This is a genomic window from Vibrio cyclitrophicus (genome assembly GCA_023206055.1).
Classification (GTDB): domain Bacteria; phylum Pseudomonadota; class Gammaproteobacteria; order Enterobacterales; family Vibrionaceae; genus Vibrio; species Vibrio cyclitrophicus_A.
The window spans coordinates 807,398-865,068 of the sequence record CP065367.1 but is presented as its reverse complement, the minus strand read 5'-3'; the positions used below and the strand labels follow the sequence as shown (position 1 = coordinate 865,068).

Genomic DNA, 57,671 nt, shown 5'->3' with positions numbered 1-57,671 from the left:
AGAGTAAGGTTTGGTTCACGGTTTTTTAATCTTGGAGGCTTACATTGGTGAGCAAATCTGATGTGAACACTTAACGACACAGGATCTTTCCATGAAAAAGAACATTATTGCCCTCGCTCTTGGTGGCATGCTCGCTTTTGGCGCGACACCTTACTCTTTTGCTGCTAACGATGGCGCTGTGCAGGCTTCTGCTGACTACGCGCAGTTGGTAACTAAGCGACAAGTTGTCGACCAACTACTTCTTGATGCGTTGCAGGCGTTTAAGTCTCCGGCAAGAATTTCCCACGCGGGCTTCACGGCTAAAATGCCAAGTAACATGGAAATTGTGACTAACCGATTGTTAGAGGCATACCAACTAGAACCTTACCGTACTGATTTGTTGATCTCGGCAGCGAACGCTCAGATCTACAACAAGAATGCTGAGCGTGCGATTGAGTTGTTTGAACAAGCATTGACGGTTGCGCCAGACGATGTCGACTTGCACGCGTATCTTGCGGTTTGGCAGAGATTCGAAGGCAATGACAGTGAATCGAATAAGCACATGGAGAAACTGGAAAGCCTGAACAAGGGCAAAGCAGAGGACATCAAGCGTATTTTTGCTACGGTTGATCGCGTGCTAGAAACACCACTGAAAGAGTCGGCGGACAAAGGGTTATTGGATGAACACGGCGCGATTGTTACTTTGGGCTACGCGCTTAACCCTGATGGTTCTATGCATCAGATCTTGATTGAGCGTCTTGAGACAACATTGGCGATGGCTAAAGCGAACCCAGATGCGATGATCGTGTTAACGGGTGGCGTGCCAAAGAACCATAAGACTGAAGGTAAGTTAATGGCGGATTGGCTTATCGAAAAAGGGGTAAGTAAAGATCGCATCATTGAAGAGAACTACGCGACTAGCACGGTGGGTAATGCCTTGTTCAGTAGCTACGCACTTGCTCGTCATGATATTAAGCACGCGACCATTATCAGCTCGGCAAGCCATGTTCGTCGTGGTCAAACTCTATTTGAAATCGCTAGCTGGCAAACCGGCCCTCAGGGCATCACCTTCGATACGGTTTCTTACCCAGACAAACCACTCGCAGATCTTAAGAAGGCGAGTGATGGCGAGTTACTAGGTATCTACCGTGATGCTCTTAGAACGTATGGGATGTGGAGCTACCGCTCTTACCCATTAGAGTCTCGCTAGGCTTAGCGTTACCTCACGGTAGGCAAAGTATAAGTTGCTAGTACAATCGAGCACAGCTAGATGGTATGCTGTGCTCCTACTTAATTTAGTGTTTCAAAGGCAAAAAAATGAACCCGATTTTAGCAATGTTGAAAGAGAACAATATTAGCGACGAGCAGATCAGCGAGCTATTCAAAACGTTGACCGAGAATCCTCTTGCAGCAATGGCGACGATCAGCCAACTTGGTTTACCACAAGATAAACTTCAAATGCTGATGGGCCAGGTAATGCAAAACCCTACGCTAATCAAAGAAGCAGTTGAAGAACTTGGCCTAGATTTTTCTAAGGTTGAAGCCGCTAAAGAGCAACTTCAAAAATAATAGAGTCTGAATGAGCGATTTTGTTAGAGAGTATAGCCGATTCGGTTAACTGTTCTTGAGATTGCGAATTTGACTCCAATAAAAAGCCGTTTGAGTATCAATACTTAAACGGCTTTTTTGATCCTTCATAGAAACAGAGTAAGCTGAGGAGGGGACGACAAAAACACGAGCCCGATGTGACTACCTCGCCTAAATCATGTAATTTCGTTTTAACACTCATGTTTCAATAAACTAAACTCCGGCGTTGCTCATGAAATCTAGCTTAAGCATTCGATCTTACACCAAGCAATTTAATACCCATGCTCATGATGACCATCATCAATTGGTATTGCCGATCCAAGGCAGTATTAATATCGAAATGGTGGGGTATGTCGGCAAAGTGGCCGTGGGTGAATGTGTGGTGATTCCGGTCACTACAGCGCATGCGTTTAAGGCGGATGAAGCCGCGCGGTTTATTGTTGCGGATATGATGGAGTTACCGCAGCACTTGTTAGAGCATGATCTCTCGGTGTTTACTATCACGCCACCTTTAATGAGCTTCTTGCTGTTTGTTGAAAAGCAGTTGGAATATCAAGTCGACAGTGGCATTGAGTCATCCATCTTGGATGTGTTTTCACTGTTGTTAGAGCAACAACAAGTAAGCAAGAGCATCGACCCTCGTATTCGCGCAGTGCAAAGGCTCATTGCGGATAATTACACGCAGCCGTTATCCATTTCACAACTTGCAGAAACGGCCTGTTTGAGTCCTACCCAATTCAAAAAACGCTTCAAAGAATGCCTGGGTATCAGTGCGCTTAAATACATCACTCGATATCGTATGGAGAAAGCGCAAGCCTTGCTAAGCCACACAGATTTACCTGTTCAATTGATCGCTGAAAATGTGGGATATAGTGATGTTTCTGCTTTCAGTCGCCGCTTCTCTCAGCACTTTGGAATGTCTCCAAGGGCGTTTCTAGGCTCAATGAAAGACAGTCTTTAGAAACAACAATAGCGTCCTTTTGGCAAACTAACTTTTATCAATCTTCATTATTATCTATTTCAGAACTGAAAATTGGGTAATAGAAATGAATCTTGCCATCAATCGCGTTAACGAATTCCAAACGGGTACTTTAGCCATCGTGTTTGCTTCTGTTTTATGGGGCACGACAGGGACAGCCGCAAGCTTTGCGCCTGATCTTAGTCCGTTAGCGATTGGTGCATTTTCGATGGGCGTCGGCGGCTTAATGCAAGCGGCCTTGGCGTATCGAAAGATCTTATCTTCACTTGATAAGCTTTTGCTCAACAAAAAGCTGTTAGCAGCGAGTGCTTTGGCTTTGGCGATCTATCCTTTGGCTTTCTACTCTTCGATGAAATTGTCGGGTGTCGCGATGGGAACGGTGGTGTCGATAGCTACTGCTCCGTTCTTTTCTGCACTTTTAGAGTGTCTTATTAGCAAAAAGAATAATATCAACAAGCGTTGGTTAACGAGCTTTGCCATTGGAGTCGTAGGCATTGGGTTGTTGGTGTTTTCAGAATCTTCATCGGCGAATGAATCCGGTGAGGATCTAAAGCTATTGGGTATTGGGTTGGGTTTGGTTGCTGGGTTGTGCTACGCCATTTATTCGTGGGCGACAAAAGCTTTGATAGACGAAGGCATTAAGTCGCAAGCGGCAATGGGTAGCATATTTGGGCTAGGAGCTATGTTGTTGTTGCCAACCCTGTGGTTTACAGGAGATAACCTGTTCGCTTCGAATACAAACATATTAGTGGTGAGTTACTTGGTGTTACTTCCTCAATGTTTGGGGTATATCGCTTTCAGCTTTGGGTTACGACATGTCACCGCAAGCAGCGCTAATCTGATCACCTTGCTTGAGCCGGTCGTTGCAGCGGTGCTTGCCGTCTGTGTTGTCGGTGAGCTGATTCCTTTTATAGGTTGGCTAGGTATGTCTCTGATTGTGCTGTGCTTGTTGATACAGTCGAAACCATCTAAAGGAACGCTATAAGTATTTGTTTTGTAGCGTCTAATTGAAATTTATTCATGCGTAATTCTTATAATTGAATAAAATCAGTATCTCAGTTGTGAGAGTGCTGTTACTATCGCTATCAATAGTCGGGGGGCATATACCTTATTTGGTGTGTGCTGAGATCGTTAATCGAGACCCGTTGAACCTGATTCAGTTAACACTGGCGTAGGGAACTATAAGCACTCGATCTACGTCTGCACCCATGAAAAATTTCATGAGCCTAATGCGACTTCTCCTTCGATCGGTGTTCGTTCTCCTACGTCTTGTAAGATAGTAGGAGCGACAATGACACACAGTTCTATTTCAAAAGATTTAACGCCTAAAGCCTCAGTTTCACAGCACTCTGTTGATGGTTCGATTCGAACGAACACTCCGATTGTATTGACGATTGCTGGCTCAGACAGTGGTGGCGGTGCAGGTATCCAAGCTGATATTAAAGCCATGTCTGCTACCGGTAGTTTCGCTTGTTCGGTAATTACCGCTATCACTTCCCAGAACACTCAAGGCGTTTCCGCCATTTTTCCTATTCCGCTCGACCATGTCGCTAGCCAGTTAGATGCGGTTTTTACTGATCTGAATATCGTGGCAGTAAAAGTCGGCATGTTGGCCGATTCGCAAATCATCAAAGTCGTCGCCGACAAAATTAAGCAGTACCAACCTAAACACTTAGTGATTGACCCTGTAATGGTCGCAACAAGTGGCGACCTTCTTCTAGAAAACTCGGCTATCACGACGCTGAAGCAAGAACTGATTCCGCTGGCAGATATCATTACTCCTAATTTGCCTGAAGGCGCAGCATTAACAGGCAAGCCAGTACCTGAAAGCGAAGTTGAAATGCAGGGTATGATTGAAGACCTGCGAGCTTTGGGTGCGAAAGCGGTACTTCTAAAAGGCGGCCACTTAGAGAAGGATGAAAACAGTAACGACTTACTGATTTTGCCAACCACGTCTGCTCTGATTAGCGCGAAGCGTTATCCTACCAAAAACACGCACGGTACGGGTTGTACGCTTTCATCTGCTATTGCTTCTTTCTTGGCTCAAGGCAACACGCTTACGCAAGCTGTCGACCTAGGCAAACAATACATTTCTCGCGCGATTGCTCATGCTGATGAGTTGCAAGTTGGTCAAGGTCATGGCCCTGTAAATCATTTCTTCGTTGGACACGGTAATGTCCGTTAATACGATTGGCGTTCAACTCAGCAATGCCTCCTTACGTTATAACGACAGCGAGCACGCAACCTTATCGGGATTGTCACTTAGCTTAAACGCAGGTAAGTGGACGGTATTGTTGGGTAGAAGTGGCTGCGGGAAAACCACGGTATTGCGTTATCTGGCAGGCTTGTTGGACGACAAGGTGGAATGGCAGGGCACATTGGAAACCTCTGATGAACTACCTTTAACGGATCGCATCGCTTACATGGCGCAACAGGACTTGTTATTGCCGTGGTTGTCGGTTATCGACAATGTGTGTTTGAGTCATCGTTTTCAAAATCCTGCTTCTGATAAAGCTCTACAAACCAATCAAGCACTAGAGTTATTAGCGGCGGTTGGTTTGGCCGATTACGCGAATGCGATGCCGGATCAATTGTCTGGTGGTATGCGTCAGCGTGTCGCTTTGGCTCGAACCCTAATGCAAGACAAGCCAGTCGTGCTGATGGACGAACCGTTCTCTGCGCTGGATGCGGTAACAAGACACAAGCTGCAAAGTTTAGCGTGTGAACTGCTAAAAGGTAAAACCGTTGTGCTGATCACTCATGACCCACAGGAAGCGGTGCGTTTGGCGGACAACTTGTATGTGTTGCAAGGCACACCTGCGAATGCTCGGTCTTTATCTGTGCCCAACACGGTGACACCACGAGTGTTAGATGGTGAATGCGCTGAGTTACAACAAGCGATCTTAGATCAGTTGGAGCGTGATTATGAATGATCTAACGCGAAGTGAAGCTGTGACTCGCTCAACTAACACGCAGACTAGCACTGAACGTCCTCGTCAGATGAATCCCGTGATGCGTTTGGTCATCAGCAGTGCTGTGATTCTTGGTTTGTGGCAAATGGTGGTGGTTATCTTCGAGATGCCAAGCTTCATTCTGCCAGCTCCCGCAGAAGTCTTCCTCAAGTTGATCGAACGCTACGATGTGTTACTCAAGCACACTTGGGTGACCGCGCAAGAGATCTTACTTGGGCTATTACTGGGTTTGTCTATGGGGTTGTTTTTCGCCTTGCAGATGTTGATGTTTGATCCATTGAAACGTTGGTTGTTGCCTATCTTGATTGCGAGTCAAGCGATTCCTGTATTTGCGATTGCGCCAGTGCTGATGCTGTGGCTTGGCTATGGTATCGCTTCAAAAGTGGTGATGGCGGCAATCATTATCTTCTTCCCTGTGACGACTTGCTGCTACGACGGCCTGCGTAATACGCCGACGGGTTATCTTGATCTTGCTAAGACGATGGGCGCATCGAAATGGCAACTGCTTCGTCACATCCAACTGCCTGCTGCATTGCCAACACTGGCGTCTGGTATTCGTGTTGCTGTGGTTATTGCTCCAATTGGCGCGGTTGTCGGCGAGTGGGTGGGTTCGAGTGAGGGGCTAGGTTACTTAATGCTGCAAGCCAACGCGCGCATGATCATTGATGAGATGTTTGCGGCCTTATTCATCTTGGCGGTGCTGTCTATCTCGCTCTACTTCATCACAGACAAATTACTTAAAAAAGCTATCCCTTGGGAGAACCAATGATGGCTTGCTCAATAACACTTGTTTAATAAGGCTTCTTTTAATAAAGCCTGTTTAATAAAGCTTCGCTCAACATAAGAATAATATTCAAAAGGAAAGGTTAACCGTGAAAAATACAAAATTGATAGGTGCAGTGGCACTGCTTGCTTCATTGGTTTCAGGCCATGCATTGGCGGATTCTGAACAGAAGAAACTGACATTGATGTTGGATTGGTTTGTGAACCCGAACCATGGCCCGATTGTGATCGCTCAAGAGCGTGGCTACTTTGCTGACCAAGGCTTAGACATTGAAATTCAAGAACCAGCAGACCCAAGCACGCCAGCAAAATTGGTCGCGGCTGGTAAGGTCGATTTAGCGGTAACTTACCAACCAAGCTTAACCATGGATGTGGCAGCGGGTCTTCCTTTAGTTCGTGCATCAACCCTTATCGCGACGCCACTGAACACACTAATGGTATTGGATAACGGCAAGAACAATTCGCTAGCGGATCTGAAAGGCAAGAAGATCGGTATCGCGATTGCAGGTAACGAAGAAGCAACTATTGGCACTATGCTAGCGCAAGAAAATGTTGCATTTACCGACGTGCAAACCATCAATGTTGGTTGGGCACTTTCATCTTCGTTAGCATCGGGCAAGGTAGATGCAATCTGGGGTGGCTTACGTAACTTCGAAACTAACCAATTAGCACTTGAAGGCTTTAAAGCAAAAGCGTTCTTCCCAGAAGAGCACGGTGTTCCTGCTTATGATGAGCTTATCTTTGTGGCGAATGCAAAACAGCACGACGATGAAGCGATCAAAGCGTTTAACAAAGCATTAGAACAAGCAACGACTTACATTGTGAACCACCCACAAGAGTCATGGAGCGAGTTTGTGGCGTATTCACCAGATACGTTGAATAACGAGCTTAACCAACGCGCATGGAATGACACGCTGACTCGTTTTGCACTTCGCCCTTCAGCGGTTGATCTAAAACGTTACGACGATTACGCGCAGTTCATGTTCGACAAAGGCATTATCAAATCACTACCAAAAGCCGCTGACTACGTGCCGACTTTTGACTAAGGAATCTCATGAAATACCAAGACTTAATCCAAGCCTGTCTGCAAGATTGGCAAGACTACACAGAGCATGATTTTGTTAAAACGCTGGCAAACGGCACGCTCGCTCAGCCGTGTTTTCTGCATTATTTGAAGCAAGATTTTCTGTTCTTAAAACAGTATGCCCGCGCTTATGCATTGGCGATCTACAAAGCTAAAACATTGGCTGATATGCGCCGTGCACTGCCAAGTGTTCATGCACTACTAGATTCTGAAATATCTCACCACGTGACTTACTGTGGTCAGTGGGGCTTAACCGAATCTGACCTAGAAAACGAACCGGAAGATTTCGGTACAGTCGCTTACACGCGCTACGTTCTAGATGCGGGTATGACGGGTGATCTTGTCGATCTTTATGCGGCACTGGCTCCGTGTTCAATTGGTTACGCTGTGATCGGTAAAGCGCTGTTAGAAAGCAGCGATACCGTTTTGGAAGGCAACCCATACGCAAGCTGGCTGCAGCTTTACGGCAGTGATGAGTTCCAGTCTGGCGTAGCAACGGGCGCGGAATACTTCAACCAGCTGCTTGCTGAAATTGATATCAACAGCGAGCGCGGTCAGAACATTGTTCATATCTTCAAAACCGCAACGCGTATGGAAGTGGCTTTTTGGCAGCAAGGGCTGAACGCTCTTAATGATTCTCCAGCTGTTTAAAGTGACTTCTAACGAATAAGGATTTATCCCCATGCTTACTGAACAAATAATTCAATCGCTACGCTCAGTACGAGAGCAAAAACCACTGGTTGTGAACATCACTAACTACGTCGTGATGAACAATACGGCCAATGCATTATTGGCGATTGGTGCTTCTCCTATCATGGCGCATTCACAACAAGAACTGGCAGAGATGATGTCTTTCTCTGGCGCTTTGGTGATTAACATCGGCACGCTCGACAGTGTTTGGACGCCAAGAATGTGTTTTGCTGTTGAGCAAGCGAACGCGAACAACAAGGTTGTGGTTCTTGATCCTGTGGGTTGCGGTGCTAGTACGCTGCGTACTGAGACTTCTCGTGAAATCGCACGCTTAGCTGACAAGTTGATCATTCGTGGTAACGCGTCTGAGATTATCGCGTTAGCGGGCGAGCAAGCGCAGAGCAAAGGCGTTGATGCCCTAGATAGCAGTGATGCAGCATTAGGCGCAGCGCAATGCTTAGTCGCTGAATACGGTGCGAATGTGGTGATTTCTGGTGAGACAGATTACGTTGTCACCAAAGACAGCGTTGTTACGTTAAATAACGGTCATCCAATGATGCCGTACGTGACCGGCATGGGTTGTACCCTAACGGCATTGACGGGCGCATTTGCTGCTGTGGGTGATGACAGCGGTTTAGCGGCAGCTGCGGTATTAGGCGTGGTTGGTGAAATCGCAGCTGAAAACTCACGTGGCCCAGGTAGCCTGCAAATGAACTTGCTTGATGAGTTGTATCAATTAGACGAAGAGACGCTGATTCAACGTCTGAAGATTCAGTAGATTCAAACCAAGTTCTTAGCTTGTTAGTTATCTAATTTAAATTATCTCGTTTACTAAAAGGCTCCCGACACATATGTGTCGGGAGCCTTTCTATTATTGCTTCAGAAGCGTGCTAACTATATTGTCGAGCTAGCCATTTCGTTAGACTAGCAACAGGCTTCGTTAGGTTCTAAATCGATTCACTTGGCTTTCTAAGTGGTGAGCAACTTCGGTTAAGTCACTCGCTGCACCAGAAATACTGCTGACTGACTCTTGGTTGCTCTGTGCAATGGTATTAGCACCTTGCGCGTTTTCACCTAGTGACTTGGTCAAGCAATCCTGCTCATCCACCGATACTGCGATTTGGCTGTTGGCCTGATTCAAATCTTGGATGTGTTGATTAATCACATGTAAGTTCTGAGAAGCTTGTTGTGCCTGAGTTGAAGCATCCGAAACCGTGCTGTGGCTGACCTTAATGGACTCTAAGGCATCTTTAGCACCACGTTGTAACGAAGTAATGAGTTCATCAATCTGGCTTGCAGAATCTTGGGTACGCTTAGCTAAGGTTCTTACTTCATCGGCAACTACTGCAAATCCACGACCTTGTTCACCCGCACGCGCAGCTTCAATCGCGGCATTCAATGCCAATAGGTTGGTTTGCTCAGATACGCCTTTAATTACTTCAAGAATGGCACCAATGTTCATCGACTCTTTGTGTAGGTCGGTCACTTTTTGGCTACTGACCTGCATGCTTTCATCGGCGCTGCCAATCTCATGCAGTGTTTTGTCTACTTCTTTGAGTCCCATCGCCACATTCTCGGTTGCTTGGTTGGCAACTTGAGAGGCGTGGTTAGCACTTGCAGCAATTTCTGAAGTGCTCGAAGCCAATTGACCAACGGCAGAAGAGATATTGATCATTTCACTGTTCAATTGTGTTGCGTTGGTCGAGCTGTTATTGGTCACTTGATTGAGTGATTCAGACATCTCACCAATGCGCACACTAGAGCGGTTCACTTGGCCAACAATATCGCGCAGAGATTCAATGGTGATCTCCATATTAGTCAGCAGTTCGCCAATCTCGTTCTTGCTCTCGATGTTCACTTCAACATTCAAGTTGCCTTGAGAAAGCTCATTGGTGATCTGTTTAACCTGCGCGATGCCTTTGGTAATAGAGCGAGTTACCAACACGGCACTCGTCATGCCGATAACCAAAGCGACACCCGTTAGCAAGATGATGATTTGAATCGAGCGCTTTTCACTGGCTTGCAGTTCTGGTGTTAACGCTTGTTTCTGTTGTTCTAGAATGCTCTGAGCATCGGCTACCGAAATCGCTAAGCTATCACCAATAGAGGCGAGGCTAGCGGTTCTTTGGGTGTTCTCAATCATCTGTTGATGAACTTGCTCAAAGCCTTTTGCATACGCTTCGCGTTGGTTCGAGAAGTCTTCGATCAGCTCACTTTGATAAGGCGATGACTTGAGAGACTCAATGTCGCCTTCAATACCTGGTAGCGCGTATTCAAAGATATCTTTACCCGCTTCATAGGTTTTAAGGTCGTTGTTGTTTGAGTAACTGAGTACGGTGATCTTGGCTGCGAGGAAGTTCTCCATCAACATACCGGCATACAAGCTCGCGTTTGGATCGTTGTTATTGTAAGACTCATACAACAAGCTCTGAGCCGCTTTCAGTGCGTTGGTCTCTCGTTTGACCATCTCAACGTTGACCAGTTGGTCAATGAGCAGCTCACTCTGTTTCATTGAACCATAAGCCACATCAAAGGCCGCCACGCTGTCTTGCACTAACTGCAGGCTAGCTAGGCTATCGGTGTTGCTGGTGGTTTGGATTAGATTGTTCAGCAGTTCATCAATCGCAAGTTTGCTTGATTGATAATTCGTTTCGTACTGTTCATCCAATGACTCTAAGTAACGTTCAGAAGCTAACCGCATCTGAAGAAAGTGCACTTGAATGTTGCCTGATAATGTCGCTTTTTGGCTGAGTTCACTGTATTGGCTAAAACCGTTCGACAAGGTTTGAATACCTTTGTAACTCACAAAGCCTGAAATGACGAAAAAGAGCAAGCAGATGGCATAACCCAGCTTGATCTTGAGCGCTATAGAAAGGTGGCGCATAACTATCCCTATATTGACCTGATTCCTTCACAGGTTAGTATTTCATAAAACGGTGTGTTGGGCATACTCAAAGTGAATAGTTTGTGTGAAAAGTAACGATTTAGTTAGCTAATTCAGTTTTCACTATCATTTCAATAAGTTGCATATTTAGTGGCGCACGTTTAATTGAGCCGATTTAGTATTAACGTCCATGCACATGATGCGATTTGTCGGTAAAATGGTACAACGTCAACTTTAGACATCGACTTCAAAGGTACGAAATGAACCCTTATAAGCTCTACTTAGTAACGGATGACCAACAAGATTTAGAAATGCTTAAGTTCGTAGTTGAACAAGCGGTTGCGGGTGGCGTCACTATGGTCCAAGTAAGAGAAAAACATGGGGACGTAAGAGCCTTCATTGAACGAGCACAAGCGGTTAAGTCCATTTTGACTGGCTCCGGTGTTCCGCTTATTATCAATGACCGAGTGGACGTAGCATTGGCTGTCGACGCTGATGGTTTGCATTTAGGGCAATCGGATATGCCTGCAGAGTTAGCACGTCAGTTGATTGGCCCTGATAAGATTCTTGGGTTATCGATTGAAACTGAACAGCAGCTACAAGAAGCCGATAGCTTGCCGATTGATTACATTGGACTCAGTGCGCTTTTTGCCACACCGACTAAGACGAATCTAAAGAAACATTGGGGTTATGAAGGCATTCAAATGGCTTTGGAAACAACGAAGTTGCCGATTGTGGGTATCGGTGGAATTAACGAGTCGAACATTCCGCAGTTGGTTAAGACAGGCATTCATGGGTTGGCTTTGGTGTCAGCGATATGTCACGCTGAAAGCCAGAAACAAGCGACGCTGGATTTGTTATCTCTGATGGGAGATTGAAGGGAGTAGAACTAGAAAACAAATGAAGTTGGTCATCTGTTTTCTAGTGAAAGCACAAGCACAGAGTCGTGCTAGATGTGCTTATCGATAGAGTATTTAAGGTGCTCTATCTGACACATCGTTTGGTCTATTGAATGCAAAGAGCAACCGTGCCGATGATCATAAGAACAATTGCAGCGTACCAACCGTATTGTGCGGTTTTATCAGCAACAAACACCTTAATGTAGTTGATCTCTTCATGCGCCATTGCGATGAAGTCCGTGTAGTTAATCGACAACTCACGGCTAGCTTCTTTCAGGTCTTGTTGAAGCTTGTTGAAAGACTCATCGATGAAGCCCTTTGTTTCCGAAGCAGGCGGAGTAGCAGTTAATGCTAGGCTATTCCAAACCGCCATACGCGATTCATATTCGCTTTCACTGACACAATTAAGTACGCGTAAATCATACTCTCGTTTGTTACGCTCTTTACCCATTTTCTCAGGGCAAATATTTCTTAAAACGTTCACGACAAATTTTCCAAAAGGTTCATTTAGATATAGAAAAGCACTCAAAGAGCACTCATAAACTGGGGCGAATTAAATTCAAAAAGTGATCTATTAGAAACCGATATAAGCAACTGCTAGGTAGAGCGCTTAATCTGGGAGATTTGAAGTTGGGTCAGTGGTGTTAAAGAGCGATTTGGGTCTGTCTATATTCGTTTGAAAAGACAAACCCGTTGGGATCGCAGTGTAGTTAGGTCACTTTGGGACATCAACTAGGGTGTTTTATCCAGACGACAAAGATATTTATCGGCACGATGAGTGGAAATGAGGTAGTCGAGGCGCAATCATTACCAACCTCGACTCTAAAAATGGGTCAGCTTTTAGTTTGCCTGCCATTGATTGTATTGCAGTGAGTAACCTTCTAATTTCTCAATCAAGCTGGTCAGCACTGGCCCATTAATGTGGCTACGCGACACCAAGCAACCGACAGGGGTTATCCAACCACCATGCTCGTGTGCCACTGGCAGAGCAACCAAGTCACCTTTTTGAATGCCTTCCATCACCATCATTTCAGGCACATTTGCCCAGCCAACGTTTTGCTCAACGAGATCAATAATCGTCTTGTGGTTGTTGGCATACCAGAGCATTGAACTAATCCCGTAAGTAAACCACAGTTCGCGCTGTTTTGAACTGCGATGCACACATTGGCGGTAGCGCTTGAGGTCTGAGTCTTGTACTACGGACATTTGACTCAGTTCGTGAGTGGCCGAGCTGACAGTTAGGAAACGTGCTTGGCCAAGTAAGAAAAAGTCCATATCTACCTTAAGCTCACCATCCGCATAGATAATGCCTATCTGTGCTTTTCCGCGTCTTACTAGGTCTTCAACATCGAAGGTTGAGGTCGTAATAATATCGAAATGCGTGATTGGGAATTGATCGGCCAGTGAGCTGATTATCTTAAGGAAGTTTTTATCTATGATGCTTTCATCAACCGCAATGATCAGCTCATGTTCATCTTCTTGAGTCAGTGATTCGACTTTTTGATCGAAGTACTTTTGTTGGTCGAGAATTGACTTCGCTACAGGTAATAACGCTTTCCCTGTGTTGGTCAAAACGGGGATGTTTTTCTCTCGGTTAAAAAGCTCTTGGTCGATGGCTATCTCTAGGTTGGCGATCGACTGGCTGACGCCGGATTGAGCGCGTTTCAGTTTGCGCGCGGCCGCCGAAAAAGAACCACTTTCACACACAGTGACGAATACTTTTAGTTGCTCAAAACTGTACATGCTATCTCTCGCTCAATACTAAATGGGGTGATAATTCTCAGGCTATCACTATTCGTGATGGCTGTTAACTTTCTCTTATTATTTCAGGTGACATAATCTCGACCAATCCAACACGTAATAGATTATTTAGAGGAATGTATGAGTACGTTAGAAAGAGTGTTTCACTCTGTGTTATTTGAAGTATTGGCCGTAACACTTTCCATTGTCGGCTTAGCGATATTTACCGATCACGATGTGAATGCCTTATCAGGAACCATGATAGTTGTTGCGAGTATCGCGATGATGTGGAACTACTGTTTTAACCGCATTTTTGATCGCTATTTCACGGGGGAAAAATCACAGCGTTCGCTCAAGTTACGTGTTTTTCATGTCGTATTATTTGAGGCCGGCTTGCTGGTGGCGACGATCCCGGTGATGGCGTACTTGCTCAACATCGGGATTTGGCAGGCATTTTTGATGGATATCGGCGTGACCATTTTTATTACTATTTACGCGTTTGTATTCAACCTGATTTACGACCATGTTCGAGCGTTTTTGGTGCATAGAGCCAATCTCGTAGTTCAGTAACCTGCTAAGTCAGTAAACGCTAGTTTGGCTACTAACCGATTGTTTATTCGTTATTTTGACGGAGGTATTCGGTTAGTAAGCCTAGGTCACTCGTCATTTATTCTGCTATCTTCAATAAGGTGATAATTTGAGTTCGTGAAAGAACAGATTAAGAGGAAAGGATGCCGAATACCCCTCAAATGACGGTTGTAGACAAGAAAGAAGTGGAGCTGTTTGCTGAACTGTTCAAACATATCGACGGTGAAATCTATACCTTGCTACGCAATGCCAAAATCCCCAATGACATTCTCACCAGTAGCGACCATTACGAGTACCTCCCTGAGACCACCATTAAAAACGTGGTCAAAATTATGGGTGAGTCGGCGTCACGAGAAGAGTTTTCACTGTTTATGTGGAGCTTTTGCAAACAAACCTATGTGCCAAGGTTCGTCGCTAAACTCAGTCATCAGGATTCGCTAAAGAGCGCGCTAGACCAATTTGGTGAGCAGTTGAAGCTCGTATCCAATGGTGCGAATGTCTATACCAAGCCATCCGGAGGCAAGTGGTGGTTGGTTCGCGAGAAGCCATTTACTAACGCACCTTGGTTTAAGTTCGCTGAACTGTTCTCTGTTATTTTCATTAACGAGCTACTTTCAGTATTAACGAAAGGTCGTTGGAAGCCGTCTGAGGTCGGAATTCAGAATGGCGACCTCGAATGTTTTCAATCTCTACCACAAATGGGCAGTGCTCAGTTTTATACGCATAGACCGGTCACAGCTTTTGAGATCCCTGAAGAAATCATGCTTGCGCCTATCGTGTTGTCAAAGAGCGGCCATACACCTGAACTAACCACGCCTCTACCCAGCTCATTTCTGAGCGCATTCAAACTTGTGATTAAACCTTATCTCACGATGGGGAAACTCCCAATTAGCTTGGCATCTGAAATTCTGAATATTCATGTCAGAACCATCCAACGCAGACTAGAAAACGAAGGTGTCGTCTATAAAACCTTGATAGAAGAGATGGTGCTCGAGCAGGTTTTGGAACTGCTCACGCAGTCGGATTTGTCGATTACTCAAATAGGCACAAAGATGGGCTACGCTGACTCCTCTCATTTTACACGTGCCTTCAAACGACAGATGAACATGACACCAAGACAGTATCGAAAAGAGCGGCTACAACAACGCTAATAGAAGTTGTAGCCGAAATAACGACTGTATCGAAATCATTACGTAAGCAGGACTTGATCCGCATAATTAATCATTGTCACCAAATGGCCATTTTTCAACATTGAATACTGTCAGTATCACTACTAAGTTATTGAATGTTGATGAGTTGTTTTATCTTGTTGTTTGCGAGTGTCGCGGGTAATGAAAAACACCTTTGAAACCTCATAACACTCATTAGTAGTTACGGAATCGTTATGGGAAGTGGATTCCACTCATTTATGGATAACAAGGTGTAAAAATGAAAAATACTGGTTTAAAGCTCTCTGTTGTTGCTCTTTCGTGTTCATTTGCTCTTTCTGCAAATGCAGCATCAACGCTATTTACTAACGTCGATGTGTTCAATGGTACGGAAAACAAATTGTACGAAGATCATCACGTACTGGTTGAAGACAACCTGATCAAGCAAATCTCTGCGAGCCCGATAGAGGCTGGCGAAGCTGAAGTGATTGATGGCACAGGCAAAACGTTAATGCCGGGTTTAATCGAAGGCCATGGTCACCTGTTGCTGAATGGCGGTAATCTAAGTGACCACGAAAACAACCGTACGATTGAAGAACTGGCTGCTCGAGCAACAGTGAACGCTAACGCTGTGTTTCAATCAGGTTTCACCACGTGGCGTGATGCTGGTGGCTTGAATACTGGCTTACGTAAAACAATCGATTCTGGCATGTTGCCGGGCCCACGACTTTACACATCAGGCGCATTTATTGGCCCGACGGGTTCGCATGCCGATTTCAGTAACCTAACCACGGCTAACCAACACTTCTTTGGTTCATCGACCAGTATGGCTCGAAATAGCGTGAGCTTTAATGCCGATGGTATTACAGAAATCAAAGCCGCTGCTCGTCAAAACTTCAAGCAAGGCAATACTCAAATTAAGATCATGTCATCGGGTGGTGTTGCTTCGTCATTTGACCCTTGGCAACTGAATGCGATGTCTGCGGAAGAAATTGAAGCCGCCGTGGAAATTGCTGATGCATATGGCTCTTACGTGATGTCTCATGCTTACAGTAAAAAAGCGATCATGCGTAATTTGGATGCGGGTGTTAAAACGATCGAGCACGGTTTCATGTTCGATGGCGATATCGCCGACAAGATGGAAGATAAAGACGCTTACATTACAACGAACATGACAGCATTCTCACCTTACCTGACGCAGATTGAAGCGATCAACTCGAACCCAGCTTCTAAGCGAAAAGCGGAGTCGGCAACCAAAGCGTTCAAGGACTACATCTCGAACGTCAACAAGTACCAACCTAAATGGGGTTTCCACACGGACTGTGTCGGTGACGTGGTTTCTTGTATTAAGCAAACCGACCACACGATCTTCCTTGCGGGTAAAGAGTTAGGTAACTTCTTCACTCTGAAAGGGATGACATCGGTAAACGGTGAGATCGTTAAGTTATCTGGCGTGATGGACCCATACCCAGAGGGTAAGTTAGGCGTGATTGAAGCGGGCGCATACGCCGATATCATTATTGTTGAAGGCAACCCACTTGAAGACTTGTCAGTGATTGGGGCAAACGAAAAATGGTTTGATGCAGAGCCGCGCAGCCCTGAAATCGATACCATCAAAGTCATCATGAAAGACGGCAAAGTCTACAAAAACACGCTGTAACTCAGTTCGACAACTCAGTTAAAAATTAAGCTTTAATGGGTGACCTATTTGGGTAGGTCACCTCTCTTCAAGGTGTTCCTTATGCAAAAAATGCTTTCTCTTATCCTGTCGGTGGTATCACTGACGACCGTTGCTTTTCCTACTTTTTCTGAAACAGCGATGAATCTTGAGTGGCAAGACCTGAACTCAGAGTCTCACGAAATGAAAGTAGAAATGCCGGATCTCACCGATCAACAAACGCGTCTATTACAAGGTGTGATAGCAATGAGTGCATCAGAGGAAGAGCAAGCTCAACAACAGGCTTTATTATTGAAACAAACGCTAAAAGAGCAGGGCGTGGACGCAGACGAAATGATCGCACTGCGTGATGAATACATGCAAACCATGAAAGCAAACGCCGAAGCTATTACGACAGAGTTTGATGGTAAGAAAGTACGAGTTCCCGGTTTCATCGTTCCACTAGAGTTCTCAGAGGGAATGACTGCAACAGAGTTTCTTTTAGTGCCTGTGGCGGGTGCGTGTATCCACATGCCGCCACCACCTGCAAACCAGATTGTGCGCGTGTCTTTCCCTGAAGGCTTTCAGGTACAGAACGTTCAGTACCCAGTGTGGGTTGAAGGTGACTTTAGCTCGAACAAAGTGACTGAAGAGGTCTTCCTCGTAGATGGCAAAAGTAACCTCACCATGGGTTATGAAATGAAGGCTTCGATGATTGAAGACTATTATGAAAAAGAAAATTAATGCTTGTCATCAAATGACAATTTTCAATGTGAGCAATGAATAAAATAGAACTAACTCAAAATGCATTGGTGACAAGATGAATTCAAGATTATCTAAAGTGAGTATGGCTGTGATGGTGCTAGCAACCTCAATGAGCCCTGCGGTATATAGCGCAAACTTCGAAGGTCCAGATTCTGTTGAAAATACAATTTCAAAACAAAAAGATCAGCAACTGGGTTGGCGTGAAAAGCTTGCTGCAGATGGTTTTACATTTGGTGCGGATTACTTTGCTTTAGGCCTTGCTTCTGGAGATGGCGTTGGTGGCGATAGCGTTAATGCATCTTCGGGTGTGGCACGACTATACGGTTCATGGCATCTATTGGGGAATGGCACACAAAACTTAGGTAGCTTGGTTTGGAAGGTGGAACATAGGCATGCTTATGGCAATACTTCGCCAAAAGAGTTTGGGTTTATAGGTTCAGACCAAATTGGATATGTAGGTATGATTGCTCCAGCTTTCAGTGACCAAGGTTTTCGAGTTACGGACTTAAACTGGAAGCAAAAAATCAACGATGGTAAAGGCACTATCGTTGTCGGTTGGCAGGATGTGACGAACTATGCAGATGTATACGCTCTAGCAAGCCCTTGGTCTGGTTTTACGAACTTAGCATTCTCGACAGGCTCAGGTGCGATGGGTTTACCTGACGATGGTGTACTTGCTCTTTCTGCTGGACATATGTTGGGCGAGAATTTTTACGTAGTCGGTGGCATTGCCGATGCAAATGGTCAGTCAGATGATATTTTCGATGGCTTTGATACCGCTTTTGGTAGCGATGCATCTTACTTTACGACACTAGAATTAGGTTGGACCGCTTCGCAAGAGCAGATCTATACCGACAACTTCCATGTGACTTTCTGGGACTTTGGTGACGATACTCGCCATAGTAACAGCCTTGCAACTGAAGGTGGTTCAGGTGTTAATTTCTCATGGAGTCAGTTTATGACTCCGCAAGTGATGCCGTTTATTCGCGGTGGTTTCTCAGAAGGGGATGTAGCCCTTTACGATAAATCGATTTCCGTTGGTATGGGTTACTTTGGATTAGGAAAACCGACCAACAATTTAGGCGTAGCGTTGAACTGGGCAGAAGTGAATGGTGATTCTTTTGCAGCTGATGCGAAAGCAATAAGCGGTAGCACAGAACAATGGACAGCTGAGATCTATTACAACATGCAGTTTGGCGACCATTTCCAAGTAACGCCTGACATTCAGTACATCAAAGATCCTGCATTTTCAACTGAGAGCAGTGCTTGGGTGTTTGGTATTAGAGCGAGAGTCTTTATCTAACCACGCGAATCTTTATCTTGTTTTGGCTCAAAGGCCTAACGTAAAAAGTGAGCCCTTGTTGGCTCACTTTTTTGTCTTCGGTTCTATTAAACCTTGTCTAATCGAGCGCAGCGGCTTTTTCACTCTTCTGTGTGTCATCGAGTGCGAAGTAAATTTTAGAAACAATCACTTCGGCAATCAGAATCGTAAACACCACGGCAAAGAAGGCGACCACACCGTTCCAAGGGCCAGTGAAATCGACTTTGTCGCCAAATAAGATGTTGATCGCTTCTAGCATCACGAACTTTGAACCGACCAGAATTACGTAGCTAGACAAGCCTCTATAGATCTTAGGCGCAGTCCCCGGTTTGGACTTGAAGTAATCTGCGAGTTTGTGTTCTAAACCGATAGAGAGTTTGAGCAACAGCTGCAGCAAAATCGCGGCAGCAAATGAGATGGTGAATGACTCGATATTAACGAAGTCCCAGTATTCATCAAAAAAATTGAGAACGGTTAAATCAACGAGAACTGCGAGTGTGTAGCCGACAAAGAGTCGCTGGGGCGTATTAAATCCATATACTTTTTCAATATTGCTCATCTACTTCTTCCTGAGTAAGGGTTATAAAAAACGTAGGAGATAAATATAGGATATTCAAACGCTTATTGCTCAGTATGCGAAACAGCTCTTAAAGTGCGCGTGGCGCATTATGGTAAGTATCCCGATCAAGATTGATTCAATATGAGTTCTCGAATGAGTTCTCGGACGAGTTTTCGGCATGAGCCTAAGATTTAAACAGAGGTAGATATGATTATTCACTTTAGAATCCAAGACGTAGAAGAGCTTTGGGGCTCAATAGATTTGGCGACACTCTTACAAACTGAACTGAGAGGGGTATCAAACACACTATTAACTGTCTGATTGAAATAGTTAAATTACCAATTACACTTGAAGCATAAGTTTGAATGGAGTCAACTTAATGCTTTCACCCCAATCGTTATATCCCCCTTCTATTGGTTTACTTTTAACAGGCCTTATTTCTTCCCAGGCCTATGCATCTAATGAGGCGATTCAACATCGCTTAGAAAAGATATTCGCCGTTTCAATTGCGCTGACTGACAGCGATGCCGTCTCTATTGGTTTTGTGGACTTCGACCCTAACTCGTTCATCAACCTAAATGACAGTGGTTTTGGCTCCGATAAAACCATCGACACTCGAAGCCAAGTCAGTGTCGGTTCTATTCCTTATTCTTCCGTGATTAAAACCGATGATCCTGACTTAGATTTGATTTGGTCGGTGCGAGGCTCTTATGCGCTCTCTGAGCAGGATATTGAGATTTCATCCGATGTCACATCAGACCGTCGAGCTAACCCCAATAAAGACTCAGTATTGGGCCTGTATGGCTTTTTCGGCGCTCAAAGCCATTTAAACCAACATTGGTCTATCGTTTATGGTTTAGGCACTCACTTGCTCTACTACCGCAATAAATACGAATATAAAAACAGCTACTCTCAAGCCTTTCAATCTCAGCTCGATGGATACGCGTTGAACACTTCTGCGTGGGCTTTAATTGGCGAGCCGTCGGTCAAACTCAAATACCTACAGAAGCAAGAATGGGGAAGTTGGAATGTCTCATCAAGAGCGCGTTATTTCTATGGAACAGGCTGGGGGGAGGCCAATGATGGCGATATCAGTAACCCTGAAGGTTTGCGCTTTATCAATGAGATTGAATTCAGACAAAATGTGGCATTGGATGCTTGGTCGTTAAAGAACCCTCAGATTCACTATAACCTGCGAAGAATCGACGTCGCAGGGGATCTTACCGACCCACTCGATACCCACTATTACTATGAGTTTGGTGCAGGCTTAGTGTTCGATGTGCCTTACGATTCTTACTTCTTTGATAATTTCGGTGTAGGGATTAACTTCAATTACGGCAGTTCGCTCAGTGGTGGCAGTTTGCTCTTCTTACTCAATAACTAGCATAAGTTGTTGATCTTCAAAGTACTCATATAATTTGAATTTGTATGTGTCGTAAAATGGTAAATATTGTTTATAAAACTTAGTCATTATAGCGCTCTGTCCATCACCCGAGCACATTATGAACAAGTTGAATTTTGACCGCAGAGCCCCGTTGTACGTGGTGTCTGCACTTGTCCTAAATACTTTAGTTAGCTTGTGGTTGCTGAGCATTGCTTCTACCGCAGCTATGGTTTTTTCTGTGTGCGCGTTGTTCCTTCTTAGCACACTGATCACCGCACGCCTGTATCGACACGAAATGACTCAGAGCCAAAACAGCTTGTCTGAGGCGATCATTGATGGTGTTGCCGGTTTTATTATTCTCGACAGTCAGTTAAGAATAATTCAGGTTAATCAGCAGTTCTCTAGAGTCTCTGGTTATGCATTTGACCAAGTCGAAGCGCGTCCTATTTCTGACCTCTGCTTTATGAACAACAGTGTCTTGATATCGACCATTGCCACTTCGCTTAAGCAAAATCACAGATGGAAAGGTGAGCTGAGTGGTGTCAGCCGACTTGGTGAACATTTTACGGTCAACGTGGTTGTCGAAAAGCTCACAGAGTTATTGCCGAATAACGAAAAATACGTGGTCACTTTTACCGACATCAGCCGACGCAAGATCTTAGAGCGTCGATTAAGAATGCTGGTGGAAACAGACTCCCTCACAGGCTGTTGGAACCGACGTCGTTTCGATAAAGATCTAAACCACTACTCAAACCTCGCGGAGCGTTACGGTTACACGCATTCTTGTCTCGCGCTGATCGACTTGGACCACTTTAAATCCATTAACGATAATCACGGCCATGACCAGGGTGACGCGGCACTTAAAGAGGTCGCAGAACTATTGAGAAACAACAGTCGTGATACTGACATTGTGGCTCGTGTTGGTGGTGAAGAGTTTGCCATCTTAATGCCAGAAACCAACTTGGCCGATGCGTTTGAAGCCATGTATCGATTGAAAGAAGTGATTACCAAAGGCACGACCTTGAACCTAACCGTGAGCAGCGGTGTGTCTGAAATACAGGCGCAAGCTGAAGCGACCTATCGTAGTGCGGATAGGGCGCTTTATCGTGCCAAAGGGAATGGTCGAAATAGGGTGTGTAGTTCGAATTCAGGCATCCCAGCTCCGATTGTGCTTGGGTAATCTATTTAGCTAACGAACTTAACGGTGTCTAAGCCGATATCGAGCGTTGGTAAATCTTCGGAGTAAGACCAGACACCCGTTTAAAGGCTCTCGAGAAATGCGAGATGTTGGTGTAACCCAGTTGGCTAGAGATGTAAGTCAGCGTGTGACCTTCTTCCATTAGCTCACAGGCTACAGAAAACATCAGATTCTCTTTGATTTTTCGGTAGGTGGTGTTTTCGTTTTTAAGCTTACGCTGAAAGGTTCTTACCGAGAAATTAAGCAGCTCTGCGGCCTCTTCAAGTGAGAGGTCTTGCTCTTTCATGTAAGGCTTAAGTAACTCATAAACGCTGTCAGTAAAGCTTGTGTGCCACTCAATGATCGCGGGCTTATTGCTTAAGTCTTTGGCGGTGAGACGAATGGGAAGCTGTAGGAGCTCATCAGGGATCATCACCGCGGTTGAACTGTGGTCGATGAACAGTTGGCAATTGCTCGGAACAAGTGTTTTGACGATGTCGGTGTCATGTCCTTGCAAACGTATCTTGGTAGGTTGCCAAGGTGAGTGAGACAGAATCGTGATTAGCTCAATGATGTAGGTGATGGCAAATACTTCGCCCCATTGGAACATCGATGAAGGCTCATCAGGCGATGTTCGGCAAAACCAGCTTTGGCCATGTTCAACAACGAAATCGACACTACTGCCGGGCGAGTCATAAGAGAAGATCGTGTTGATGTGTTTTAACGAGTCGCCAATGGTGTCGAACTCGGTAAATTGATGCAAGACGTATGGGATGATTCTTCGTCTGAACGCAAGACCAAGTACATCCGTAAATCGAGAAACGCCCAATTGTGATGAGGTCAGATAAATCAATCGTTTGATGGATTCCGACGGCACAAAGTCACTTTCTGACTCAATAAGATCAGGTGGTAGGCCCGAGTCTTCGAGCAGTTTGTGTAGGTCTAATCCATAGTCAGTAAAAATTTGGACTAAGATCTTGGCGTAACTGGTTTGTATAACGGGTACTTGATAAGAGCTGTTGGCCATGATCAATCAATCCTTGTGCATTGATACATAATTGGACGTGCATATCATTTACGACACTTTGTTTAGTAAATCTAACCCTATTTACTTGAGTTTTCCATGGTCAGGTTTATTTTTAAGATATTAATTTTGTTGATGTTAGTTATTGAGAAGGGAGTTCCATGTCTGAAGTTAAAGGGAACAAGCAAGACGACAATGAAGAAAGTAGCCAACCAGAGAATGGCAAGGATAAGGTAAGAAAGGTAACCAACTACCTGCTTGGGTTTGTGGCATTTACGCTGCTGTTCAGCATTGTTGCTGATCGAATTATACCCATCACCGATAATGCCCGCGTGAAGGGTTACATCGTTCCTATTAAACCTGAAGTGTCAGGCAAAGTGCTTGATATCTTAGTTAAGCCGAATCAATTGGTTAATCAAGGTGACACACTCGCGATTCTTGATGAATCTGATTACCGAATTGCGGTGCAACAAGCCGAGCAAAATCTTGAGATTGCTGGGCAGAATGTCGGTGCTCAAACCGCCAACATCGCTTCTGCACAAGCTAAATTAACTTCTGCTCTGGTTGAGAAACAAAACACTCAGCTCCAAGCGAAACGTGTTCTGGAAATGGCTGAAAAAGGCGTGATGTCTAAGTCGGACGCTGATGAGGCTAGAGCTGCGTTAGCAACTTCTCGTGCTGGCGTGACTAACGCTGAAGCGGATTTGGAACGTGCCAAGCAGCAGATGGGTAAAGAGGGTGAAGAGAACAGCCAAGTGAAAGCGGCCTTATTGGCGTTGGAACAGGCTCAGCTAAACCTTGAACGTACCGTTATCAAAGCGCCGACTCAAGGTGGTGTGTCTAACTTTAGTCTTTCTGAAGGATTCTATGCTTCGGCAGGCCAAGCGATTATGACGTTTGTCTCGACGGAAGACATCTGGATCGAAGCTTATTACCGTGAGAACAGCTTAGGCAATGTTGCGGTAGGTGATGAAGTGGAAGTCGCTCTCGATTTTGCTCCAGGTCAGATTGTCAAAGGCCGTGTCAGCAGCATCGATTGGGGTGTTGATTGGGGGCAGAACGATCAAGCGGGTAAGCTTGCTCAAGCTAGCCAACAAACGGGCTGGTTGCGCCAAACTCAAATGCTTCCAATCACCATCGAGTTTGAGCGTGACACCATGCAAGGCATGTTACGTGTAGGCGGTCAGGCAGATGTGATTGTTTATAGCGGCGATAACTTTGTTTTCAATGCGATAGGCAAGCTTTGGATTCGATTTATTAGCGTATTGTCTTATGTCCGATAAGCCCGTACTAGACCAACAAACACAGCAACGGATCCTGCGGTATACCGTCGGGGTCACGTTGGCTGTATTTTTGGCGGCGTGGATTAACTGGCCACTTGCGTTCGTTGCTCCAGTGTTCACCGCTAAGTTCTTAATCGATAAACCTAATCTGCACAAAGAAACGGTCTACGAACTGTTGTTGGCGGTGGTTGCCACCATGGCGTTAGGTTTGTTGTTGTCTCGTGGTATTACACATTATCCCATCCCGTTGCTGGTTTTAGTGGGGCTGATGATGCTGTGGGGCTACTACTTGTTTGTCGATCCAAAGTGGAATCTGTTCGCCACCATACTCTTGATTGCCGTGTTGATGCTGCCATTCATGGCCATTGATAATCCGGGCGTGTCGGTGTTATTGGCATCTGGTTTGGCAACATCGGGTGTGGTTTCAGTGATGATCTTTGCCCTAGTGCATGTGTTCTTTCCTGAGCCTAAATCGGAGTTTTCAGGTTTCGCGACTGCGCCACTCGAAAAGAAACAACGTTGGTATGCAGCCTTTAGAGCGATGATTATCTCGTATCCTGTGGTGTGCTTTTTCTTTATCTTTCAGATATCTGAAGCACTGCTGACTATGATGTTTATCGCGTTGTTGTCGTTAATGATCACTTCAGAAAAGTCTGTAAAGCTGAGTGCGTTTCTCGTCATCAGTAATGGTATTGGAGGCTTGTTGGCGATTGCTGCTTTTTCAATCCTTTCTATTGTTCCCAATATTGTCTTCTATTCTTTATTTATAGGACTTATCGCCATTCTTATGGCTACTAAGATCTATACCGTTCCAGAAAAAGCACCGATTTTCGCCACTGCATTCAGTACTTTATTGGTACTCGTAGGAAGCACATTGATGAGCTCAGGCGATATCGACAGCAACACATTCATACGTATATTCCAATTAGTGTTAATTGGAGTTTATATGATTTTGGCTTCACTCTTCCTTGAAACCAGGAATTGGAAGTTTCTACAAAATCAGCCCTAATTTTTGCCCTAACAAGGACGTCTCATGAAGTTAACCGATGATTTTTCAAAACAGGCGATTGATGCCGCAATAAAAATTGCAGCCATTGCCATGCTCGTCTATTGGTGTTTTTCAATTCTGCGCCCATTCATTCTGTTGGTAGTGTGGGGGGCAATCATTGCGACTGCGCTTTACCCAGTGACAGTGGCGATTTCAAATAAAACCGGGATGTCGAAAGGCAAAGCCAGTGCATTACTGAGCTTTATTGGTGTGCTGTTGCTACTGATTCCACTGGTGGCGCTTTCATCTGGTATCTATACCAGTGCATCGGACCTAATGACAGGGCTACAAGATGGCACTTTGTCCCTGCCTAAACCGAAAGAATCTTTGCAAGACATTCCGTTGATTGGTGAAAAAGTCTATGCGGCCTTGGTTCACGCATCGTCCAACATAGAAAGTGTGTTCATCAAGTATGCGGAAGAACTGAAGATATTCGCGACCAAAGCAGCGTCGGTTCTGGGTTCACTGGGTGGTGGCTTCATTCAATTTATCATCTCGACCATCATTGCTGGTGCGTTCATGAGCAACGCCGATAAATGCCAAATGGGTGTGACTCACTTGGTAGCACGCTTAACAGACGGTAAAGGTGAAGAACTGGTACAGCTTTCTAAATCGACCGTTCGTAGTGTTGTACAAGGTGTGATTGGTGTTGCTGTGATTCAATCTATGATGTCGGCAATTGGTTTGGTGATTGCGGGCGTACCTGCTGCTGCGTTTTGGGCGTTGGCGGTATTGTTAATTGCAATCATACAACTTCCACCGATTCTTGCTCTGTTACCAGCCATTATCTACATGTTCAGTGTTGAATCGACGCTGGCGGCAAGTTTGTTCTTAGTGTGGTGTATTTTGGTGAGTGGCAGTGACGCTATCTTGAAGCCTGTACTGCTAAGCCGCGGTTCTCATATTCCAATGCTGGTTATTTTATTGGGTGCGTTGGGCGGGATGGCGATGTCAGGCATTGTCGGTTTGTTTGTTGGTGCTGTGATTCTGAGTTTGACCTATGAGCTGATGATGGCGTGGCTTGGGCTTGAAGAGAAAAACCAAGAAGAAGCTGAGATAAACAAAGCAGAGACAGAGGAGAAATAGATGAAGGCAGTCTCGAAAGACGACAACTTCTACTTCTTATTCTATGCACTGTTGGTGTTGTTTTTTGGTTGTGCGGTGATGCAGCAGTTTTATCCGCAAGGCCAAAAAACGATTCTATTTTTGATCATTATTACCTTAGCGGTTTCGATTGTCGGCATTCATAAAGAGCGTTCTTTGTATCGCTCTTGGTATGGGTTGTTGTTGATCACCGCATCGGTGTCGGGTGTGTTTTCGTTCTTAGAAGGCTACAACTTGTCTATCGTAACGTTAACTGCGTTGGCCATCTTTCTGTTTTCACATATTTATTCGGCGTTAAGGCAGGTAATACAAGCGAAAACCGTCACGCCAAATCATATCATCGGGTCCATCTGTATTTATCTGTTGTTGGGTTTTGCGTGGTCGACCATCTACTTGTTGATTTTGGAAATCTTTCCCAATGCATTTAATGGCTTAGAAGAGCAAATTTGGCTAACGAACTTGTTCAATGCGATGTATTTCAGCTTCATCACTCTGACTACGGTGGGCTATGGTGACATTTCACCTGCTTTGCCTATTGCTCAGTTTTTTGTATTTATGGAGTCGATCATCGGCAGTTTTTACTTAGCAATTATGGTGGCGAGCTTGGTGAGTATTCGACTCGCTCAATCTCAGTCTTAATCGATCACATACAAAGAAGCCCGGCAATTGCCGGGCTTCTTTTGTTTTAGGCGGTTCAAAGTCAAACGTAGCTTTGAGATTGAGCTCGCTATGAGCTACGAATCTTGAGTCTCAATGTGAGCTAAAAACCTTAAGCCTCAGAGCCTTGGATCTTCTCTAGCTCAGCGATAGTTGTTTGAGACACTAACTGACCGTCCATGTAGTAAGTCACGTTCTGACCTTCTTTGATACCAGTCAGCGTTGCTGTTTCGCCACTGGTGTAGACGATATCCATTTGGATAGTGTTTTCGTCGATCTTGATCATCTCACCAGTCTCGATAGTGCGGTTGTTTGAGATTGGACCGACAGGTGCCTCTTTTAGGCTTGGGTCAAGTTCATCATTAACTTTGAAGTGTGTGTCTGTTTTTGTATCGAACACGTGTGGCGCGCCGCTGATTGGGTTTTTACCCGTCCAGAATTCAAGTGAGTTGAATACTACGTAGTCGGCTGCGGTAGTAATACCGTACACAGGCGCTAATAAGAAGTTTACACCTGCACGAGCATAGCGGTTATCGACAACTTCAACGTTAAATTTCATCACTTTCCCTGTTACGGCGTTACTGCCGATACAACCAGTTAGCGCAGAAGCCAAAACCGTTAGTCCTATAATTTTAAGTGCAATCTTTTTCATTTTAGTACCTGTATAAGTTAGAAGTCTGTTTCGTTGGAACAGGTGTAGTATGGTTTTTATTCGATGGTCAGTTTTACCATTTAACGCCATTGGCGATATAAAGTGGTCACGCATTTGAAGCATCAAAATTTGGCTATGGGGAACTTAACTACAGAAAATACAGGCATAAAAAAAGCGCGACCTAAAAGGGCGCGCTTAATTTTTTGAAAGGAAGAGTCGTGATAATAACAGCGGTTACTTCATGACATAGTTATAAGTCTTCACCGCAAGCCAACGGAAAAATCGGAATAAAAGGGTGGTGGCTTTAAAGACAAACTTGGCAATTGAGACCGTTGCTTCACCAGCAATGCTCACGCACTTATGTAAATCGGATTCTTTGTATTCTGAATAGGTCATGATGCTCTCTCACTTCTCGCTGTTATTTTGCATATATAAGTAAAGACTCCTGTCTGGCTGTATACCCTGAGTGCGTAATGTACGAATATTCGCCGATCGGGACTTACCATTTAATGCCATGCGGTCTAAAAATTAGCCGAATGAGAATGTGTTGAGCGATTTTAAACACCTACCTAGGGTTCGCGCCTGAAGTAACCGAAAAACCGTGGCTAATAATGGTATGATCTCGGGTTCAGCACCGTGAGTTATAAAGAATAGGAAAGAGAATGAGCAACCTTACAGAACAGCAGGAAGCCGCAATGGCGACGTTTAAAGAAAACTTACACCTGCCAAATGGTGGTTTTCATAAACTGATCATCGAGCTAAGTAAGGAATTTCAGCTGCCTTTTCAAAAGGTGCGTGCCGTTTTAAAGAAAGCTCAAAAAGACGTTGAACGTCAAATCCGCGAAGATTTTTCGAGTGTCGATGAAGCGGTTCTTAGCCAAGACAACTGGCTGAGTATCATTAAGTCGAAGCTGGTCGAACTGGCGGTAGATAACCAAACGGTTATGGATAAACTGCAACTCAACCTGAAATATCAGAAAGTGTTGGCCGCAACCAATGGTTCAATCGCAAGTGAAGACGAGCGTGATGAATTGATTGAAGAGTTGATTCAAGCTTATGAGAAAGAGGTGTTCAAACCTTTACTGGCGATGCTGCATACAACAAAGCTGTATTGGAAGTTAATGCTGGTGGATGAGACATGTAAGATGAATGAGGAGAATCGTGAGAAGTTCAGTGATTACCCTCAACACATGCAAGCTGCAGAACACTTATATATGCTGGATCAGAAGTTAAGGTCGATGCCGTTAACCTATTAGTCCATGAATGCACTGATAATGACGCAGTGGTGATTCAGAGTTTGATATAAGTTGGCTTCAATAGAAGCACGATAACCTAGCTAGCGTTAGCCGCGTGTGAAATGCAAAAAGGGCTAGGTTTCAGATCTGTTTTACTTCTACTCTATTTTGTTCTGCTAGAGCGAATTGAGGGTGACATCTTTTATATCTTTGGAACTAGGCGATGTTTCTTTTGGTCGCCTTTGGGAAATGCTATAGGAGTGTGAAATGTCCTAGGGTGTTTCCGTTGCGTGAAACGATAGTTCCGATGCTGTCTCTTTCATTAAATTCAAAGTCGATGAGATAACTGTTGTGTTGTAGCTTGGGCAATATGTGGCGGTGGAGTATATCGCTATTGAGCTGTCGAATCTCGGTGACCCATGAAAGTTCTTCTTTATGTAAATCTATTTTGATCTTGAGCATTTATTACCTTTTAGTTTATTGACTGTTTTTTCGCGTGATAGTTGGTACCAATGGGTTTGTCTTGTTGTTCTGCGTGACATAACTGTGCCTTGTGTTTATTACATTTATATTTAAGTAGTCGATCTATTTTGAATTCGCTAAAAAGAAAGCAAATGACGAATAGAACGGTAATGGGATCTAATTGAGAAGCTATTGAATGACTATCTGGGTGAAAGCTGACGCAGAGATGGTGTAACGAGGAATCGAGAACTGTCTTTGTGGAACTTGGACTTACTTTAGCATTAACAGCTCTATAGATTAGAGCCAGGTGGCGAACTATACGCCTAGTTTTTAGAATTACAACCCTATTTTCAATTAAATTTAAAAATATTTTTGAGTGATTTGTCATCGCTTACTGAAGGGTAAATGAGCGAAGAGCAGGGGGACTTGCCTTGATATGTGACTAGACTTGGCTTTGCGTCTGTTCGTATTCATTATCATTAGTGGTTTAAATTAAAGCAGTAAATTCACTAATGATTAAGTGGCTGTTATATATCATCTTTACATTGTAAATTACAAATCGTAACTTTGGGTCAAGTGCCGTGATTGCAGGTCTTTAGGTCACTTTTTGCCATCAAATGTCCTCTCCAGATTGATAATTATTTTCCTTTTCGTGTCTTTTTCTATTTCTGATTCCTAATACTTTTCTTGACTACGCAAAACATGAATACTCACTTTTACATTTCTGAATAATAAAGTTGTTGTGTCGCCAATTTAGTGCAAATATAATTGATAATAATTCTCACTTGCGTTACAAGTTTGTTGTCAAATCAATGACAGACTTTAAATTATCGTTATTTAGCAGTTGTGTACGCCCCATGCTCGTCTATGAGTGATGTGACTTTCATTGTCATGAGTAGTGGTTTTGTATCAATGGCAAAGGAAGAAACATGAAGAAAACAATCAATTCAGTTCGCCAGTTATTTAGCGGGCTTGCCATCGTTCTAGCATCATCATTCATGATGACCGCACAAGCGGAAACGGTCACCATTGAGCATGTAAAAGGCACAGCGCAGTTTACTGAAGTACCACAGCGAGTGGTGGTTCTTGGCCATGGTAGCTTAGACGTGCTAGATCAAATTGGTGTGCAACCAGTTGGCGCGCCTCATAGCTTGCTGCCTGATTACCTCGCTTCATACAAAGAAACGACAGCAAATACAGGCTCATTAAGCGAACCTGATTTTGAAGCTATCTACATGTTGAAACCAGACATCATCATCGCGGAAAACCGCATGCTTAAGGTTTACGACCAACTAACACAGATCGCTCCTACGGTCATGTTCTCTATTGAAGGTGATAAGTACTGGGCTGATGCTCAACAAAACTGGCGCGCGCTAGGCGACATTTTTGGTAAGCAAGCTGAGGTCGAAGCAATCATTAAAGAGACTCAAACTTCGATCACTGCGATAAACGACAAAGTGGCGTCTAACGAAACTTCAGCCATGATGCTAATGAACAACGGCAACAACATTGCTATGTTCAACAAAGGCAGCCGTTTCTCAATCATCTTTGATGATTTTGGCTTCGTTGAGTCAAAGAGTGCAACAGTGGCTCCGATCAAAGGAACACACGGCAATCTAATCTCTTTTGAATACATTGCTGATGCGAAACCTGAAGTGCTTTACGTTCTTGACCGCGAAAAAGCGATTGGCCGATCTGAAGGACGCGCACAACAACTGTTTGATAACCCATTGGTAGCAGCAACACCAGCAGCACAGCAAGGCAACATCGTTTACCTTGACTCAAGTGCTTGGTATCTGGCAGGCGGTGGTGTCACTGCGATTCACAGAATGCTTGGTGATGTTGAACGTACTATTCAATAGTTACTCATCATCAGATTTTTGGGCTTATAAGAGTGTTCTTATAAGCCCTTTTCACTTTTCATACGGGCTACCCGAGACCTACCTTTAGTATTATTTCTATGTTGAAACCCATTGCAGCTGCTGTATTTCTTGTTGTGTTATGCATTGCGTCATTGATGATTGGAGTCGCTGAAATCAGTTTTAGTGACTTTTTCAATGGCAACCAACACGCCAACTCTATTTATATTGTTAGTCGGATTCCTAGGTTGTTCGCGATTGTGCTTGCTGGCGCTGGTTTGAGTGTCGCAGGCTTGATCATGCAGCAGATCGTACAGAACAAGTTTGCCGCACCTTCGACTATGGGGACCATTGACTGTGCTATGTTGGGTTACATCGTCGGTATTCTAGTGCTAGGTAACGCTGCGCAATGGAGCTACTTAGGCTTTATTTTCGCGTTTGCCGTTTTCGGGACCATGTTGTTGGTGCGTTTCTTACAACACCTCAAGTTCAAAAATGCGGTTTTGGTGCCTTTGATTGGCATAATGTACGGCAACGTTGTCTCGTCTTTAACAACCTTCATTGCTTATAAGTACGACTTAGTACAAACCATGTCTGCATGGACGATGGCGAACTTTGCGAGCGTGTTGCAGGGCAGCTATGAAATCCTTTATCTCGCAGTGCCTGCTTGTGTGCTGGCTTACTATTTTGCGAGCCAGTTCAGTGCGGCGAGCATCGGTGAGAGCTTCGCGAAAAACATCGGCTTGAATTACCAGAAGATCGTCTTTATTGGTGTTGCATTGGTTGCTATCTGCGCCTCTTCTGTGGTGATGATTGTTGGTGTTATCCCATTCCTTGGCCTTATCGTGCCGAATATCGTGTCGCTGATGATGGGCGATAATATGAAGAAGATTCTTCCTTGGACAGCTTACTGGGGCGTGATCTTGGTGCTGGCTTGTGACCTGTTAGCTCGAATCGTCATCTTCCCTTATGAGATTCCAATCTCAATGGTAATCAGCATCTTTGGTGGCTTGATTTTTATTTACCTAATCATGAGAGACAAGTCGAATGCGTGATTCAATAAAAATTGCGATTCTGGCTATCGCGTCTTTGGGTATGGCGGCCGTATTTGTGGGGCAGGGACTTACGTGGGATAACTACGAGTTCTTCTTGTCTCTGCGACTACCAAAACTGCTGTCGATTGTGTTGGCGGCGGTAGCGATTTCTGCGTCGTCATTGGTTTTTCAAACCATTACTAACAATCGAATTTTAACCCCATCCATCTTGGGCTTTGATAGCTTGTATATGTTGGTTCAAACGTCGCTTTTGTTTGTGTTTGGTAGCGTCAGCTTCTGGGTGATTGATTCCATCGCTAACTTTTCGTTGTCTGTGACTGTGATGATCTTGTTCTCGTTTGCTCTGTTCCATTTCTACTTTAAGAGCAAGCGAAACAACGTATTTACACTACTGTTGATTGGTATTGTGTGTGGCAGCGTATTCTCGAGTCTGTCTAGCTTCTTAGCGATGTTGATTGATCCAAACGAGTTCGCAGTGCTGCAGAATGTGATGTTCGCAAGCTTCAATAACGTGAAAGGCGAACTGGTTTACCTCAGCCTTATTCCATTGGGTTTGAGTTTGCTCGGTTTATGGGTATTGGCGCCTAAGCTTGATGTACTTTGGCTTGGCGTCGATAACGCGACAAGCTTAGGCGTGAACACCAAGCGACTGACTCAGATTACCTTGGTGATTGTGTCAGTGATGGTGGCAGTGTCTACTGCTTTGGTTGGCCCAGTACTTTTCTTTGGCTTGATCACCGTGAGCTTGGCTCGTCAGATGTTCAGCTCTTATCAGCATCGTGTGCTTATCATTGCTAGCAGTTTATTAGCGGTGGTGCTACTTGTTTCTGGCCAATGGTTTATCGAAAAAGTGATGGCGTTTGAAACCACAGTGAGTGTGATCATTAACTTGGTCGGCGGTTTGTATTTTATGTTCTTGTTGTTGCGCACCAGAATTCAGTAAAGGTAGTAAGTAGTGATTAAATTAACAGGTTTAAGTAAGAAGTATGGCAAATCACTCGTGGTTGATGATGCCAGTGCTATGTTCCAGAAAGGAGAAGTGACTTCTATCATTGGCCCAAATGGTGCGGGTAAAAGTACACTGCTTTCAATGGCGAGCCGCTTAACAGACAGTGACGCGGGTGAAGTTATTATTGGCGATAAGCTACTGGCTGAATGGGATACCAAAGAACTGGCTAAGCACCTTGCGGTGTTAAGACAGTCGAACAACATCAATATGCGATTTACGATTCGTGAATTGGTCTGTTTTGGTCGTTTTCCTCATTCTCAAGGTCGTTTGAAAGACGAAGATCATAACATCGTCGACACAGCACTAGAACACCTTGGCATTACCGACATTCAAAACAAATACCTTGATGAATTGAGTGGCGGTCAGCGTCAAATGGCGTTTATCGCAATGGTTGTGGCGCAAGATACGGATTATGTGTTCTTAGATGAGCCACTGAACAATCTAGATATTAAACACTCTGTAGAGATCATGCAGACGCTGCGTCGTTTAGCGCATGAGTTTAATAAAGCGGTAGTGATTGTAATTCATGACATCAACTTTGCTTCTTGTTACTCCGATAATATCGTCGCGATGAAGAAAGGCAAAGTGGTTAAATCGGGTAAGGTTTCGGAAGTGGTTGAAAAATCAGTGATGGAGTCCATCTATGAGATCCCATTTGAGATTCGCGAGTTCGATGGCGTTCGAATCTGTATGTATTACTCTGGTCGTTAGGCCTATTAGTTTCTAGCTACCTAAAGGAAAAGAGCTCCCGTACGAGGAGCTCTTTTTGTTTCTGGTTGCCGAATCTTTTGTTAACGCCTCTTAATGGTCGAAAGCTTGATTAACCAAAATAAAATTAGCTGCACAAAGGGTGAAAAATTGAATTTAACTGTGAATTGTTCAAACATTGTACGTCAAGTTTCTGGCATGCATATGAGCTCACCGTTAGTTTGACGTCACTCGAAGATCTATCCTCAATTTTTAACAAACATTTGTCATTTTCATATTGAGAGGTGTGAAAATCCATCTACACTATGGTTATAACTGTTTGATTTTTATACGAGGTATCAATGAGTCGGAAACCTATAGTGTTAGTCGTGGATGACACTCCAAGTAACTTGGATGTGTTAACGGCAATACTCAAAGATACCTATCAAGTGAAAGTGGCAATTAACGGTACTATTGGTATTAAAATTGCGAAAATGGTACCGCAACCCGATCTCATTCTTCTTGATATTATGATGCCCGATATTGACGGGTATGAGGTATGCAGCCAACTTAAAGCTCAGCCGAATACTGCTCACATTCCTATCATTTTCGTGACAGCCAAAATTGGTCCAGAAGCCGAAGTGAGGGGCTTGTCATTGGGGGCTGTTGACTATCTAACGAAGCCAATTACGCCTGAAATCGCACTACAACGTGTAAAAACTCATATTGCTCTTTATGACCAACAACGCGCGTTGTTTAGTCAGGTAAAAGAGAAAACTCAAGAGATCAATCTCGGCAAGCTAGAAACATTGAACATATTGGGTAGAGCGGCTGAATTCAAAGATAATGAAACCGGTATGCACGTCATGCGCATGAGTCATTATTGTGAAGTTTTAGCCAAAGCCTTAGGCATGACAGACGAAGATGCAGAGACTCTCCGTGATGCGGCGCCTATGCATGATATTGGGAAAATCGGCATTCCTGATAGTGTGTTGTTGAAGCCCGGTAAGTTAGATGCTGATGAATGGGCTACCATGCAAAAGCACGTTGAGTATGGTGTTGAGATACTGGGTAGACAAAGTGATTCAAAGTTGATGCGAATGGCAACCCAGGTGGCGCAGTATCACCATGAAAAATGGGATGGCAGCGGTTATCCAAATCAGATCGCGGGTGAAGCTATTCCTTTAGTTGGTCGGATTGCGGCTGTTGCTGACGTGTTTGATGCTCTGACGGCTGAAAGGCCTTACAAAAAAGCGTGGAGTGTTGAAGAGGCGCTTTCTCTAATTACGGAGCAGAAAGGCAAACACTTTGACCCGACAATAGTCGATTTGTTTCTCGTTAACTTGCCCGAAATACTAGCGATTAAAGAGAAGTTCAAAGATGAATAAGCGCTTTGTTATAACGATTAAACAGTGCTTTGTCCTCATTTCTAGTTTGTTTTTTCTTCTCATTAGTTTGTCATATGTGCACGCTGAGAGTGTCAATGAAGATAATTTAGACTCATGGTTGGAAAGTAAACCTACGGTGACTTTTATCGCGCTTTCTGGTCATTACCCTTATTCTTTTATCGACGATAATGGAGAGGTGTCCGGTATTATTCGGGATTGGGCGAATGAGTTTGAACTAAATTATGGAATCGAAACGGACTTTATAAGCGTAAATTCTAACTCTGAAGCAAAACAAGCACTGCTTGATGGGAAAGGAGATGTTTTTCCTTTTCAGCAGTTTGACCCGAGCGAAGGTGGGCGATTTCTCGCTACTAACCCTTATATTCCCTACCAAATCGCGGTGATCCTTCCCACCGACGACCCTACTACTGACAATATTGAACAGTCCGAAAAACGGCGTATCGCCATGGTCAAAGATAGTATCGATTTAGAAAAGTCGGGGGTACAACTCAGTTCGATAGAAAGAGTCCAATTCGATACGGCGATTGATGCTATTCGCGCTCTCGAAGACGGTTCAGTCGATGGCATGCTTGCTGAGCCAGTCACTACGTTAGATCTCGCTCACAAGAGCGGCGTATACAGTTTAGCGGTTAATTACGTTCTCGATCGCTGGAAATATATAGAAGCTTCAATGGTTGTTCGAACTAAAGACGCTGAGTTGCTTGGTTTGTTAAACCAGCAAATCGCAACGTTTGATATTGGTAAGAAAAACCAAATTTTATCGTTCTGGTTAAAAGATTCACCCTACCGCACTCCAGTGAAAGGTGTATTTGGGTTTGGTAATCCGCCTTACATGTATCCTGAAAGTACATCGGTAGGGATTGAGCATGACATTATGCAGCGTGCTCTCAATAATATGGGCTACCGACTAGGTGACGTTGTCACTCTTCCTCGTAGCGCAGCCAACCAGGCTATTGATAATAATAGTTCGATATCGTTTGTTTCGGGAATACAGGCTGATGGGTCTTCAGTCCATTTTTTGAGTGACAAAATAATGGATGTAGAGTTTGTACCTATTTCGTTAAAAAGACGCAACTTGAACCTCAACTCTGCCGAAAATTTATCGTTGGGTGCTTTGCTATTTGATGATACTTCGCCAATAAAAAACTCCGTTGAGATACTGAGAAACAAAGTCAGTATCGGTAGTATCGAGGATATCGACAGCTTAGAGTCTGCATTTTCTCAATTACGCGCACAAAACGTCGATTTATTAATGGTTGAGAAACGAGTACTGAGGTGGTTTGTCACGAATACCCGTTTCATTGAGATGCGTGAAATCGAACTACATGAAGATTTTAAAGTCGACTATCCGATTTATGTTGATTTTAGAGTAGCTAAGCTAAGAGACAGCTTCAATGAAGCGATTAAGTATCTAAAGCAAACTGATGACGAGTTTCAGCAAATACTTGAAAATCAAGTTAAGAATGATCTTACAGCCGTGCTGAGAAAGGCCGACATTATCGCTCAAATATCGGCTTATTTTATTGTGAATGACCGCTTTGAAGAACTCCCTAGGATCTTCGATATATTCGATGCTGAACATACTTTTAGGGTGATTTCTGCACAAGCGGATAACAACAAAAGACCTATTGAATCTTGGTATTTAGGCGAAGAGCTAGATTCTTCATTAAGTAAAAAAAATACGTCCACATTCTCATCTGTCACTAAAGGTGCTGGCTATAAAACGCAAACAGGCAGTATTAATGCGGGCTTCATGACGTTTTATTTTGATGTAAATTCGGTTGAAAGGAATTATGTATATTTCCCTTCCATTGAACAATTTGAATCGTTTGGAGAAGGAGCACAGCGTTATATCGCCGGTGTCTATCAATCAAACAACTTGACTGGTGAGCTTCTAAATCTCAGCCAAAAAGAGCGTCAATGGATCAAGAACCATCCCGAACTAAAAGTAGGTATCGACCCCAATTCATTACCTTATGAAGCCTTGTCTAGTAAGGATGAATATATTGGAATGATTGATGATTACCTGACGTTAATTGAACAAAAAACTGGGTTACGATTGAGTCATGTTGATGTTGAAAACTGGCAAGAAACTCGCAGACTCGTTGATCACCGTCAGGTTCATCTAGTGTCTGCTGCTGTCGAGAACCGCTCGTTAGGTGAAAATGTAAAACCAGCAAAAGCGCTATTTTCTAGCCGTCTTGCTATAGCTTCACACCGAGATATTAATAGTCTTGTGCTTGAAGAAGCTTATGGATGGAAGCTTGGAATATTAGCAAATGGTGCCAATACTGAAGCTATTGTGGAAAGTTACCCAAATATTGAATGGGAGCTTGTCGATTTTACGAGAAAAGGGTTGGAGCGAGTTGAGTCTGGTGAGCTCGATGGAATTATTGACACTGTCGACGTGCTTAATTACTTGATCGATTCGTTTGGTTACCGAGGTATTGGGATCATTGGGCGATTAGATTTTTTCTTGTCACCAACATTTCATGTCATAAAGTCTGAGCCGTTATTGTTGTCAATTATGAATAAAGCGATTGAAAATATATCGGCTGAAGATCATCAAAAAATATCAGCTAAATGGGCGGCACCTAAAGCGATTGAAAAAATTGATTACCAACTGGTTTATACCATATCGGTATTCTCGATCGTGATAGTGTTGCTGATTGTATTTTGGAATAGAAAGCTATCCAAACAAATCACTATTGCCAATAACGCGACCGAAGCACTTCGCAAAGCACAAGATCAACTATACAACATCCTGAATACTTCGCCTATCGCGGCGAGTGTCATTGTTGATGACCAAGTGCGTTATGCAAATGATACGGCCAAACGCCTATTTGGGGTGGGACGAAAAGAACTCTCTTCTATCGATGTTGAAGTTGTTTATGACTCTTTGTCTGATCGTGATGCGTTTTACAAAGAGCTAGATCTTAACGGTAAAGTAGTCAACCGGGAGTTAGTGCTGAGAAAGTTTGATGGAGGCCGCTTTGTCGCGCTTGTGAGCTATTACCTATTTGAACTTGATGGGGAAGTCGCGACTCTATTTTGGGCTTTTGATATCTCTGAAATGAAGCGCCTAAATGAGCAACTTGAAGAAGAGAAAGAGAGAGCGGATCTCGCAAGCCAAGCTAAATCTGATTTCTTAGCTAACATGAGCCATGAGATCAGAACACCGATGAATGCGATTATCGGTTTGTCTTATTTGGCTATTGGCGAAATATCTAATCCTGTTGCTCGAAATTATATCGAGAAAGTGCATCGTTCAGGACATTCACTGTTAAGTATCATTAACGATATCCTCGATTTTTCTAAAATAGAAGCGGGGCAGCTATTCATTGATAGCATCCCATTTAACCCTATGGTGACCTTTAAAGATGTCATAGAACTGATGGAGTCTAAGGCGTCAGAAAAGCAACTTAACCTATCGATGTCTGTTGACCCAGAGTTAAACAGTCCAATGCTCGGCGACCCGTTAAGGCTCTTTCAAGTCATTCTTAACCTTATTGGTAATGCCATTAAATTCACAGAGTTTGGACATGTGACATTAACCGCTGTTCTACTGGAGTCTAACGATCACTGCGTGAGTATGAAGATCAGTGTATCCGATTCGGGAATCGGGATATCAGAAGAGAATCGACACAAGCTCTTTCAAGCATTTAGTCAAGCTGACAGCACCACGACCCGAAAATTTGGCGGTACTGGTTTAGGACTTAATATAAGCCAAAAATTGGTTCACGCGATGGGAAGCAAAATCACGGTTGAGAGTCTGCTAGGGCAAGGCAGTGAGTTTTCTTTTGAGCTGACACTACCAAGATCGACTCATGAAGAGTTAACCCAGTTTAAAGCCCAAGAGCTGCAGTTGGATTATCAGATAGAGTTCAAAGGGCAGAAGGTACTGTTGGTTGAAGACAATGAACTCAACCAAGATCTTGCTTTGGCTTTCTTCAGTAATTCTAAGTTGGATGCTGACCTTGCACAGAACGGTCGAGAAGGGTTAGAGATGGCTCGTAACAATGATTACGAGATGATCTTTATGGATCTTCAAATGCCGATTATGGATGGCTTTGAAGCGACAGCATTGATTCGTGAGTTTAATAAAAAAGTGCCTATTATAGCGATGTCGGCCAACGTGTTTGCAGATGCCAAACAAAGAGCAAGGGAAGCGGGTGTCACCGACTTCTTGGACAAGCCGATCATTATTGATAAAGCGACCTCTTTGATTTCCAAATACATTGTTCCGGAGTTACTGGTCGAAGGGAAACCGTCAACTGATACATCGGCGAAACCACAGCAGAAAGACAATTTGAATCCAAGTCACGGGGTTGAGTTAGGCTCTAGTAGCGCAAGTTTGCCTATTTTTTCTAAGCTTCGATTTGAACAGCTCACCAATCATGACGTTGAATTACAAACCAAGGTGCTGAATAGGTTCTGCCAAGGTGCGCCTGAGATTATGGTAGAAACGTATGATAACCTCACGCAACTCGAATGGGTGACGTTAGAACGAAATTTGCACACGTTGAAAAGCATGGCGGCTTCGATTGGTGGATTACGACTAGCAGAGCGACTTAGTGATTTAGAAAGTAAAGCTCACAACAAGGCGTGTGATGAGAAGGATCTTAAACAAGGAAACTCTGGGTTGGCTGAACTGATTCAAGCGGTCGAGAGCGAGTTTGAGGCGTCATGCACTGAGGAAGCTGAGATTAGTCTTGGTTATGACTCTGACTCATCTAGCATCACCTCAGAGCAACGTAGCAAGTTGTTATCACTGCTGGATGCTTATGATAATGATGCGACGCAATACGTGTCGGAGTTGCTCATCGAGTATCCACATTCGGATGTCTTGAAAGAGGTGCGAAGTGCGTTAGAGAATTACGATTTCGAGCGAGCTAATGAGGTGCTTAGTACCTCTGAATAGCCGATTACACATATCACTTCAATATTAAAGCCTTTAACTCTTACCGTGAAATAACGAACTAGCTAAAGGCTTTAATCTTATCTATGTGCTGAACTAATGGCTGACGTTTTGCTTGATGAGATCAATCACCGTGTTGTATCGGTGTGGCAGCTTTCGGTTTCGCTTTTGAACCAAATATAAAGTCTCTTCCACTTCCACCTTCGGCGGCACAACGTGCAGCTTGTCCCTTTCAGCAAAGTGCTCAACGGCTCCTGCGGGTAATACAGTGAACCCCAGCCCTTTAGATACAGGCAATAAAATCTGGTGAAGCTGATTGATATAACCAGACGTCGGTATTTCGTTGATGTTAATGTTCGCTAGATCTTTATCCCCGCAGAGATCGAAGTACAAAGACAGATAGTGAGCCGAATCGGGGTGAGCGATTAGGCCAATTTCGTGCAGAACTTGTGGGGTAATTTCTAGATCGGCAAGGCTGTGATGCACAATAAGACACAAGGCTTCTTTGCCTATCACTTGGCTTTGGTAATAACTGTCGTTAGGCGAGTGCCTTACAATGCCGATATCCGTTGTGCCTTGAAGCAGGTCGTTCAATATCTTCTGGTTCGGTGCTGCTTCGAGGTGAATGTTTAACTCTCGGTGTTGCTGCTGAAGTTGAAGAAATTCTGGATAAAGACGCAAAGAGAGTGAACCTGAACACGAGACGTTACATTGCCCAGAATATGGGTTATCGAAGCTCAAAGATTCGAACAGATCTTCTTGGTCTTTCTCTAGCTTAAGCGCATAACGATACATAATTCGACCTTGTTCGGTCAGCTCGAAGCTCTTATTTTCCCGCGATAGCAGGTCACAGTTGCAAGCTTGCTCCAGCTTCTTGATATGTTGGCTCACGCCTGGCTGTGTCATATACAGCTTTTCTGCAGTTTGGGTGAAATGACCAACTTCAACCAGAGTCTTAAACGTATTGAGCCAAAGTGGATTAATCATACTCACCTTTAAATTCCGTAGCTCATAAATCCAAGAGCTTTCCAAGTAACAAAGCTCATGAACAACAAAGCTTATAAATAACAAAAAATTATTATTATCTTAAGTCATGATAATTTCAATGTTCAGAACGTCAAGCCGAAAAGAACACGGCATCTTTGGTGGAATACTGTTCGCAGGTCGAGACTACAGTCTGCTTAATTGAGTGCTTTCGTGAGTTCATTAGAAGTAACAAAGTGTTGCGACTTTGTTGGATTTTTGGTCTATTGACCAACTGTGCTCATATTTAGGAACGAAGATGAATAGAAATGTTTGGCTACTCTCACTGTGTCAGGCCTTGTTGATGACAGGGAATATCTTACTGATCTCGGTGATTGGCTTGATAGGCAAGCAGATTGCACCCAGTGTCAGTATGATTACGTTGCCCGTTGCGCTGCAGTTTTTAGGCTTAATGGCAGCCACGATTCCTGCGTCTTTGATTTCGGGTAAGCTAGGACGAAAGAGAGGGTTTAGCATTGGTAATGTCGTGGGTATTACAGGGGCAAGCCTTGCTACTTACGCGTTATCTCAGCAGCATTTTTACTTGTTTTGCTTCGCCACATTTTTGCTCGGTATCGGTATTGGCTTTGGTACGCTTTATCGCTTTGCTGCTATCGAAGTGTGTGATGAAAATGCACGACATCGAGCCATTTCTATCTCGATGGCTGGTGGCGTTCTTGCTGCAGTACTGGGGCCGAACTTAGCGATTATGTCTCAGCAGTGGTCGCAAGATGGTTTGTACATTGGTGCCTTTGCTTCTTTGATTGGATTGAACATTCTTGCGTTACTCATCTTACAAACCATTCAATTTCCGAAAGTCTCTTTTAATAGTCAGGCACCCAAAGCCGATCCTCTCAGTGTGATTGTGAAAGCGCCTAACTTTATCGGTGCTGTGTTTGCAGCCATGGTCGCTTATGCAGTGATGAACATTCTAATGACGGCGACACCATTGGCGATGATCGGCTGTGGATTCGACTTTACTAAGGCCGCCGGTGTGATTGAATGGCACGTGTTGGGTATGTTTGTTCCGGCATTTTTTACTGGCTCACTTATCGAGAAGTTCGGTTCGCGAATGATGATTTTGGCGGGTGGGGTATTATTTGTTGTTTGTATTGCTATCAATATTCATGGCGAATCTATCTGGCACTTCAGAGCGGCGTTGGTGGTACTTGGTGTCGGTTGGAACTTTATGTTCATCGCTGCAACAGGCTTGTTTAGCCAGTCTTATCAGTCTCAAAATAAAGCTAAGGCGCAAGCATTTAATGAATTCGTTGTGTTTGGTTGTGTGACCGTTACGGCATTGCTATCTGGTTGGCTAGAATCGACTGCAAGGTGGCAGAACCTAAATATCTACGTATTACCATTCGTGTTAGCGGTTATCTTACTGTTCGCGTTCAGCGCACGTAAATCACGCATTCAAAAGCAGCCTGTATAACGAGTATCGAGTGTGAATCAGTAAATCTATTGCTGAGAGCAAATTACGATTCCTTGGAATAAAGACAAATAAAAAGCCCTACCATGTCGGTATAATGCCGATCGTTTAAGAAGACTTGAACGATCCTGCAGTTAGAAGATAATCCTCATCAACAATGTTGATGGGGATTTTTTATGCTTGAACAAGAATTAGCAATGGCACACGAGACCATTGAAGATGCCGACAATTATGAATCTGTCGTCGACGCCATTCAGATTGAGTGGATAGAACAAGCTCTTCTTGAAACCAATAAAGCGAGCATAAGACGACGCCGACTTCCCGCTCAGCAAGCTGTCTGGTTAGTTATTTGGATGGGACTGCAACGCAACATGTCTATCAAAGAGGTATGCAGTTCATTAGACATCGCACTTCAGCCTAAACCTGAAGATAGTTGGTCTCGTGTTGCACCCAGTGTCCTAACTGATTCACGCCGACGTCTAGATGAGAGTCCGTTAGCGGCTCTGTTTCACACAACGGTAAAGGCTTGGCGCGAAGATATCCTTCAACAAGACAAAGACTTAGGGCTTAATGTTCTTGCTGTCGATGGGACAACATTTAGGTGTCAAGATTCCACAGAGAACGCTGAAGAATTTGGGTTCATCTCTAAAAAATTGAAACCTTACCCTCAACTTCGTTTAGTCGCTTTGATGTCAACAGAAACACGAATGATTATGGGGGCAGCTTTTGATGGTTGTCATGTCGGTGAAACGACCCTAGCCAAGCGCCTATTCAATGATATCCCCGCACACTCATTGACCTTATTTGATCGTTGTTATTTCTCGGCAGACCTTTTGTTGTCGTGGCAAGAGAGTGCGGAAAATGCTCACTGGTTAATGCCTGCAAAACGTAAGCTACGCTATGAAGTGTTGGAGAAATATGCTGAGAACGATATGCTCATTTCAATGCCTATCTCTCCTCAAGCTCAACGGCAGAACCCAAATTTACCCGCACGTTGGGAGGCCAGATTAGTCTTATATCAAGAGCCAAAAGGTGAGATAAAAGGTTTTATTACTTCACTTACAGACCCTAGTAAATACTCGCTAGAAAGCTTGCTGCGTATTTATTGGCAACGCTGGGAGATTGAAGAGGGTTATGGTGAAATAAAACAGACTCAACTGCAAAGCCACGTCACTTTACGAAGTCGTTTTTCTGCCGGTGTGAAGCAAGAGCTTTGGGGCGTATTACTCGCCTATAACTTAGTGCGATTAGAGATGGTTAAGATAGCTTCAGAAGCCGGGGTTCGAGCAACTAGGGTAAGCTTTACTGCTGCAATTAACCTTATAGATGCTCAGTTACGTTGGTTAGCTTTAAGTCCAGACGGAACCCTACCAGTCAAACTTAAAAGGATGAGAGAAAGTCTGAGTCACTTCATTCTTCCAGATAAAAGAAAGGACCGAACGTTTCCACGTTCAGTCCTCTTTGTTCCAGCCAAATATCCGTTTAGGTTCAAGCAGTAATGCTTATCCGAACGGCATTATACCATGTCGGTAGGGCTTTTGCTTACGGCTTAAATAATAACGTTTTCTTAAAACTGCTGTCTTGGCTTATATCCTATGACAACAGTACTTAAGCTTGGTTTATCAGTACGCTCGTTATTGGTTACGTACTTATTTCAATGACTTGAGGTTGGAGCGAATTATAGGTCGACCATAATGGTCTTAGTCGTAATCCCGCCTTGGTCATCGATTACCTTCAAGGTCACCTCATGTTTCCCGTATGAAGGGAAGATAGAAGTGTATGTGCGACCTCGTTTCACTTTTCCATTTGGAAGCGTCCATTCAGTATCAACGATACGACCATCACTGTCTGAGCTTGTTGACCACATGGTTACCCAACGTCCCAAGTGGATGTACTTCGCACTTGCTTGCGGTAGGGCGTTTGGAGATTCAACATTCACTACAGAGCTGAACGAATCAGTGGCGCCTTTGTCGTCGACAACAGTCAAGCTCACCGTGTAATCACCGGCTTGCTCGTAAGACCAAGTTGGTGCCATTTCGTTGCTTGTTGCACCGTTACCAAAGTCCCATAGGTAGCGAGTAATTTCACCGTCTTGGTCAGAACTGAAGTTGCTTGCAGAAACATTGAGACCATTAACGTTAAGCTCGAAGTTCGCAGTCGGCGTGATGTTGTGTTGGCTTACTTTAGATAAGCGCACTACGCCGTATTCGTTGTTGTCACTCTGATTGACAATATCAACCGCTAAACCAAATTCAGTCAGGATACGCCCTGAATCGGGTGCTTGAGGTGATGTGTAATCTTGGTCGTCAGAGAAACTGGCATTACTCACCAAACTGGTGTCTTCAAGTACGTCATTGTCACTGTTTACAAGTCGCATTGGCGTGTGATCTTTGAGTGAGAACGCAGCATCTCGAACTTGGTAGCGAGTTTGAGCAACTTCGCCTGAGTTTTCCCATACCATGGCATTTTGGTCTGCGTCTACAACACCTAACCAACCTTCACCTGGGTGTTTGCCAACCCAGTTATCGGTAAGAGATTCGTCGACATACCAAATGATCAGGCCCGGATCGAACGACATCAATTGACCCATGCGTTTGATGTTAGCTAGGCCTTCATCAACATCCATGTGGCTGCGCCATTGCAGTAGGTAGTAGTGCTGGGCTTGATGGAATCCATTACTGAGCTTGTAGCCATTAAGGGCAAAGGTGGAGTTGCTTTCACCATCGTCTATCTCGGTTACGTCACCATCGACAACCACAGTAAGGTTATCTAGATAGAAACCTTCCATCGCCAAGCCACCATCTGTGATGTACTCAAACGAAAGCTCTACTTCTTGGCCTGTCCATTGTGAAACGTCAAACTCAGCATCAATCCAACCGCCAGACTCACCACCAATCGCAGGGACTAGACCCGTGTTGTATGGGTCATCCATTGAGGTGATATTGCCTACGATGGCTTGTCCATTCACGAGTACGCGTGCAAAGTCGTAATCTTTCTCGATTTCGTACCAAGTTTTGAATGAAAGCAGCGCTGAGTTACCCTCTGGAATCAACAGCTTACGAGTCATGCTGCTTTTTAGGTCATCGCCTTTTTGAGAGTGGAAAGAGTACTCACCAGCAAACGGTTTCAAACCCTCGATTTGTTTCTCTGGAAGATCCACTTTAATCATGTTCGGACGGCTGTTGTCCGTGGTTTGGAACAGCGTATAAACCTGTGGGTTGTCTTCTAGGTCATCAATTGAGATTTGATCATCGTTAATCCAACGACCACCAATCGACTTCTGTAGGAAGTGTTTTGCCCAAGAACTGAATGCGGTTGGTTGAGTACCACCAATTTGACCGGCCCAGCTGCCAGAAGACATGATAGACCAGTATGAAACGGGCTCACCTTTGCCTGTGTATTGCGTGTCGTACTCGTCTGGCAGACCTAAATCGTGACCATATTCGTGAGCACAAACACCCGCTGCCGCATCAATCGGCTGAATCGTGTAATCAAATGCTGCGTATTGGCCATTAAAGCGGTCTGGAAGCGAGCTAGAGGTGCCTTCTAACACATGTGTGCGACCAAGGTTGAATCGATGAGACCAGATTGCATCAGGGCCTAAAACACCACCACCGGCTTCTTCACCTACGGATGCGTGAAACACCATTAGGTGATCAATCACGCCATCGGGTTCACGGAAGTTTCCATCGCCGTCGTAATCGTAACGATCTTCGATGTCGTAATCCGCGAGGTTGATGCTCGGATCTTGAGCCAATTGATTTAGCGCTTCACGAACCAGTTCTTGTGCGTTCAAGTCATTGTCGGTAGTCGGGGAGTTACCACCATAGAAAGACGCAGGTTTCGAGGCGCGATACCAACCCGCAGCTTGGCCCGCAACGCTGTAACTGTCACCCGATTCATTTTGGTAATATTGGCGCATCGAAATTAGGTTTTCGCCATTTGGCCCTGTGTAACCCGAATTAGAAAACAACAATTCTTGATAATGTTCTGGGTTGTAGCTCTCGTAGAGCATTTGCGTGTGCTCTTCGGTTAGCTTGTTGTCATCCCAGTTCAAATCCGGGAAATCAACCAATAGCGCGAGCACTTTATCGGTACGCTTGGTGCCGACTTCCAAAGCAAAGACGCTCGCTTTTTTAACGCCAGACCCTTTTTCGATGGCTTTGAGTATTTTCGCTCGTTGCTCTAATGCTTTTTTACCGAACTGGGCATCGCCTTTAAAGCCAGAGTTGAGCTTGTTCTTTAAATAACGGTCAAGAGCATCGTGTTTTGCAATATCACTTGCGTCTTGTTCGACTAAGCCTTGTCTTACTAGCATTTCAATTAGTTTGTCTTCATTAACAACACCTAAATCAATCGGTGTTTTAGCATAACTACTGACGCTAAATAGAGTAAGCATTGCTGAAGCTAGCAATGTTTTTCTCATTATCTTCATTACATTTCCTTTTTGTATTTCCATGTCGATATCAGAATCAACTCGCCTTATTCAGAATGGTTGTCCGAGTTTGGCTTAATACACTCTTTTGGTGTTTTAGGTATCTGACGTTTATTAGTTAACTCGTTTTTTTCTTTCTATCTCGTTTGTATTACTAGACTCATTAGTACTTTCTATTTCTTGCTTATTTTTCAAATCAAACTGACGGCCTTTCACTTGCTTTGCGTTGAGATAGATACGTAAAGCTTCGCGGTTGTCCTCGTAGGTTAAGCCGGGACAAATAACGCCTCTTTCAATCAATGACTTGAGCAACAGTTCATCATTCTCAGTGGTGGAAGCCTGTGACAGTGAGGAGAAAAGTAGAACCATTAAAGCCATTGTTTTGTGTGACATTTTTATATCAAGCCATCATTTTTGATTATGTAACAAAATATATTTATAAAATTAACCAATCAAACTGATAATTATCACAAATCATTATCCGTTCCGCTTTCAACATTAAGAGTTAATATCAAATAAGATCGACTATTTATTTTATTGTCAGTTATTTAGTGAGTTTGGATGCATTAATAATTGATAGTCTTAATGATTAATAACAATGTTAGGATTATGGTTACTATGCTGGAGAGTGCTTTATATAAGGTGTCGGAGATTTATTAACTAAATCGATGTCCTATTTTTTATGTTTAATAAATGCACGTAATAATTGAGTGATTAGTAAATACTCATTCTCAAATTATTTTCACGAGAAATAGTATTAATTAGTTGTTCAAGCATGATTTTAAGGGCTTCACGAAGGGGGACTTCACGTTGGAACTGCGATACGGGGCTATGGAAGAGTAAAAAGAGCCCAAGTTTAGGCTCTTTCGTAACAGGTAAGCGAGTGTTTAGCGCTTCTAAGATTGGGATACATCGCGATAAAAGTATCGCTCACAAACACTTGGGTTGATACGCTTGATGACGTTAGATATCAAAGCGATAACGAGTACTGAGAATACGAGCCTTCCCCAGAATATGGTGTAGAAATCGGCTCCTATCAGCAGGATCAACAAAGTATCTTCTATCAGGCTGTGGAGTAGGTTGAGCAACATGATTGCTGTGAATACGTCTCTTGCGGAGATGTGTCCCTTTTTCGCTTCATTGATTAATAGTCCGCCCCCAAACGAAAGGCCAAGAGTAATCCCTATGATGGTTAGGTTGGTCGCGTCTTTGCTGATTCCCAATAACCTCAAGAATGGTCTCAATATTACTGCCATCAGTTTTTCAATTCCGACAAGCTTTAAAATCTTGAGTAGCAGTAATAGTGCTGAGATCACCATAAAGATAACCGCAAAACTCTTAAGCTGATCCAATGCCCAGGTGAGGTAACTTGTATCCGTTGATACTTCCGGTTGCCAAAGTACAGTCGCGGGGTAGTTGAGTAAGTCACCATATTGATAACTGAGGTTCAGCAGCCATGCTAATACCAAGCTGCCGCCAACTCTGACTGATAAGGTCGCCAACCAACTCACGCCTGCTTTTTTGGCTATTGCACCTTCGATTGGCAGTGAATGGGCGAGAAGCATCATGCTGCCTAATACGGAGGCTTGAGCGACAGTAAGGGGAACATCGGAACTGATGAGAATGATTAACCCAGCATAGATGTTAGTGAGTATGGTGGTTGCCCATACCAAGCCCATCTCTTTTGGCAAGCCAACGCTTTCCATTATAGGGCTTAACCATTCGCTAAGAATCACGATACCGCCGAGCTCTTCGATCACTTTTATCACGATGATGATTGGAATCATGATTCGAAACAGCGTCGATGTGACATCGAAAATCTCTTTAAGGAGTTCTTTAAAAAATTGATAAGTGAATTTCATTGTTACGACCATTATTCGATTGTGTTGTATGAGAAGATTTTATCGCGATTGTTGTGATCGTAATTTTGAAATGGCTTTGTAAAGTTGCATGAGATTTTTTAATTATCGTAGTATTGGAAATTATAAGTAACAAAACTATGGTTCTAAGAAATTATGGAAATAGACCGTATAGATCGAAGCATTCTGGTAGAGCTTCAAAAGAACAACCGAATTCCTAATCAAGCACTGGCGGAGATTGTTGGCTTATCACCGCCTGCTTGCTTGAAGCGAGTGAAGCGCCTGAGAGAAGAAGGCGTGATCGTGGGTGATGTGTCTATCATCAATCCTGAGCTTACTGGCAGTAAGATGACTTTGGTTGTGTCTGTGGAAATGGAGCGAGATCGAGGGGATATCTATCAGATATTTCGCCACTCTATTTCAAAGGCTGCGGAAGTTACTCAGTGTTATCAGATTTCCGGCAGCTTTGACTTCATGTTGATTGTTACGGTCAAAGACATTCAAGCATATGAAGATTTTGTGGAGCGGGTGCTGCGTAAAGACTTAAACATTCGAAAGTTCCACACCTCTGTATCAATGAGAACGGTGAAGTTTAGTACCGCAGTGAACTTAGATGAGTCATAAACGTTGGCTTGAAGATATGTGATGCATTGAGCTTTGTGAGGTCACTGGCTTATTTTTGCTTAAATAGCAGTCATTTACACAAAATGTGATGTTCACATTTTGTCATAACTTTAATAATTGTATATATTCCTCGCCTAAAATAATAATTAACAAAAGTTAATATAATGACTGTCAGCTCATCTTCTCAATCTCGTGAAACGCTTCTCAGCGAAAACGAACAACTTGTCTCGACGACCGACCTTAAAGGCGTGATTACTTACAGTAATGATGCTTTTTGTCGTATCGCAGAATACAGCCAGCAAGAATTGCTAGGGCAACACCACAATATTGTTAGGCATGGTGATATGCCTAAAGCGGCGTTCGCCGACATGTGGGTAAACCTTAAGCAAGGTAAGGCGTGGCGCGGGATCGTAAAAAATAAGACTAAATCTGGTGGATATTACTGGGTTGATGCTTACGTTACCCCAATCTACGAGAGCGGTAAGGTGAGTGGTTATCAGTCTGTTCGTGTTAAACCGAAGAACGAGTGGGTACAGATTGCAGATAAGGCCTACCAAGGGTTATTGAAGGCTGAGAAATCTGGCCGCCAATGGTCATTACAGATCAGTGATAGTGTTCGCTATGCTGTGTTATTGGGCTCTCTGGCTGCGCCTCTGGTTTCAAATCTTGTCGAAGTAGGGCAAGTATCCCAATGGCTTCTTAGCTTGCTGCCTGTTTCTGCATTAGCTCTGCTTTTCCGACAAGAGCTGATTGATACTCCCTTACAGCTGAAAAAACTGCAGTCGAAATTTGATAGTGTGAGCCGCCTAGTTTATTCAGGTAACAGCAAATTCTCAGTAGCCGATTTTCACTTGAAGTTGTTGTCTGCTCGAATTCGCACGGTATTAGGCCGCATGACCGACTCTGCGAAACCACTGCAAGATTTGGCTGATAATCTGAATGCCACATCATTTGAAGTATCAGAAGCGTTAGATCAACAAACAAAAGACATTCTACAAGTGCGTGAAGCGACGGAAGAGGTTGAAGTCACGGCGAATGAGGTCTCTTCTCGCACTGAGGAAGCACACCAGATTGTTGATGTGACTCTACAAACCTGTGCGGGTGCTAAAGAGAGTATTAACCAAACTCACCGTAACCTAGAAAACCTAGCTTCACAGGCCGAGAAAGCAACACACACGACGTATCAGTTGAGCGACCAAGCACAAAGCGTCAGTAAGATCATGGAAGAGATCGGTGGCATTGCCGAGCAAACCAACCTGTTGGCTTTGAACGCAGCGATAGAAGCAGCGAGAGCGGGCGAACAAGGTCGAGGTTTCGCCGTGGTTGCCGATGAAGTGCGTGCGTTATCGGGTCGAACATCTAAGGCGACGGTTCAAATCAAAGAGAGCATTGATACTATGCTCGCAACGATTGAAGGTTGGCAAAAAGATATTCTGGCTAACAGAGAACAGACAGACGCGAGTGGCGATGTAGCAAAGGTAAGCTCAGAACGCTTGTCTGAGGTTGAAACCTTAATGCAATCGATGAACGAGTTAATGCAATCGGTTGAAAGTTCTGCGCATAAACAGCGTCAGTTATCGAGTGATGTAAACCTTCATATGCAGTCTATCGCCTCAACCGCCGAGCAAAACCTAGTGGCGACACATTCAGTTAAAGATCATTCGAAAGAGCTCAAAGAGCAAGTGAATGAATTCTATCAATTGGCGAAGCGTTTCGAAGAGAAATAGTGGTTAGATTTACGCCGACTGAGAAATAAGAGAAAGCCTTGCGAAATTAGCAGGGCTTTTTTGTGGGCCAAAAGAACAGTTAACAATTAGTAGACAACAGACAACAGATACAAAAAAGCCCCGCATTTTCATACAGGGCTTTCAGTATGTATCAACCCATTTTAGGGTGAGACAATTTAATCAAGACTAAGCTAGAAGCTCTTTTGCTGTGTTTACTACGTTTTCAGTAGTGAAACCGAACATCTTGAACAGCTCGCCTGCTGGTGCAGATTCGCCGAACGTTGTCATACCGATGATCTTGCCACCGAAGCCAACGTACTTGTACCAGAAGTCAGCGATGCCAGCTTCTACTGCGATACGTGCAGTTACGTCAGATGGAAGTACAGATTCACGGTACTGCGCGTCTTGCTTGTCGAATGCGTCAGTTGCAGGCATAGAGACTACGCGTACTTTCTTGCCTTCAGCTGTTAGTTCAGCAGCAGCGCTAACCGCTAGTTCAACTTCAGAACCAGTTGCAATGATGATTAGCTCTGGCTTACCAGCGCAATCTTTCAGGATGTAACCACCCTTAGCGATGTTTGCCACTTGCTCTGCGTCACGATCTTGTTGTGCAAGGTTTTGACGAGAGAAGATAAGTGCAGAAGGACCATCTTTGCGTTCGATTGCCAGTTTCCAAGCAACAGCAGACTCAACTTGGTCACATGGACGCCATGTGCTCATGTTTGGAGTCAGACGTAGAGAAGCGATCTGCTCAACCGGTTGGTGAGTCGGACCATCTTCGCCTAGGCCGATAGAATCGTGCGTGTAAACTTGGATGTTCTGAGTTTTCATCAGAGCAGCCATACGCATTGCGTTACGCGCGTATTCCATGAACATTAGGAACGTTGCGCCGTATGGTACGAAACCACCGTGCAGAGCGATACCGTTCATGATAGCCGTCATACCGAATTCACGTACACCGTAGTGGATGTAGTTACCAGAGAAGTCATTTGCTTCAAGAGACTTAGAACCAGACCACATAGTCAGGTTAGAAGGCGCAAGGTCAGCAGAGCCGCCCATGAATTCAGGTAGCATAGCACCAAACGCTTCTAGCGCATTTTGAGATGCTTTACGTGATGCGATGTTTGCTGGGTTAGCTTGAAGATCAGCGATGATTGCCGATGCTTTTTCTTCCCATTCAGTAGGAAGATCACCGTTTACGCGGCGTTTGAATTCAGCTGCCAGCTCAGGGTATGCTGCTTCATAAGCTGCAAGTTTCTCGTTCCACGCTGCTTCCTTAGCTGCGCCTGCTTCTTTCGCATCCCACTCTGAGTAAACTTCCGACGGAATTTCAAAAGGACCGTGCTCCCAACCTAGTTGCTTACGAGTTGCTGCGATTTCGTCAGCGCCTAATGGTGCACCGTGACAGTCGTGCGTACCTGCTTTGTTTGGAGAACCAAAACCGATTACTGTTTTAGTACAGATTAGAGTCGGACGAGGATCCGCTTTAGCTGCTTCGATAGCCGCGTTGATAGCGTCAGCATTGTGACCATCAACTGCTGGAATTACGTGCCAGCCGTAAGCTTCAAAACGCTTAGGTGTATCGTCAGAGAACCAACCTTCAACTTCGCCATCGATAGAGATGCCGTTGTCATCCCAGAAAGCAACCAGCTTACCAAGACCTAGCGTACCTGCTAGAGAACACGCTTCGTGAGAAATACCTTCCATCAGACAGCCATCACCCATGAATGCATAAGTGTAGTGGTCTACGATGTCGTGGCCTTCTTTGTTGAACTGTGCCGCCAGTGCTTTCTCAGCCATCGCCATACCAACAGCGTTGGTGATGCCTTGACCTAGAGGACCTGTAGTCGTCTCGATACCAGGTGCGTACCCGTACTCTGGGTGACCAGGCGTCTTAGAGTGCAGTTGACGGAAGTTCTTAAGGTCTTCAATTGAAAGCTCGTAACCTGCTAGGTGAAGCAGAGAGTAAATCAGCATTGAACCGTGGCCGTTAGACAGGATAAAACGGTCGCGGTCAGCCCACTCTGGGTTTGCTGGGTTGTGGTTTAGGTGAGAACGCCAAAGTACTTCAGCGATGTCAGCCATACCCATAGGTGCGCCTGGGTGACCAGAGTTTGCTTGTTGTACGCCGTCCATGCTTAGAGCACGAATAGCGTTAGCTAGATGTTTGCGATTCATAAGAACTTCCGAATAAAAATTAAGAAAAACAAAATTGATAAAAGTAGGGGAACTGAACGTTCCCCTATTTGAATTTGGTAAGAGTGATTACAGCTTGGCTGCGATCATGTCTTCTAGTTTGCCTTGGTCAACGGCGAAGTTGCGGATGCCTTCAGCTAGCTTCTCTACAGCCATTGCGTCTTGGTTGTGGTCCCATAGGAACTCAGCGTGAGTCATCGCTGCTGGACGCTCTTTAGTACCGTTAGAGTCGATTAGCTTCTCTACTACTTCGCCTTCTGCTGCTTCTAGGTCAGCTAGAAGTTGAGGTGCGATAGTTAGACGGTCACAACCAGCAAGTTCAAGGATCTCGCCGATGTTACGGAAGCTTGCGCCCATAACAACAGTCTTGTAACCGTGGTCTTTGTAGTAGTTGTAGATATCAGAAACAGAGATTACGCCTGGATCTTCTGAAGCTTCGAAATCACGACCTTCTTTCGCTTTGTACCAGTCCATGATGCGACCTACAAAAGGAGAGATTAGGAATACGCCAGCTTCAGCACAAGCACGAGCTTGAGCGAAAGAGAATAGAAGCGTTAGGTTACAGTTGATGCCTTCTTTCTCTAGGATTTCAGCAGCACGGATGCCTTCCCAAGTAGAAGCCAGTTTGATAAGGATGCGGTCGTTAGTGATGCCAGCGTCATTGTACATTTTGATAAGTTGACGAGCTTTAGCAACGCTGCCTTCCATGTCGTAAGAAAGACGAGCATCTACTTCAGTAGAGATACGGCCAGGTACAACTTTCAGGATTTCTTTACCGATGTTTACGTTAAGCATGTCGCAAGTGTCTTGAACTTGCTGTGCTTTGTCATCGCTTTGCGCTTTAGCGTATTCGATAGAAGCATCGATTAGAGGTGCGTACTCAGCAATTTGAGCAGCTTTAAGAATTAGAGATGGGTTAGTTGTTGCATCTTCAGGAGTGTACTTGCTGATAGCTTCGATATCACCAGTGTCAGCTACAACAGTTGTTAGTTTACGAAGTTGCTCTAATTTATTGCTCATTTTGATCATCCTATGTATCGCATAACACCTCGTTAATGGGAGAGGTGTGGGCATTTGCAAGCTAACTAATGAAGTTCTCAATGGTTGTACCAGTGAGCCAAACTTACATTAATTTAAATTTTTCTCCGAACGAACATTTGCACAGAACATTTGATCGCTCGATGAGTAAATGATGTAGCCATATTTATCCGATCTAGCACCAAAGTCAACGGTAAATAGTCCTGTATAGTGACTTCAGTCAAATATATTTCGCTCTAGTAATCATGGGGTATGCAAGCAAACGTTTAACGGGCAGAGTGAGGTGAATTAATCAATAATAAAACCAAGGCTATCACCGTGAACAAATGTTCCTTGCCGTTATATATGTTCACGGTGTAAACTTGTGTATCACTTGCTGATGCCTCGAACATTTGTTCTCAAAGCAGGTAAAATAATTGTTAAATATAGGTTGCGTAGTATATGAGTAAGAATATCCAAGATGTTTCCGAAGAAAACACTGATCTCCTCACTGAAGTGGCAGTTGCTTATTATCAGGATGGCGCGACACAAGAAGAGATCTCCAAAAAGTACTCTATCTCTCGTGCAAAGGTTGGTCGAATGCTCAAACAAGCCCGAGATGAGGGTATTGTGGAGATCACGGTGAAATACCACCCTGTCTTTAGTGCGAAGATCGAGCAACGCTTGATTGAACGCTTTGGTGTGAAACGTGCACTTGTGGCACTAGACCAACCGAACGAAGAGAAGCAGCGACTCCAAGTTGCAGGTTTAGTGTCTAACTATTTAACCAGTACCTTGAAAAACGGCATGGTGGTGACAGTAGGACAAGGGCGAAACGTATCGTCTGTTGCTCACTACACTGGCGTAATTACGCCACGTGACTGTAAATTCGTGTGTGGTATCGGCGGTATTCACCCAAGAGGCGGTATGTTTAATGCCGACCATATCTGCAGGCAGCTGGCCAAGAAATACGGTGGATCTTCTGAAACCTTGTACGCGCCTGCTTATGCCGAGAATAAAGCGCAAAAAACCGCATTCATGGAAAACAGCACCGTTAAGCAGACCCTCGATCTCGCTCGAAAAGCCGATGTCGCTTTAGTCGGTATCGGTGATATGAGCGAAAACAGCTATATGGTCGACTTAGGTTGGTTTACTGCAGGCGAGGTTGTTCAGTCTCGTTTATTACAAGGTGTAGTCGGTGACTTTGCGGGTTATGACTTTTTCGATGTTCACGGTAAAGCGGCAAACACAGTCATGAGTGACCGAGTTATAGGCTTAGGCTTAGAAGAGTTTCGTCCAATAGCAGAAGTGATCGCGATAGCTGCCGAGAACAGTAAACCATTAGCTTTATTAGGCGCATTAAGAACCGGCGTGGTTGATGTGATTGCAACCAGCGTAAGCAATGCTTTGACGGTACTTAACTTGGATGAGCAGATGAAGCATGTGAGTTAAATTCAAGTCGCTAGAATATAATCGTCATTAAATGAAAGGGAGCTGGTACCAGTTCCCTTTTTCCATCACGTAACTACAACTTTAAAGAACACCACAAACATCATTTCCTTCCCGTTGTTTGAACTACTAATTTGCTGCTATAGCCTGTTCCAGGTTTAACTTAAATAGGTCTATAAATGAGCGAGTCTTTTTCGATAACGAATTCGCGGAAGGGTAGATCATGGTCAAACTTAACTTTGGGAAAGCAACCTCTGGTAAAACATGTACTAGGTTGGATTCATCTCCTGAACGCGTTAGATAGATATCTGGAAGAAAGGCTATCCCTTGGTGTTGCAATGCTAACTTGAGTAACAGGTTTAGATCATCGGACTTTAAATGGATTTGAGTGGATTTATCAAGAAAATCAGCACTGTATCGATTAGATAGAATACGGTGAAGTTTTAAGTCATTTAAGTTGTCGCAGAATGGGTGAGTATCGAGATACTGTTTGGTCGCGATAAGCCTTGAGCCATAATGTAACAAGCTAAATTGAACATAACTATCGTCGATAATCTCGACCGTATTAGGCAGTATCTGTAGATCAATACCCTGCCGCTTTAAGTCTACCGAGTCTTGGTAATTTTCAATTTCGATTTGTACATTGGGAAACTGTGCTGAATAGCCTTCGATAGTGGAATTAAAAATACTAGAACTCATTAAAGCTGACGGAATGGCGAGGCGTAATAGGCCATTAAAATCACGTTGACTTTCTTGCAAGGCTTCGACGCCTTGTTCAATGTGATAAACCTGCTTAGCCACCAATTCGTACAAATGTTTCCCAGCCCCAGTTAGCTCTATATTCCGTGTGGTACGAATCAATAGCTCTGTACCTAAAGAGGATTCTAACGTTTTTAAGCGACGACTGACCTTTGAACGTTGCATATTGTTTGCTTTAGCTGCTGCACTTATTCCGCCATGAAGTACAACTTGGGAAAAAAGTCGGATATCGTCAAAATTTGCTTTCATTGTCCTATTTTTAGCTCAAATGGGGGCTTTTTATGAGCATACCAGAACGATTTAATTATGACTATAATTGCACAAAATATTTTGGATTAGGACATGTTATGCAGCAAAAACAGGTATTTCAGCGCATCATGAAGATTTTGTTTAGTGTGTTTATTGTCTCATTTGTGTATTTAATTGTCGCTGACCGTCGAGCTCCTTTTACGACAGAGGGGCGCGTTTATGGTCAAGTTGTGCAAGTAGCGCCTGAAGTGACAAGTAGAGTCACTCAAGTGCTCGTCAAGAACAACGAAGCGGTAGAAAAGG

The 57,671-nt window shown here is 44.1% G+C and carries 49 protein-coding genes, 1 pseudogene and 1 riboswitch (1 of these 51 cut by a window edge); of the genes and pseudogenes, 35 read left to right on the top strand and 15 right to left on the bottom strand.

Annotated elements, in window-relative coordinates; all coding sequences use genetic code 11:
* Positions 1-91: 91 nt before the first annotated feature.
* The 10 genes from ITG09_19555 to thiM all read left to right on the top strand — a co-directional run bounded on the left by ITG09_19555 (position 92) and on the right by thiM (position 8,852).
* Positions 92-1,189 carry a YdcF family protein gene (locus ITG09_19555; protein ID UPR55120.1) on the top strand — a complete coding sequence of 366 codons (1,098 nt, stop codon included), beginning with the start codon at positions 92-94 and terminating at the stop codon, positions 1,187-1,189.
* Between the two features lie 107 nt (positions 1,190-1,296).
* A complete protein-coding gene (locus ITG09_19550) occupies positions 1,297-1,548 on the top strand; it encodes a DUF2999 family protein (GenBank protein ID UPR55119.1) in 252 nt (83 codons plus the stop codon).
* 250 nt (positions 1,549-1,798) lie between these two features.
* Positions 1,799-2,527, top strand: coding sequence for a helix-turn-helix domain-containing protein (locus tag ITG09_19545; protein UPR55118.1), 729 nt, complete (start codon positions 1,799-1,801; stop codon positions 2,525-2,527).
* Between the two features lie 85 nt (positions 2,528-2,612).
* Positions 2,613-3,530, top strand: coding sequence for an EamA family transporter (locus ITG09_19540; protein UPR55117.1), 918 nt, complete (start codon positions 2,613-2,615; stop codon positions 3,528-3,530).
* A gap of 98 nt (positions 3,531-3,628) precedes the next feature.
* A riboswitch (TPP riboswitch) is annotated at positions 3,629-3,740 on the top strand.
* Between the two features lie 96 nt (positions 3,741-3,836).
* Positions 3,837-4,730: a bifunctional hydroxymethylpyrimidine kinase/phosphomethylpyrimidine kinase gene (thiD, locus tag ITG09_19535; GenBank protein ID UPR55116.1), complete on the top strand. Its 894-nt coding sequence runs from the start codon at positions 3,837-3,839 to the stop codon at positions 4,728-4,730.
* Positions 4,720-5,478: an ABC transporter ATP-binding protein gene (locus tag ITG09_19530; protein UPR55115.1), complete on the top strand. Its 759-nt coding sequence runs from the start codon at positions 4,720-4,722 to the stop codon at positions 5,476-5,478. The genes thiD and ITG09_19530 overlap by 11 nt, the downstream gene beginning before the upstream one ends.
* Positions 5,471-6,286, top strand: a complete 816-nt coding sequence (locus tag ITG09_19525) for an ABC transporter permease (GenBank protein UPR55114.1) — start codon at positions 5,471-5,473, stop codon at positions 6,284-6,286. Before ITG09_19530 ends, ITG09_19525 begins: the two co-directional genes overlap by 8 nt.
* A 103-nt stretch (positions 6,287-6,389) precedes the next feature.
* Positions 6,390-7,346, top strand: a complete 957-nt coding sequence (locus ITG09_19520) for an ABC transporter substrate-binding protein (GenBank protein ID UPR55113.1) — start codon at positions 6,390-6,392, stop codon at positions 7,344-7,346.
* Between the two features lie 8 nt (positions 7,347-7,354).
* On the top strand, positions 7,355-8,035 hold the full coding sequence (gene tenA / locus ITG09_19515) for a thiaminase II (protein ID UPR55112.1): 681 nt from the start codon (positions 7,355-7,357) through the stop codon (positions 8,033-8,035).
* A gap of 31 nt (positions 8,036-8,066) precedes the next feature.
* Entirely contained in the window at positions 8,067-8,852 is a 786-nt protein-coding gene (thiM, locus tag ITG09_19510) for a hydroxyethylthiazole kinase (GenBank protein UPR55111.1), read from the top strand.
* Positions 8,853-9,014: 162 nt separating this feature from the next.
* Here thiM and ITG09_19505 read toward each other — a convergent pair whose 3' ends face one another.
* Positions 9,015-10,958: a methyl-accepting chemotaxis protein gene (locus ITG09_19505; GenBank protein UPR55110.1), complete on the bottom strand. Its 1,944-nt coding sequence runs from the start codon at positions 10,956-10,958 to the stop codon at positions 9,015-9,017.
* Positions 10,959-11,218: 260 nt separating this feature from the next.
* Between ITG09_19505 and thiE the strand changes: the two genes are divergently transcribed.
* Positions 11,219-11,836: a thiamine phosphate synthase gene (thiE, locus tag ITG09_19500; protein ID UPR55109.1), complete on the top strand. Its 618-nt coding sequence runs from the start codon at positions 11,219-11,221 to the stop codon at positions 11,834-11,836.
* A gap of 127 nt (positions 11,837-11,963) precedes the next feature.
* On the opposite strand, the gene ITG09_19495 is transcribed toward thiE, so the two are convergent.
* A complete protein-coding gene (locus ITG09_19495) occupies positions 11,964-12,308 on the bottom strand; it encodes a thiamine-phosphate diphosphorylase (GenBank protein UPR55221.1) in 345 nt (114 codons plus the stop codon).
* 389 nt (positions 12,309-12,697) lie between these two features.
* Positions 12,698-13,600: a LysR family transcriptional regulator gene (locus ITG09_19490; GenBank protein UPR55108.1), complete on the bottom strand. Its 903-nt coding sequence runs from the start codon at positions 13,598-13,600 to the stop codon at positions 12,698-12,700.
* A 138-nt stretch (positions 13,601-13,738) separates the two neighbouring features.
* Here ITG09_19490 and ITG09_19485 point away from each other — a divergent pair, with 138 nt between their 5' ends.
* The 5 genes from ITG09_19485 (at position 13,739) to ITG09_19465 (ending at position 19,058) form a co-directional block, all read left to right on the top strand.
* Positions 13,739-14,167, top strand: a complete 429-nt coding sequence (locus ITG09_19485) for a PACE efflux transporter (GenBank protein ID UPR55107.1) — start codon at positions 13,739-13,741, stop codon at positions 14,165-14,167.
* Between the two features lie 179 nt (positions 14,168-14,346).
* Positions 14,347-15,336 carry a helix-turn-helix transcriptional regulator gene (locus tag ITG09_19480; GenBank protein UPR55220.1) on the top strand — a complete coding sequence of 330 codons (990 nt, stop codon included), beginning with the start codon at positions 14,347-14,349 and terminating at the stop codon, positions 15,334-15,336.
* 277 nt (positions 15,337-15,613) lie between these two features.
* The gene (locus ITG09_19475) at positions 15,614-16,993 is read left to right on the top strand and encodes an amidohydrolase family protein (protein ID UPR55106.1); all 1,380 of its coding nucleotides are present in this window, start codon (positions 15,614-15,616) and stop codon (positions 16,991-16,993) included.
* An 81-nt stretch (positions 16,994-17,074) separates the two neighbouring features.
* The gene (locus ITG09_19470) at positions 17,075-17,734 is read left to right on the top strand and encodes a DUF3299 domain-containing protein (protein ID UPR55105.1); all 660 of its coding nucleotides are present in this window, start codon (positions 17,075-17,077) and stop codon (positions 17,732-17,734) included.
* Between the two features lie 103 nt (positions 17,735-17,837).
* Complete coding sequence (locus ITG09_19465) at positions 17,838-19,058, top strand: carbohydrate porin (GenBank protein ID UPR55219.1); 1,221 nt, start codon at positions 17,838-17,840, stop codon at positions 19,056-19,058.
* Positions 19,059-19,155: 97 nt separating this feature from the next.
* Here ITG09_19465 and ITG09_19460 read toward each other — a convergent pair whose 3' ends face one another.
* Positions 19,156-19,635, bottom strand: a complete 480-nt coding sequence (locus ITG09_19460) for a hypothetical protein (GenBank protein UPR55104.1) — start codon at positions 19,633-19,635, stop codon at positions 19,156-19,158.
* Between the two features lie 379 nt (positions 19,636-20,014).
* Here ITG09_19460 and ITG09_19455 point away from each other — a divergent pair, with 379 nt between their 5' ends.
* Positions 20,015-21,019 (top strand): Solitary outer membrane autotransporter beta-barrel domain, encoded by a 1,005-nt coding sequence (locus ITG09_19455; protein ID UPR55103.1) that lies wholly within the window; start codon positions 20,015-20,017, stop codon positions 21,017-21,019.
* Positions 21,020-21,137: 118 nt separating this feature from the next.
* A complete protein-coding gene (locus ITG09_19450; protein ID UPR55102.1) occupies positions 21,138-22,199 on the top strand; it encodes a sensor domain-containing diguanylate cyclase in 1,062 nt (353 codons plus the stop codon).
* Positions 22,200-22,227: 28 nt separating this feature from the next.
* Here ITG09_19450 and ITG09_19445 read toward each other — a convergent pair whose 3' ends face one another.
* Positions 22,228-23,223 (bottom strand): helix-turn-helix domain-containing protein, encoded by a 996-nt coding sequence (locus ITG09_19445; GenBank protein UPR55101.1) that lies wholly within the window; start codon positions 23,221-23,223, stop codon positions 22,228-22,230.
* A gap of 158 nt (positions 23,224-23,381) precedes the next feature.
* Between ITG09_19445 and ITG09_19440 the strand changes: the two genes are divergently transcribed.
* The 4 genes from ITG09_19440 to ITG09_19425 are packed head-to-tail and all read left to right on the top strand — an operon-like array spanning position 23,382 to position 27,294.
* Positions 23,382-24,503 (top strand): HlyD family secretion protein, encoded by a 1,122-nt coding sequence (locus ITG09_19440; GenBank protein ID UPR55100.1) that lies wholly within the window; start codon positions 23,382-23,384, stop codon positions 24,501-24,503.
* The gene (locus ITG09_19435; GenBank protein ID UPR55099.1) at positions 24,493-25,512 is read left to right on the top strand and encodes a DUF2955 domain-containing protein; all 1,020 of its coding nucleotides are present in this window, start codon (positions 24,493-24,495) and stop codon (positions 25,510-25,512) included. Before ITG09_19440 ends, ITG09_19435 begins: the two co-directional genes overlap by 11 nt.
* A 24-nt stretch (positions 25,513-25,536) precedes the next feature.
* Entirely contained in the window at positions 25,537-26,637 is a 1,101-nt protein-coding gene (locus ITG09_19430; protein UPR55098.1) for an AI-2E family transporter, read from the top strand.
* Positions 26,638-27,294: a two pore domain potassium channel family protein gene (locus ITG09_19425; protein UPR55097.1), complete on the top strand. Its 657-nt coding sequence runs from the start codon at positions 26,638-26,640 to the stop codon at positions 27,292-27,294. It begins immediately after the preceding gene.
* Between the two features lie 130 nt (positions 27,295-27,424).
* Here the strand turns inward: ITG09_19425 and ITG09_19420 are convergent, their stop codons facing one another.
* A complete protein-coding gene (locus ITG09_19420; protein ID UPR55096.1) occupies positions 27,425-27,964 on the bottom strand; it encodes a DUF3332 family protein in 540 nt (179 codons plus the stop codon).
* A 234-nt stretch (positions 27,965-28,198) separates the two neighbouring features.
* The gene (locus ITG09_19415) at positions 28,199-28,360 is read right to left on the bottom strand and encodes a hypothetical protein (protein ID UPR55095.1); all 162 of its coding nucleotides are present in this window, start codon (positions 28,358-28,360) and stop codon (positions 28,199-28,201) included.
* A gap of 266 nt (positions 28,361-28,626) precedes the next feature.
* Between ITG09_19415 and ITG09_19410 the strand changes: the two genes are divergently transcribed.
* Positions 28,627-29,220, top strand: coding sequence for a hypothetical protein (locus tag ITG09_19410; protein ID UPR55094.1), 594 nt, complete (start codon positions 28,627-28,629; stop codon positions 29,218-29,220).
* 231 nt (positions 29,221-29,451) lie between these two features.
* Here the strand turns inward: ITG09_19410 and ITG09_19405 are convergent, their stop codons facing one another.
* Positions 29,452-29,661 carry a hypothetical protein gene (locus ITG09_19405; GenBank protein UPR55093.1) on the bottom strand — a complete coding sequence of 70 codons (210 nt, stop codon included), beginning with the start codon at positions 29,659-29,661 and terminating at the stop codon, positions 29,452-29,454.
* 929 nt (positions 29,662-30,590) lie between these two features.
* Between ITG09_19405 and ITG09_19400 the strand changes: the two genes are divergently transcribed.
* From ITG09_19400 to ITG09_19375, 6 genes are all read left to right on the top strand, one after another.
* The gene (locus ITG09_19400) at positions 30,591-31,523 is read left to right on the top strand and encodes an ABC transporter substrate-binding protein (protein UPR55092.1); all 933 of its coding nucleotides are present in this window, start codon (positions 30,591-30,593) and stop codon (positions 31,521-31,523) included.
* A 98-nt stretch (positions 31,524-31,621) separates the two neighbouring features.
* Positions 31,622-32,575: an iron chelate uptake ABC transporter family permease subunit gene (locus ITG09_19395; GenBank protein UPR55091.1), complete on the top strand. Its 954-nt coding sequence runs from the start codon at positions 31,622-31,624 to the stop codon at positions 32,573-32,575.
* The gene (locus ITG09_19390) at positions 32,568-33,518 is read left to right on the top strand and encodes an iron chelate uptake ABC transporter family permease subunit (protein ID UPR55090.1); all 951 of its coding nucleotides are present in this window, start codon (positions 32,568-32,570) and stop codon (positions 33,516-33,518) included. Before ITG09_19395 ends, ITG09_19390 begins: the two co-directional genes overlap by 8 nt.
* Positions 33,519-33,530: 12 nt before the next feature.
* On the top strand, positions 33,531-34,295 hold the full coding sequence (locus tag ITG09_19385; protein ID UPR55089.1) for an ATP-binding cassette domain-containing protein: 765 nt from the start codon (positions 33,531-33,533) through the stop codon (positions 34,293-34,295).
* A gap of 338 nt (positions 34,296-34,633) precedes the next feature.
* Positions 34,634-35,659 carry a two-component system response regulator gene (locus ITG09_19380; GenBank protein UPR55088.1) on the top strand — a complete coding sequence of 342 codons (1,026 nt, stop codon included), beginning with the start codon at positions 34,634-34,636 and terminating at the stop codon, positions 35,657-35,659.
* Positions 35,652-40,601: a transporter substrate-binding domain-containing protein gene (locus ITG09_19375; GenBank protein UPR55087.1), complete on the top strand. Its 4,950-nt coding sequence runs from the start codon at positions 35,652-35,654 to the stop codon at positions 40,599-40,601. Before ITG09_19380 ends, ITG09_19375 begins: the two co-directional genes overlap by 8 nt.
* A 93-nt stretch (positions 40,602-40,694) precedes the next feature.
* On the opposite strand, the gene ITG09_19370 is transcribed toward ITG09_19375, so the two are convergent.
* Positions 40,695-41,585 (bottom strand): LysR family transcriptional regulator, encoded by an 891-nt coding sequence (locus ITG09_19370; protein UPR55086.1) that lies wholly within the window; start codon positions 41,583-41,585, stop codon positions 40,695-40,697.
* A gap of 295 nt (positions 41,586-41,880) precedes the next feature.
* Here ITG09_19370 and ITG09_19365 point away from each other — a divergent pair, with 295 nt between their 5' ends.
* Together ITG09_19365 and ITG09_19360 are read left to right on the top strand one after the other, a co-directional pair.
* Positions 41,881-43,056, top strand: coding sequence for an MFS transporter (locus ITG09_19365; GenBank protein ID UPR55085.1), 1,176 nt, complete (start codon positions 41,881-41,883; stop codon positions 43,054-43,056).
* A 173-nt stretch (positions 43,057-43,229) separates the two neighbouring features.
* Positions 43,230-44,552 (top strand): IS4 family transposase, encoded by a 1,323-nt coding sequence (locus ITG09_19360; GenBank protein UPR55084.1) that lies wholly within the window; start codon positions 43,230-43,232, stop codon positions 44,550-44,552.
* Positions 44,553-44,731: 179 nt separating this feature from the next.
* On the opposite strand, the gene ITG09_19355 is transcribed toward ITG09_19360, so the two are convergent.
* The 3 genes and pseudogenes from ITG09_19355 to ITG09_19345 form a co-directional block, all read right to left on the bottom strand.
* Positions 44,732-47,488, bottom strand: coding sequence for an immune inhibitor A (locus ITG09_19355; protein UPR55083.1), 2,757 nt, complete (start codon positions 47,486-47,488; stop codon positions 44,732-44,734).
* Between the two features lie 47 nt (positions 47,489-47,535).
* A pseudogene (locus ITG09_19350) lies at positions 47,536-47,881 on the bottom strand (hypothetical protein).
* A gap of 503 nt (positions 47,882-48,384) precedes the next feature.
* A complete protein-coding gene (locus ITG09_19345) occupies positions 48,385-49,350 on the bottom strand; it encodes a hypothetical protein (protein ID UPR55082.1) in 966 nt (321 codons plus the stop codon).
* Positions 49,351-49,503: 153 nt separating this feature from the next.
* On the opposite strand from ITG09_19345, the gene ITG09_19340 reads away from it, so the two are divergent.
* Positions 49,504-49,971 (top strand): Lrp/AsnC family transcriptional regulator, encoded by a 468-nt coding sequence (locus tag ITG09_19340; protein UPR55081.1) that lies wholly within the window; start codon positions 49,504-49,506, stop codon positions 49,969-49,971.
* 164 nt (positions 49,972-50,135) lie between these two features.
* Positions 50,136-51,698 carry a methyl-accepting chemotaxis protein gene (locus tag ITG09_19335; GenBank protein ID UPR55080.1) on the top strand — a complete coding sequence of 521 codons (1,563 nt, stop codon included), beginning with the start codon at positions 50,136-50,138 and terminating at the stop codon, positions 51,696-51,698.
* Between the two features lie 186 nt (positions 51,699-51,884).
* Here the strand turns inward: ITG09_19335 and tkt are convergent, their stop codons facing one another.
* Positions 51,885-53,876, bottom strand: a complete 1,992-nt coding sequence (gene tkt / locus ITG09_19330; GenBank protein ID UPR55079.1) for a transketolase — start codon at positions 53,874-53,876, stop codon at positions 51,885-51,887.
* 87 nt (positions 53,877-53,963) lie between these two features.
* The gene (tal, locus tag ITG09_19325) at positions 53,964-54,914 is read right to left on the bottom strand and encodes a transaldolase (protein UPR55078.1); all 951 of its coding nucleotides are present in this window, start codon (positions 54,912-54,914) and stop codon (positions 53,964-53,966) included.
* A 459-nt stretch (positions 54,915-55,373) separates the two neighbouring features.
* Between tal and ITG09_19320 the strand changes: the two genes are divergently transcribed.
* A complete protein-coding gene (locus ITG09_19320; GenBank protein UPR55077.1) occupies positions 55,374-56,363 on the top strand; it encodes a sugar-binding transcriptional regulator in 990 nt (329 codons plus the stop codon).
* 126 nt (positions 56,364-56,489) lie between these two features.
* Here ITG09_19320 and ITG09_19315 read toward each other — a convergent pair whose 3' ends face one another.
* Complete coding sequence (locus ITG09_19315; protein UPR55076.1) at positions 56,490-57,368, bottom strand: LysR family transcriptional regulator; 879 nt, start codon at positions 57,366-57,368, stop codon at positions 56,490-56,492.
* Positions 57,369-57,466: 98 nt separating this feature from the next.
* Between ITG09_19315 and ITG09_19310 the strand changes: the two genes are divergently transcribed.
* Positions 57,467-57,671: the start of an HlyD family secretion protein gene (locus ITG09_19310; protein UPR55075.1), read on the top strand. 860 nt of this gene lie beyond the right edge of the window; the window shows 205 of its 1,065 coding nt (coding positions 1-205); its start codon is at positions 57,467-57,469; its stop codon lies off the right edge, out of view.

Coding starts and splice junctions, on each gene's coding strand:
- ITG09_19555 (UPR55120.1), top strand. CDS start 92: ATGAAAAAGAACATTATTGCCCTCGCTCTTGGTGGCATGCTCGCTTTT.
- ITG09_19550 (UPR55119.1), top strand. CDS start 1,297: ATGAACCCGATTTTAGCAATGTTGAAAGAGAACAATATTAGCGACGAG.
- ITG09_19545 (UPR55118.1), top strand. CDS start 1,799: ATGAAATCTAGCTTAAGCATTCGATCTTACACCAAGCAATTTAATACC.
- ITG09_19540 (UPR55117.1), top strand. CDS start 2,613: ATGAATCTTGCCATCAATCGCGTTAACGAATTCCAAACGGGTACTTTA.
- thiD (UPR55116.1), top strand. CDS start 3,837: ATGACACACAGTTCTATTTCAAAAGATTTAACGCCTAAAGCCTCAGTT.
- ITG09_19530 (UPR55115.1), top strand. CDS start 4,720: ATGTCCGTTAATACGATTGGCGTTCAACTCAGCAATGCCTCCTTACGT.
- ITG09_19525 (UPR55114.1), top strand. CDS start 5,471: ATGAATGATCTAACGCGAAGTGAAGCTGTGACTCGCTCAACTAACACG.
- tenA (UPR55112.1), top strand. CDS start 7,355: ATGAAATACCAAGACTTAATCCAAGCCTGTCTGCAAGATTGGCAAGAC.
- thiM (UPR55111.1), top strand. CDS start 8,067: ATGCTTACTGAACAAATAATTCAATCGCTACGCTCAGTACGAGAGCAA.
- ITG09_19505 (UPR55110.1), bottom strand. CDS start 10,958: ATGCGCCACCTTTCTATAGCGCTCAAGATCAAGCTGGGTTATGCCATC.
- thiE (UPR55109.1), top strand. CDS start 11,219: ATGAACCCTTATAAGCTCTACTTAGTAACGGATGACCAACAAGATTTA.
- ITG09_19495 (UPR55221.1), bottom strand. CDS start 12,308: ATGGGTAAAGAGCGTAACAAACGAGAGTATGATTTACGCGTACTTAAT.
- ITG09_19490 (UPR55108.1), bottom strand. CDS start 13,600: ATGTACAGTTTTGAGCAACTAAAAGTATTCGTCACTGTGTGTGAAAGT.
- ITG09_19485 (UPR55107.1), top strand. CDS start 13,739: ATGAGTACGTTAGAAAGAGTGTTTCACTCTGTGTTATTTGAAGTATTG.
- ITG09_19480 (UPR55220.1), top strand. CDS start 14,347: ATGACGGTTGTAGACAAGAAAGAAGTGGAGCTGTTTGCTGAACTGTTC.
- ITG09_19475 (UPR55106.1), top strand. CDS start 15,614: ATGAAAAATACTGGTTTAAAGCTCTCTGTTGTTGCTCTTTCGTGTTCA.
- ITG09_19470 (UPR55105.1), top strand. CDS start 17,075: ATGCAAAAAATGCTTTCTCTTATCCTGTCGGTGGTATCACTGACGACC.
- ITG09_19465 (UPR55219.1), top strand. CDS start 17,838: ATGGCTGTGATGGTGCTAGCAACCTCAATGAGCCCTGCGGTATATAGC.
- ITG09_19460 (UPR55104.1), bottom strand. CDS start 19,635: ATGAGCAATATTGAAAAAGTATATGGATTTAATACGCCCCAGCGACTC.
- ITG09_19455 (UPR55103.1), top strand. CDS start 20,015: ATGCTTTCACCCCAATCGTTATATCCCCCTTCTATTGGTTTACTTTTA.
- ITG09_19450 (UPR55102.1), top strand. CDS start 21,138: ATGAACAAGTTGAATTTTGACCGCAGAGCCCCGTTGTACGTGGTGTCT.
- ITG09_19445 (UPR55101.1), bottom strand. CDS start 23,223: ATGGCCAACAGCTCTTATCAAGTACCCGTTATACAAACCAGTTACGCC.
- ITG09_19440 (UPR55100.1), top strand. CDS start 23,382: ATGTCTGAAGTTAAAGGGAACAAGCAAGACGACAATGAAGAAAGTAGC.
- ITG09_19435 (UPR55099.1), top strand. CDS start 24,493: ATGTCCGATAAGCCCGTACTAGACCAACAAACACAGCAACGGATCCTG.
- ITG09_19430 (UPR55098.1), top strand. CDS start 25,537: ATGAAGTTAACCGATGATTTTTCAAAACAGGCGATTGATGCCGCAATA.
- ITG09_19425 (UPR55097.1), top strand. CDS start 26,638: ATGAAGGCAGTCTCGAAAGACGACAACTTCTACTTCTTATTCTATGCA.
- ITG09_19420 (UPR55096.1), bottom strand. CDS start 27,964: ATGAAAAAGATTGCACTTAAAATTATAGGACTAACGGTTTTGGCTTCT.
- ITG09_19415 (UPR55095.1), bottom strand. CDS start 28,360: ATGACCTATTCAGAATACAAAGAATCCGATTTACATAAGTGCGTGAGC.
- ITG09_19410 (UPR55094.1), top strand. CDS start 28,627: ATGAGCAACCTTACAGAACAGCAGGAAGCCGCAATGGCGACGTTTAAA.
- ITG09_19405 (UPR55093.1), bottom strand. CDS start 29,661: ATGCTCAAGATCAAAATAGATTTACATAAAGAAGAACTTTCATGGGTC.
- ITG09_19400 (UPR55092.1), top strand. CDS start 30,591: ATGAAGAAAACAATCAATTCAGTTCGCCAGTTATTTAGCGGGCTTGCC.
- ITG09_19395 (UPR55091.1), top strand. CDS start 31,622: ATGTTGAAACCCATTGCAGCTGCTGTATTTCTTGTTGTGTTATGCATT.
- ITG09_19390 (UPR55090.1), top strand. CDS start 32,568: ATGCGTGATTCAATAAAAATTGCGATTCTGGCTATCGCGTCTTTGGGT.
- ITG09_19380 (UPR55088.1), top strand. CDS start 34,634: ATGAGTCGGAAACCTATAGTGTTAGTCGTGGATGACACTCCAAGTAAC.
- ITG09_19375 (UPR55087.1), top strand. CDS start 35,652: ATGAATAAGCGCTTTGTTATAACGATTAAACAGTGCTTTGTCCTCATT.
- ITG09_19370 (UPR55086.1), bottom strand. CDS start 41,585: ATGATTAATCCACTTTGGCTCAATACGTTTAAGACTCTGGTTGAAGTT.
- ITG09_19365 (UPR55085.1), top strand. CDS start 41,881: ATGAATAGAAATGTTTGGCTACTCTCACTGTGTCAGGCCTTGTTGATG.
- ITG09_19360 (UPR55084.1), top strand. CDS start 43,230: ATGCTTGAACAAGAATTAGCAATGGCACACGAGACCATTGAAGATGCC.
- ITG09_19355 (UPR55083.1), bottom strand. CDS start 47,488: ATGAAGATAATGAGAAAAACATTGCTAGCTTCAGCAATGCTTACTCTA.
- ITG09_19345 (UPR55082.1), bottom strand. CDS start 49,350: ATGAAATTCACTTATCAATTTTTTAAAGAACTCCTTAAAGAGATTTTC.
- ITG09_19340 (UPR55081.1), top strand. CDS start 49,504: ATGGAAATAGACCGTATAGATCGAAGCATTCTGGTAGAGCTTCAAAAG.
- ITG09_19335 (UPR55080.1), top strand. CDS start 50,136: ATGACTGTCAGCTCATCTTCTCAATCTCGTGAAACGCTTCTCAGCGAA.
- tkt (UPR55079.1), bottom strand. CDS start 53,876: ATGAATCGCAAACATCTAGCTAACGCTATTCGTGCTCTAAGCATGGAC.
- tal (UPR55078.1), bottom strand. CDS start 54,914: ATGAGCAATAAATTAGAGCAACTTCGTAAACTAACAACTGTTGTAGCT.
- ITG09_19320 (UPR55077.1), top strand. CDS start 55,374: ATGAGTAAGAATATCCAAGATGTTTCCGAAGAAAACACTGATCTCCTC.
- ITG09_19315 (UPR55076.1), bottom strand. CDS start 57,368: ATGAAAGCAAATTTTGACGATATCCGACTTTTTTCCCAAGTTGTACTT.